Source organism: Streptomyces sp. NPDC057137 (assembly GCF_042670825.1).
Lineage (GTDB): Bacteria > Actinomycetota > Actinomycetes > Streptomycetales > Streptomycetaceae > Streptomyces.
Window position 1 is genome coordinate 1 of the sequence record NZ_JBHUUW010000069.1, and the last position, 40,675, is coordinate 40,675.

The window sequence follows — 40,675 nt, forward strand, 5'->3', positions numbered from 1 at the left end:
TCTGGCGTTGACTTTTGGCACGCTGTTGAGTTCTCAAGGAACGGACGCTTCCTTTGTACTCACCCTCTCGGGCTTTCCTCCGGGCTTCCCTTCGGCCTTACGTTTCAAACAGTATCAGGCCTTTTCGCTTTCCCTGACCATCTCTTCCGCAGGCATGCGGAAGCTGTATCCGAGAGAGTTTATGACTTGATGGGTGCTACCGGCCGCCGACTCGAAGTCGCGTAAGGGCCAGGCAGGAGTACGACAGTACATGCCGCCCCGGCGGGCAGGCAAATCGTTTTCGGTGCGTCGTGGGACCGCCAACTGGCAGCTCTCGGGCGGAACCGTCACTTCATATGACTTACGCTTCTGAACGGTACGTCGTCCATGACAGGTAGTGACGACGGCAGACGAATCTCCGCCCCCTGGGAGGCTCCCCATGACCAGCGTGACGTCCCCACTTGCTGGACGCGCCATCGGACTCGCGGCTGTGCCGGATCCGGTGTTCTCCGATGCGATGGTGGGTCCCGGTACCGCGATCGACCCCGTGCGTGAGCCGTCCGAGGCCGTTGCGCCGATCGACGGCATCGTCGTGTCCCTGCATCCGCACGCTTTCGTCGTTCTCGACTCCGAGGGGCACGGGGTGCTGACGCACCTCGGCATCGACACCGTCCAGCTGAACGGCACCGGGTTCGAACTCCTCGTCGCCAAGGGCGACACCGTGACGCGGGGTCAGGGCGTCGTGCGGTGGAACCCCGTCGATGTCGAGGCCGCCGGGAAGTCTCCGGTGTGCCCGGTCGTGGCGCTGGACGCGAGCGTCGAGGCGCTGTCCGACGTCGTCCAGGACGGCGAAGTGAAGTCCGGCGACGCGCTCTTCGGCTGGCAGTGACCTCCGCGACTTAGTCGGTACGGCGACCGCCCGTCATGACGGGCGGTCGGTTCATCAACCGCGGCGATCCGGTCGGTCGCCGCACAACCGGAGACGGGTGCAATGCAGACAACGCTGCGAGGCGTCGGCGTCAGCCACGGGGTGGCTATCGGCGAGGTTCGGCACATGGGTACAGCGGTTCTCGAACCGCCTGCCAAGCAGATTCCGACCGAGGAGGCCGAGCGCGAACAGGGGCGTGCCCGCCAGGCCGTCGAGGCCGTGGCCGCCGACCTGATCGCTCGGGGCAATCTGGCCGGCGGCGAGGCACAGGGGGTGCTCGAAGCGCAGGCCATGATGGCCCAGGACCCGGAGCTGATGTCCGACGTGGACCGGCGTATCGCCGTCGGGAGCACGGCGGAGCGTGCCGTGTACGACGCGTTCGCGTCCTACCGGGCGCTGCTCGCGGGCGCCGGTGAGTACCTGGCGGGGCGGGTCGCCGACCTGGACGATGTGCGGAACCGGATCGTGGCGCGGCTGCTCGGGGTGCCGATGCCCGGCGTGCCGGACAGCGACGAGCCGTACGTACTGATCGCGCGTGACCTGGCTCCCGCCGACACGGCGCTGCTCGATCCGACGCTGGTGCTCGGCTTCGTGACCGAGGAGGGCGGGCCGACCAGTCACAGCGCGATTCTCGCGCGCCAGCTGGGGGTGCCCGCCGTGGTGGCGCTGCCCGGTGCCGGTGAGCTAGCCGAGGGCACGCTGGTCGCTGTCGACGGCAGTACCGGTGAGGTCTTCGTCGAGCCGAGTGCCGACAAGCGTGCCGAGCTTGAGGAGTCCGCCGCGGCGCGGCGGGCCGCGCTGGCCGCCTCCTCCGGACCGGGTGCGACGTCCGACGGGCACAAGGTGCCGCTGCTGGCGAATGTCGGCGGTCCCGCCGATGTGCCGGCGGCCGTCGAGGCGGGTGCCGAGGGTGTGGGGCTGTTCCGTACCGAGTTCCTGTTCCTCGACGACAGCAAGCAGGCGCCGTCGGAGGAGAAGCAGGTCGAGGTCTACCGCCAGGTGCTGGAGGCGTTCCCCGAAGGCCGGGTGGTCGTACGGGTGTTGGACGCGGGCGCCGACAAGCCGCTGGACTTCCTGACCCCGGCCGACGAGCCGAATCCGGCGCTGGGTGTGCGTGGGCTGCGGAGTCTGCTGGAGCACCCGGATGTGCTGCGGACCCAGCTCACCGCGCTGTCGAAGGCCGCCGAGGGTCTGCCGGTGTATCTGGAGGTCATGGCGCCGATGGTGGCCGACCGCACCGACGCCAAGGCGTTCGCCGACGCGTGCCGCGAGGCGGGGCTGAACGCCAAGTTCGGGGCGATGGTGGAGATTCCGTCGGCCGCTCTGCGGGCGCGCTCGGTTCTTCAGGAGGTCGAGTTCCTTTCGCTGGGGACCAACGATCTCGCGCAGTACACCTTCGCCGCCGACCGCCAGGTGGGCGCGGTGTCGCGGTGGCAGGACCCGTGGCAGCCCGCGCTGCTCGATCTGGTGGCGATGGCGGCGGACGCTGCCGCGGCCGAGGGCAAGAGCTGTGGCGTGTGTGGTGAGGCGGCCTCCGATCCGCTGCTGGCATGTGTGCTCACCGGGCTCGGTGTGACGTCGTTGTCGATGGGCGCCGCGTCGATCCCCTACGTACGGGCGACGCTGGCGAAGTACTCCCTCGCGCAGTGCGAGCGTGCCGCTGCCGCCGCGCGCGCGGCGGACACCGCCGAGGGGGCGCGGTCGGCCGCCCAGGCGGTGCTGTCCGGCGAGTGACCGGTCCGCGGGTGTAGGAGGAGCTTCCCGTCGCACCGCGGCGGGAAGCTCCTCGCGTTTCAGTGGTGGATGTCGGCGTCCCCGATGCCGAGGTCGAAGCCCGCGCGGTACTCCACCCCCGGCTCCGGGGAGAGCGGTTCGCCCGTGTCGGCGTCGGTGCAGTAGGCGCTGAAGACCTGTCCTTCGCTGAGCGGTGCGAGGCCGCTGTTCCTGAGCCGCCAGCCGTGGAGCCGGTCCGGGGCGTCGGGCCCTGTCGTACGGAGGACGACTCCCCCGTGGCTGTCGAGTGCGATGCCCGCCGCGAGGACGGTGACGAACTCCGCGCTCTCGGACGCGTCGAGCCGGGCGGGCCCGGTGTCGGGCCGTTTCACATGGAGGGCCGCGAGGAGTTGTTCGTCCGGGGTGGGGATGCTGCACACGAGGTGGTGCGTGCCCGGTCCGGCCCGCTCGATCAGCTGGGTCAGGAGCCGTGAGGCGCGGTCGAACGAGGCGCGTCCGATGTCCACGCCGCAGTCGGCACAGTCCCCGAGGTCGGCGAGGACCATCGTCGCGTACTCCCAAGCGGCCCTGCGGACTGCGGTGTTGACCAGCTCCGGGACGAGGTGCCCGACGGGCTGTCCGGTGTAGGGCACGACGGCGCCGCCCGTCGCCGCGATACGTGCCGTGAAGCGGCCCCGACTGGCGGCGGTGTCCGGGTCGAGCCCGGTCTCCGCGCAGTACTCCGCGAATTCCTCCGGGTCGAAGAGCGCGACCGCGGTGTGCGCTCCCTCGGTGGCGAGGGAGCGGAGCAGTCCGTCGATCTGTCGGAGGTATCTCTGGTGGTCGTCGAAGGTGAAGGTGCGGTAGCGCCGCATGGCGGCGAAGTCCTGCTCGTCGGCGAGCAGCCCGACGGTGCACGGCACTTCGCGGCGGAGCGCGCGCCGTTCGCTCCGTGCGCGCCTCGAAGTGCCGGCCGGGCCGGTGTGTCCGTTCTTTCCGGTGTTCCTGTGGTGTTTGCGGTTGGTGTGCGCCATGACTCCCCCTGAGCGCTGAGCACTGTCGATCACTGCTCACTCAGAGTAATCGTGGGGTCTGACAATGGTGCCTCGTGCTAGCCGCGCGCCTCGCGACGCTCCTTGGCCAGGGACTCGTAGAAGTGGAGCAGTTCGAGGTTGTCGACCGAGCCGGGATTCACTGCCTTGGCCAGCTCCGTGCCCTGGAGCAGGCGCTTCACCGGGACCTCGATCCGCTTGCCGGTGAGTGTGTGGGGGACGGCCGGGATCTCGATGATCGTGTCCGGGACGTGGCGGGGCGAGAGTTCCTGGCGGATGGTCGCCTTGATCCGGGCACGCAGGGTGTCGTCGAGTACGGCGCCTTCGGCGAGGTGGACGAAGAGCGGCATCCAGTAGCCGCCGTTCGGTTCCTCAAGGCCGATCACGAGGGACTCGCGGATCTCGGGGAGGCGTTCCACGGCTTCGTAGATGTCGGCCGAACCCATCCGTACGCCTTGGCGGTTGAGGGTCGAGTCGGACCGGCCGTGGATGACGACCGAGCCGCGGTCGGTGAGGGTGATCCAGTCTCCGTGCCGCCAGACGCCGGGGTACACGTCGAAGTAACTGTCGTGGTAGCGGCTGCCGTCCGGGTCGTTCCAGAACCTGACGGGCATCGACGGCATGGGGTTGGTGACGACGAGCTCGCCGACCTCGTCGATGACGGGCTCGCCCTGCGGGTCCCAGGCCTGGAGGTCGGTGCCGAGGCAGGCCGCCTGGAGTTCGCCGATATGGACGGGGAGGGTGGGGACGGCTCCGGCGAAGCAGGTGCAGACGTCGGTGCCGCCGCTGACGGAGGCGATCCACAGGTCGTCGGCGACCTCGTCGTGGAGCCAGCGGAAGCCGTCGGGCGGCAGGGGTGAGCCGGTGGTGGCGACGCAGGCGATCTTGGACAGGTCGTGGTCGCGTGCGGGGTGCACGTCCGACTTGCGGCAGGCCATCACGTACGCGGCCGAGGTGCCGAAGAGGGTGGCTCCGGTCCGCTCGGCGACGCCCCACTGGGCTCCGGTGTCGGGGTAGCCGGGGCTGCCGTCGTACAGGACGATCGTCGTTCCCGTGAGCAGGCCGGAGACGAGGAAGTTCCACATCATCCAGCCGGTGGAGGTGTACCAGAAGAAGCGGTCGTCGGGGCCGAGGTCGCAGTGGAGGCCCAGCTGCTTGAAGTGTTCGAGGAGGATGCCGCCCTGGGACTGGACGATGGCCTTGGGGAGGCCGGTGGTGCCCGAGGAGTACAGGACCCAGAGGGGGTGGGCGAACGGGACCTGCTCGAAGACCGGTTCGGTGTCGGCGGAGGTGACGGCGGACCAGTCGAGCGCGCCGTCGGGGGCCGGGGTGCCGAGCAGGGGGATGTGGATCACGGCGCGCAGGGTGGGCAGTTCGGCGCGGAGTTCGGCGACGGTCCCGGTGCGGTCGTGTTCCTTGCCGCCGTAGCGGTAGCCGTCGACGGCGAACAGGACGACGGGCTCGATCTGCTGGAAGCGGTCGAGGACGCTGCGGGCGCCGAAGTCGGGTGCGCAGGACGTCCAGACGGCTCCCACGGCGGCGCTGGCGAGGAAGGCGACGACGGCCTGCGGGACGTTCGGGACATAGCCGCTGACGCGGTCGCCGGGGCGTACGCCGAGGGCGCGCAGCTCGGCGGCGAGCGAGCCCACCTGGCGGCGCAGCTCGGCCCAGCTGACGGGCGTGGGTCCCTGGGTCTCGTCCACGTGCAGGAGCGCTGGTTCGTCGGCGCGCGTGGGGTCCTCGGCGGTGCGCAGGGCGTGCTCGGCGTAGTTGAGGCTGGCGCCGGGGAACCACTCGGCGCCGGGCATGGCGCGTGAGCCGAGTACGCGCTCGTACGGGGTGGAGAACCGTACGTCGAACCAGTCGGCGATCGCCGTCCAGAAGGTTTCCAGCTCCGTGACCGACCAGCGGTGCAGCGCCGCGTAGCCGCCTTCGGCGGGGGCCCCGTACCGTTCGGCCGCCCAGGCCTGGAACCTGGTCACGTGCGCCGCCGCGACGCGGTCGGCGTCCGGCTGCCACAGGGGCGCTGGGCTGGCTGCTGAGGTCATGCGGTGGCTCCCGGGGTGGCTCGACGCGTGGTGTGCGTGGGGCGCGCGCACGCGTGCGGAGGTGCGCCCCGGCTCCCACGGACGATGCCATGTGATCGTCTTTCGCACCAGACAGGCCCCCTGTGATGCCTGCTGATGTGCGGGGATGAGGCGTGGGCGACATGTGGCCGCACCACGGGTGAACGGGAGTTGAACGCGGTCGGTTCGGTCTCCGCCGGATGGCAGGCTGAGCAGCATGGACGGTCGTGAACTGCTGCGCTCGATGAAAGATGCCGGTTCGGTACGGGGGATGCGGACGGTGCGGTCGGCCTGGCGCCGCCGGCGTACGGATGAGCGGGATCTGCCGGCGCGGGGCGCGGAGCGGGCCAGGGTGCCCGGTCCGGTGCGCGGTGCGGAGCCGTTGGCGGGGGGCGGGATCGTCCGGTTCGCGCGGGCAGAGCTGCGGGTGTGGGTGGCGGTGGGCGGCGGGGTCTTCTGGGGGTGGGACGGGGCCGAGCCCGCGCCGTCGTACGCGCTGGCGGGCGATCCGCCGGAGCCCGATCCGCGGGCCGTTCTGGAGCCCGACAAGGACGGCGGCTGGCGGGTGGTGTCGGAGCGCGTGACGGTGGCGGTCTCCCGGCACGGCGGTGTGGAGGTGGCGACGCCCGGGGGTGTCGTGCTGCGGCGTGAGCTGCCGCCGCGTTGGTGGGAGCCGGTGGACGGGGGCGGGCCCGCGCGGTGGGCGCAGCGGGCCGAGGTGGCCGCCGACGCGCGTTTCTTCGGGCTCGGCGGGCGGGCGTCCGGGCCGCGGCTGCGCGACGGTGTGTACCGCCTGTGGAACACCGATCCGCGGGGCGGTTTCGGCCCCGGCGACGATCCGCTGTACATCACCATGCCGGTGCAGCTGGTGGTGGCGGACGCGGGTACGCACCTCGCCTTCTACGACAACTCGTGGGACGGGCGCGTCATTCTTAAGGAGGGCGAGGAGGGCGCGGGCTCCGGCCATGACCGGCCGGGCACGTCCGACCTGCGGATGGGCGGCGGTCCGTTGCGCTGCTGGGTGCTGCTCGGCACGCCCGCGCGGGTGCTGCACGGCTGGACGGCGCTGACGGGTGTGCCGGCGCTGCCTCCCGCGTGGGCGCTGGGGCCGCAGCACGCGCGGTGGGGTTTCGGCAGCGCCGAGGAGGTGCGGCGGATCGTGACCGGTTACCAGGAGCGCGGGCTGCCGTTGTCGGCGATCCATCTGGACATCGACCACTACGACGGGCATCGGGTGTTCACCGTCGATCGGCGGAACTTCCCCGATCTGCCCGCTCTCGCCAAGGAGTTGCGCGCCGAGGGGGTGCGGCTGGTGTCGATCGTCGATCCGGCGGTGAAGACGGAGCCGGGGAACGACACGTACGACAGCGGTTCGGCGGCCGGTGCGTTCGTACGGGACGCGCGCGGCGACGACGTACGGGGCGAGGTCTGGCCGGGTGAGTGCGTCTATCCGGACTTCACCGATCCGGCGGTACGTGAGTGGTGGGGCTCTCTTTACGAGGAGCGGCTCGCGCAGGGCTTCTCGGGTGTCTGGCACGACATGAACGAGCCGGTGTCGTTCGCGCCGTTCGGGGACATGACGCTGCCTCTGTCGGCCAGGCACGCGCTCGACGGGCGCGGTGGCGATCACCGGGAGGCCCACAACGTGTACGGGCTGACGATGGGGATGGCCGGGTACGAGGGGCTGCGGCGGCTGCGGCCCGACGAGCGGCCGTTCCTCTTCTCGCGGTCCGGGTGGGCGGGGATGCAGCGGTACGGCGGGACCTGGTCGGGCGATGTGGAGACCGGCTGGCCGGGGCTGCGCGCCTCCCTGGCCCTGGTGCTGGGGCTGGGGCTGTGCGGGGTGCCGTACTCGGGGCCGGACGTGGGGGGCTTCACGGGGAGTCCGTCGCCGGAGCTGTTTCTGCGCTGGTACCAACTGGGCGCGTATCTGCCGCTGTTCCGTACGCACGCGTCGATCGACGCGGGGCGCAGGGAGCCGTGGGAGTTCGGTGACGAGGTGCTCGGCCACGCGCGCGTGGCGCTGCTGGAGCGGGAGCGGCTGGGGCCGTACTTCACGACGCTGGCCCAGCTGGCGCGGCTGACGGGCGCGCCGTACGCACGTCCGGTGTGGTGGGGCGCGCCGGAGGACCGGGCGCTGCGGGACTGCGAGGACGCGTTTCTGCTCGGGGACTCGCTGCTGGTGGCGCCGGTGCTGGAGGCCCGTACGGACCGGCGCGCGGTGCGGCTGCCGCGCGGGCGGTGGTACGACACGGCGACCGGGGCCGCGTACGAGGGGCCGGGTCAGGTCCTGCTGGACGCGCCGCCGTCCCGGATTCCGGTGCTGGCGCGGGCGGGCTCGGTGATCCCGGTCCGGGGCGGTGCCGGTGCCGGTGCCGACGGGGCGGTCGGGGGCGTCGAGTTGGAGGTGTGGCCCCCGGCGCCGGGGCGTACGGGTGGCGGACTGGTGGTGCGGGACGCCGGGGACGGGTGGGCACATCCGGAGGTGGAGCGGTACACGTCGCGGCTGGTGGGCGGCGAGGTGGTGGTCGAGCGCGTGACGGACGACGGTGTGGTGCCGCCGGAGCTGCCGGTGCGGGTACGGGGGTAGGGCGCCGGGCCACGGGACGACAGGGGCGAGGGTCAGCCGGGGCGCGTCGCGGTGTCGTACCGGCCGGCGAACCAGGCCCGTACCGCCGCCGTGTGCAGCGGGAACGCCAGCTCGGCGGGAGCCCGCAGCAACTGCCAGCCGTCCGTCTCGTCGGTGGCCACGGACGCCGGCAGCTCGGCGACGGGGCGTGCCGGCAGGAGCGCGAAGAGCAGCAGATGGGCGCCGTCGGCCGCGCTCATCGCGTCGGCCAGCCGTACGTCCCGCTCGGCGGCCTCGATACCGGTCTCCTCCCGCAACTCGCGTACGGCGGCGTGCCGCCAGTCCTCGGCGTGGTCGATGAAGCCGCCGGGGAGGGCGACGTGGCCGCGCCGGGGTTCGATGGTGCGGGTGATGACGACGAGTGAGGTGCCTTGGTCGTCGGTCACGGGCAGCAGGGTGACCGCGACCGGCAGCGGATTGCGGTAGGCCGTGTCGCCGCAGACGTGGCAGGTCCGCGGCCAGCCGACGCCGGCGGGGTACGGGGCGCCGCAGCTGCCGCAGTGCGAGTTCCGCACGACGTGGTTCCTGGGGGTGTCTGAGTCGTTCTCGGGGTCGGGCACGCGCGGACTGTAGCGGATCACTCTTTCCCGCGGGCCGTGGAACTGATAGACGGTGTGCCCATGACACGACTCGCTTCCGCACTCCGCGCGCTGGCCGCCACCGCGGCCACCCTGCTCGCCGTGACCGCCGCAGCCCCGGGGGCGTCCGGGGCGACCGGGACCTCCGAAGCGTCCGGGGCCTCCGGCGCCGGCGAGGGCTCCCGGACGTCCCGGCCCACGGCACCCGAGGAGTTCGTGGCTCTGCCGACCGTGGCACCGACGATCATCCAGGAGATCCGCTACATCACCCCGCACAACTTCGTGGGCGAGCCGATCGACGGCTACGACCAGCCGCTCTGCATCCTCACGCGGCCGGCCGCGCAGGCGCTTCAGCGCGCGCAGTCGAAGCTGCTGCGGCAGGGCTACTCGCTCAAGGTGTACGACTGCTACCGCCCGCAGCGGGCGGTCGATCACTTCGTCCGCTGGGCGAAGGACCTGACGGACGAGAGGATGAAGCCGGAGTTCTATCCTCAGGTCGACAAGTCGAGGTTGTTCACCGACGGATACATCGCCGAGAAGTCCGGTCACAGCCGGGGCAGCACGGTGGATCTTACGATCGTCAAACTGCCGGCCAGGCCGACCCTGCCGTACGTACCCGGCGAGAAGCTGGTCCCCTGTTACGCGCCGCAGGGTGAGCGGTTCCGGGACAACTCCGTCGACATGGGCACCGGTTACGACTGCTTCGACACGCTGTCGCACACCGACGATCCCCGGATCCGGGGTGAGCAGCGTGCGAACCGGCAGCTCCTGAAGAGCACGCTGGCCGACGCCGGATTCACCAACCTCCCCGAGGAGTGGTGGCACTTCACCCACAAGCCGGAGCTTTTCCCCGACACCTACTTCGACTTCCCGGTGTCCTGGCGCTCCGTCGTCGGTCGCTGACGGCGAGGGGCCGACCAGCGGGTGAGCGGCCGGCCGGGACCACCCCCGTGGGTTCCGGCCGCCCGCTCACTACTCTCGGACGCGAGCCGCCCGTTTTCGGTTCTCCTCCTGCCCGTTTCCCCTTCCCGGCGGAGCCGTTACGGTGCCCGTATGGCAACGGAGACAACGGCGACATACGAGTCGTACGAGGAATTCTGGCCCTACTACGTGGCGATGCACTCCCGCGCGGCCACCCGCTGGGTCCATCTCACGGGGACGCTCACCGGCCTCGCCGTCAGCGTCTACGGCCTGTCTCGCGGCCGGAAGCGGTACGCGGCGGCGCTGCCGTTGATCGGCTACGGAACGGCCTGGCCGGCGCATTTCTTCATCGAGAAGAACAACCCCGCGAGTTTCGGGCATCCCGCGTGGTCACTGCGCGGCGATGTGCAGATGATCCGGATGATGCTGGCGGGACGGGACGCCGAGCTGGCCGAGATCGCCGCGAAGTGGCTCGCCGAGAATCGCTGACCCGTTGAACCGCTGACCCGTTGAACCGCTGAGACTCACGGCCCGTACCCCTGTCGGTGGGGGTACGGGCCGTGTTCCGTGCGTGTCGTCGGTGGGTGTCGTCAGCTGGTGGTGACGGCGGGCTCGCGCTGTTTGCGCGCGCGGATCATCGCGTGCTCCACGACCGCCACCAGGACGTCCTTGACGGACTCCCGACGGCGCGCGTCGCACATGAGCAGCGGAACCTCGGGGTCGAGGTCGAGCGCCGTCCGGACCGTCTCGGCGGGGAAACGGGCCGCGTCCTCGAAGCAGTTGACGGCGACGGCGAAGGGGATGTCCCGCCGCTCGAAGTAGTCGACCGCCGCGAAGGAGTCCTCCAGCCGCCGTGTGTCGGCCAGGACGACCGCGCCGAGCGCGCCCTGGGCCAACTCGTCCCACAGGAACCAGAAGCGGTCCTGGCCCGGCGTACCGAAGAGGTAGAGCACCAGGTCGTCGCGGAGCGTGATGCGCCCGAAGTCCATCGCGACCGTGGTCGTGGTCTTGCCCTCGATGCCCGCGATGTCGTCGACGGGGCGGCCCGCCTCGGTGAGCAGTTCCTCGGTGCGCAGCGGCTTGATCTCGCTCACCCCGCCCACGAGGGTGGTTTTGCCCACCCCGAAACCGCCTGCCACCAGGATCTTCAGAGTCACCGGCTCGATCGGCCGCTGTCCACGGCTAGAGCGCCCGAAGACCATTGATCACCTCGCGGAGAATGTTCACGTCCGGCAGCTCGGCCGGCGGAACGGGACGGGTTACGTGCACCAGTTCGTTCTCGACCAGATCTCCTACGAAGACCCTGACCACCCCTACGGGGAGGTCGAGACCCGCGGCGAGTTCCGCGATCGACTGAGGACTGGCTCTGCAGAGTTCGACTATCTCCACATGCTCGGGAGACAGTGTCCGGTCGCCCGCGGGGTCGTCGGCCGCGGGCGCCGGGATGACGATGGCGATCAGGTCGAGCCGGTGCCGGGTGGCGCTGCTGGTCCGGCCTCGTGTCATGGCGTACGGGCGCACCACCGGTCCGGCGTCGCCGTCGAACCAGTGCTTCGGACCCTCGCCTGCTTCAGTCATGACATTCAACTCACCCGGTGGCGGGCTGTCCGGCGCGGGGGGCGGCACCGAGGTGGACGCCGACGCGCTTGACCATGAGCGTCATCTCGTAGGCCACCTGGCCGACGTCGGAATCGGAGTCGGAGAGCACGGCGAGGCAACTGCCGTCGCCCGCCGCCGTCACGAAGAGGAAGGCCTCGTCGAGTTCGACGACGGTCTGGCGGACCTTGCCCGCCTCGAAGTGCCTGCCGACGCCCTTGGCGAGGCTGTGGAAGCCGGAGGCGACGGCGGCGAGATGTTCGCCGTCCTCGCGGGTCAGATCCTTCGACGTGCCCGTGGCGAGGCCGTCCCCGGAGAGGACGATCGCCTTGCGTATGCTGCCGACCCGTTCCACCAGCTCGTCGAGGAGCCAATTGAGGTCGCCCGGAACGGATCCGCGGCGTGTGGAATCGGATGATGCGGCTTTCGGTGCGGTCATCGACCGTCCCCCTCCGGTGTCGTTCCTGCTGTGTCGCCGGGGCCGTTGATGCCTTCGGTGCCATCGGTGTCTTCGGCGTTGTTCTGCTGACGGCCACGCTGCCAGCCCCGTTGAAGGGAAGCCATACGGTTGCGTACTTGGTCCGCGTCCCGCTCGTAGTCCCGTTCCGTGGCGTCGGTGGGCGACGCCTCGGCCTCTTCCCGTACGGCGTCCTTGAGCTGGGGCGCGAGGCTGGCCTGCCGGACGCGCCGGGGAAGGCCGCCGAGCGGGGCGGGAGACCCGTTCTCGTCAGGCGTCACGGCGGCTCCGTCGGTCGGTGAGGACGGGTTCGGTGCGAACGCGTTCGACACGGGCGTCCTCGGCACGGGCTCGTTCGGCACGGGTGCCCCCGGCATGGGTGTCGCCGGCGCGGGCGTGCTCGCGACCGGGGGCGTGCCCGGCGACGCATCCGACGCCGGGTGGGCGCCGCCGCGCTCGTCCAGACGCCGTCCGTGGTCGGCGACCAGCTTCGGGGTCTTGCGGCTGCGGCGGGGCAGCTGCGCCGGGAAGCCGAGCGGGTCGGCCTCGTCGCGGCTGTCACGGCCGCGGGGCCCGTTGGGACCGTCCTGGTCCGCGGCCTGGCGGTGCTGTTCGTGGAGTTCTCCGGAGGCGGCGTCGCGCGCTCCGCGCGGCCGGCCCGCCTCACGCCCGCGAGTGTCCCGCAGGTGCTCGCGGGCGCGGAAGATTCCGCCGCGCTCGCTCTCGGTGTCGTCCAGGTCGCCGCTGCCGAGGTCGGTGGCGGCGGTGCTGTCACCGCGGGTGGGCCGGTCGTCGAATTCCCGGCCGGTGAGCGGAGGTTCGAGTTCGATGGGCCCGTCCAGCACGGAGCGGCTTCCGCTGAGTCCGGTGGGGACCTGCGAGAGCGACGCCAGCCGGCCGTCGGAGCGGCCGCGGCCGTTGTCGGTCGCGAGGTTCTGCCGGTCGAGCCGGAATCCGGTGCCCTGGGTCTCGGGCGCCTCGGTGAGCAGGGCGGCCGGCAGGAACACGATCGCGGTGGTGCCTCCGTACGGAGACGGCTGGAGCGAGACCCGTACGTTCTGCCGCTGCGCGAGCCGGCTGACGACGAAGAGGCCGAGGCGGTCGGTGTCGGACAGCTCGAACTCGGGCGTCTCCGCGAGCCGCAGATTCGCGTCGAGGAGGGCGTCGGAGTTCATGCCGAGGCCGCGGTCGTGGATCTCCAGGGTGAAGCCGTTGGCGACACGTTCGCCGTGGACCTGCACCGCCGTGTGCGGGGGTGAGAACACCGTGGCGTTCTCAAGGAGTTCGGCGACGAGGTGGGTGAGGTCGGCGACGGCGGGGCCGCCGACACCGATCCTCGGCAGTCTGCGGACCTCGACGCGCTCGTAGTCCTCGACCTCGGCGACCGCGGCCCGTACGACGTCCATGAGCTGGACCGGCTTGCGCCACTGGCGGGACGGGGCGGCTCCGGAGAGGATCACCAGGCCTTCGGCGTGGCGCCGCATACGGGTGGTCAGATGGTCGAGGCGGAACAGGTCGGCGAGTTCGTCGGTGTCCTCGGTACGGCGCTCCATGGTGTCCAGGAGCGTGAGCTGGCGGTGGAGGAGGACCTGGTTGCGGCGGGCGAGGTTGACGAACACCTCGGAGACTCCGTGCCTCAACTCGGCCTGCTTCACGGCAGCTTCGACGGCGGCGCGCTGGAGTGTGTTGAGCGCCTGGCCGACCTGGCCCAGCTCGTCGCGCTCGTAGTCCAGCCGCGGGGCCTCCGTCTCGACGTCGACCTGTTCGCCCGCCGCGAGGCGTCGCATGACGCTCGGCAGACGGACGCCGGACACCTCGTGTGCCTCCTTACGGAGGCCGGACAGGTCGCGGATGAGGCTGCGGCCGACGCGGATGGAGACGATCAAGGAGACGAGCAGCGCGAGGAAGCCGAGTACGCCGGCGATTCCGGCCAGTACGAAGACGTTGAACCCGGCCGGTTCGACCCGGTCCTGGTAGCGCTCGTCGGCCGCCTCGCCCTCGCGCTCAAGGCTTTCGAGGACCGGGTTGGCCATCTCCTGCCAGCGTGCGGCGTCCACCGAGGCCGGGTCCTTGCCCGGGCCCGCGGTGATGAGCTGTTCCTCCGCCTCGCGGAGCGGTTGGGTGCCGGGGCCGCCCCAGTACTGCTCGAAGATCTCCCGCTCGGAGGCGGGCAGGACGTCGAGGTTGGTCTCGTAGAGCAGAGTGCGGTTGGCGACCAGGTCGGATATCAGCCGGATCTCGTCCGACGTGGTACGACGGGTGACCAGCGCGGAGACGACCAGCGCGTCCTCACGGGAGAGCATCTCCTGGGCGCGGTCGACGCCGACCAGGGCGCGCGCCTGCTTGTCCAGCTCCACGTCCTCCAGGACGTGCAGCGTCGACAGGAAGCTGTGGCACGGGTCGACGAGTCTGTTGTAGAAGTCGAGCGCCTGGCCGCGGGTGACGGTGCTCTTCTCGACGGAGCGGCGCAGCGCGCCCAGGCCGTCGAGGGCGTCGGTGAGAGAGGTCAGCCGTGCGGAGGTGGTGCTGCTCATCTGGTCGCGTACCGAGGGGTCCTCGGCGTTCGCCTTGATCCTCGTGACGGCCCTGTCGGTGGCCGCGCGCTGCCGGCGCAGGGAGGCGAGGGACTCGGAGTTACGGGGGTCGGCCAGGTAGACGAGGGTCTGGCGGCGTTCCCGCTGGACCACGCGGACCGTGTCCTCCACGGGGTCGCCGACCTTGTCGATGATGTAGGCGACATCGAGGAGCTGGTTGGCCTCGCGGCCGGTGAGTGTGGTGGCGAATGCCCACAGGGCCGTGAGGGAGACGAGCGGCACAAGCAGCAACGCCACGATCTTCCGGCGGATGGACTTCCCGCGAAAGCGCATGGCCTCCCCCAGCTCGACCTTCCACCCGACGTGGAAGGCGTCTTCATCAGAATGGACATCCTCGTCAACAAACGGCGTGAGCCTACTACTGCCACACCAACAACTCGAAGACACGTCCGGGCGCTTTTCGGTCTCGCTCAGGCGAGTTGATCACGAGTTGTCCTGGTATTCACGGAGTTGACTTTCGCCGCTGTCGCGCACAGTACCTGGCGGGACGTCACTTTTCGCAATCGATCAGATGGCCTGAACCGTATGTGCGCGGGAATCTTCCTGATCTGTCGCTCGTCTATGTGTATGGGTACTGACGTACGGAAGTACCGGCTCAGGGTGGGGAATTCGGAGCGAGGGACGGGGCGGGCGGACAGCGCCGGTGCGCTGCCGCCACACATTCGGTGCCATGGTTCGCGTGAAGCGGCCGGGGCCGGGCAGTCACCCTGATGTCGGACAGCGGTGGGGAGTTACGGTCCATGAATACGAAGTCGGACACGAGAACAGCGACGAAGGCGGGCAAGAGGGCACAGGCGCAGGCACGTACGGCGGGTCGCGAGAGCGGCCCCGAGAACAGCAGCGACGGCCGCGAGGCCGGCGGTGCGGCCACGAGGAAGGCGCCCGCGGAGGTCGAGGTCGAGCTGCCGGCCCCGCGCGGTACGGGCCTGTCGCGACGGCTCTGGGTGGAGGAGCCCGCGATACGGCGCCGGATGCCCGATCCGGTGCGGACGGCGGCGGTGCGGGCCGTGATCATCGCGTCGGTGACGCTGATGCAGGCGATGGTGGCGTTCTTCTGCACCCTCGCGGGCTCGTGGCTGGCCTTCCCCATGGTGCTGAGCAGCGTGGGCAGCACGGTGGTGGCGACGTGGGGCGTGCTCGACGTATGGGTGACGCGCCAGGTGTGGAATCAGCGCAACGGTGTGGTGTCGGTGCCGAGCAGCACGGCACGGCAGCTGCGCAGGGAGCGCCGCAGGGCCAGGCGTACGGCGCGTACGGCGGAGCGTGACGGCGCGCGGATACGACGCCGGGGCGCCGGCAGGCTCTCCGAGGCCTGAACGCCCGCGTCCCGGCGGCTGTCGGGGTCCTAGGACCTGTCCTGGAGGGTGTCTTTCCGCGGCGGGGCCGCCGGCTCCGCCGGTGTCTCGTCGGCCGTCGTCGTGGCAGCAGCCGCGACGGCGGCCTGGGAGCGTTTGAACATGCGCGTGGCCGTGATCTCGCCGTGCACCGTCTCGCCGTCCGGGTCCTGCTGGGGAAGCCCCGGCCGCAGATGTTCCTCGACGCTGATGTATTTGAGGCCCGCCCGCAGGTCCGCGTCGTTGCGCAGCCGGATCACCAGGGGGAATTCGGCCAATGCTGTCGTGTCGAAGAGGCCGGTCGTGTAGAGGAGTTGGACGCCGAGCGCGTCCGAGACGGCGCGCTGGAGCTCCAGCAGGTACGTCGCGTTGGCGCGGCCGATCGGATTGTCGAGGAAGAGCGTGCCGGCGTGCCGGTGCTTGTCGCGTCCCCGGTCGTTGCTCCGCAGCGCGGCCATCGTGCAGTAGAGGGCGATCGCGGCGGTGAGCAGCTGGCCGCCGGAGAAGACGTCACCCATCTGACCGACCGGGACCCGCTCGGCGCGCAGCACGGCGTCCGGCTTGAGGATCTCGACGGCGATGCCCTTGGGCTGGAGAGCCGCCTGGACGCCCCGCAGGAGCAGGGACATGCCGTCCCTGCGAAGGTCGGAGTTCTTCTTGAGGGCGGCGCGGGTCGCCTCGTCGACGACCTCGCCGAGGCGTTCGGTGAGGGTCGCCTGGTCGGGTTCCTCGAAGCGGATCCGGAGGAATTCCTGGCCGGACCACTCGCCGAGTCCTTCGGGCAGCCGGGACAGCCGCTGCGCCGAGCGCAGGGTCGTGAGCGCGGACTCCACCAGTCCGCGCAGCCGGTCGACGATCGAGTCGCGGTTGCGTTCCAGTTGCTCCAGCTCGTCGGTGAGGACCCGCAGCCGGGGGGCGAAGGCGTTGGCCCACTTCGCGGCGTGGTCCGGCAGGGCGGCCGCGGGCAGTTCGCGGATCTGCTGGCGGGCGGGGGTGCGTACCTGCTCGTAGCGGGTGGAGTTGGCGTGCCGTACGAGAATGTCGCTCGCTTCCCGGACGGCGGCGTCGGCCGCGGACAGGTCCGTCGCGCAGGTGCGCAGCGAGCGGCGGGTCTCGGCGGCGGCGATCCGGGCCTCTTCGATGCTCCCGGGATAGGGCTCGGGGGCTTCAGGTGCCTCGTCGGTGTCCTCGTAGGCCGAGCCCCGGAGGAGATCGCCGAGGAGGGCCGCGGTCTCCTCGAAGCCGCCTGTGGCGTCCTCGGCGGTGCGGTGGGCGTGCAGCAGTTCGCTGTGTGCGGAGCGGGCGGTGTCCAACGCGTCGGTGCGCGTGGCGAGTTCGTTGGTGGCGGTACGGAGCAGGGTCTGGGCCTGTGCCACCTCGGTGGGGACGTGCCCGTCGGGCAGGTCCGTGTGTGTCTCGCCCTCGGCGGGTGCGAGCCGTTCGGCCTCGCCGCGCAGGCGCCCCAGGTGCTCGCTGGCGGCCGACGCGCGTGACTCCAGCATCTGGACGAGCGATTCGGCGCGGGCGGCGGCGGCCTGCCGGGACGGTCCGTCGGCGCCGTCGGTGCTCTCCAGGAGCTGGGCGGCGCGGGTACGGACCTTGTTGCTGAGCCGGTCGAGTTCGGCGAGGGCCGCGCCTTCGTCGCTCTCTGCGTGGGCCTGTTCGGCGCGGAGGTCGGCGCCGACGCCGACCTTCTCGTACAGCTGGGAGGCGGCCCGGTAGGCCTCGCGCAGCGCGGGCAGCGCGGTGCGGGGCGCGTTCCCGTCGGGCTCGGGCAGATTCTCGGGGGCGCCGGCGATCTCGGCGCGCTCGGCGCGGAGCGCACGGGACGTACGGCGGGCGTCGTCGGCGGCGCGCTGGGCGGCGCGACGGTCCTCGTCGGCGGCGCGAGCCCGTTCCAGACAGGCGGTGGCGCGGGCTTCGGACTCCGTCGCGTCGTCGGCCAGCGCGCGGAGCTTGACCTGCCAGCCGGCCCGTTCACGCAGCCGGAAGGCGAGGCCCGCGAGGGCGTCGGAGACCCGGCGGGCGCGCTGGGCGGCCTCCTGCCGTTCGTCGCGTACCCGGGCGGTGTCGGCGGCGGCCTCGTCCGCCTCGGTCCGGACCGTACGGGCCTCGGCGAGTTCGGCCCCGGCCGATCGCGCCAGATCGTCGGCGGCTCGCGCGGTCTCCGCGAGTTCCGTGAGTCTGCCGGGGGCGCAGGTGGCCCGCCAGGAGCCGAGGCGCGCGGCGATGGCCCGGTCGGCGGAGAGCCGGGCGGACAGGGTGCGGATCTCCTCGTCGCGGGCGGCCGACTTGGCGCGCAGGGACTGCCGTTCGGCGTCGGCTGCGTGCTCGTCGTGCATGGCCGGGTTGGGCGGTACGAGGAAGACGCCGCTGTCCTCGCCGCCGGCCGCGTCACCGTGCGGACCGGGGCCCGGCACCGGTGCGAGCAGGGCCGCGGCCGTACCGACGGCGACGGTGGAGCGCGGCAGGAGGGCGGCGCCGGAGAGGACTTCGCGTGCGCGGGCGTGCGAGGCGGGTTCGGTGATGACGACGCCGTCGACCAGTTCGGGCCGGGCGGTGAGGACGGCGGCGTGGTCGGCGGGGTCGACGGCCTGAGCGAGATAGCGCCAGCCGGGGAGGGCAGGGATGCCGTGTTCGCCGAGGTATTCGACCGTGGCCAGGACGTCGGGGCCGGGCGGCAGCAGCCCGCCGTCGCCGAGCGCGCCGAGGATGCGGGAGTCGTCGGCGGCGGCCGTACGCAGGTCGAACAGCTGGCGTTCGGCGGCGGTGACGCTCTGGTCGAGGAGTTCGCGCAGTTCGTCGGCGTACCGGTCCAGTTCCTCTGGGGTGAGGGGGCCTTGGGCGGTGTGGGCCGCCGGGGCGCCGGTCGTCCTGGACAGTTGCCCGACGGCGGTGCCGGTGCCGTTGCCGGTGCCGTCTCGGCGTTTCGTGCCGCCGGAGCCCGCTTCGGGAGCGGTTCCGGGGGCCGCCGCCGGATCGGTCGATCCTTCCGGGCCGCCCTGGCCGGCGCTGCGCGGTCCGGGGACGCCCGCGCGTGGTGGCGCGCCGGGCAGGCCGAGCAGTTCGGTGAGGCGTTCCTCCTCGGCGATCGACTCGGCGGTACGGCGCTCCGCGTCGTACTCGTGCTCGGCGGCACGCGCGGCGTCGACGGCGCGGGCCTCGGCGAGTTCGGCGCGGGATTCGGTCGCCGCGGCCTCCCTGGCCCGGTCCGCCGCCGCGCGCGCCGCCTCCCTGGCCGTGTCCCAGGCGGCGACCGCGGACTTCTCCGCGTCGCTCGCGGCGAGCGCGGCCCGTGCCGGGTCGGCGTCCGGCGCCGTGTCGTCGAGCCAGCCGGCCCGTACCGCCTCGGCGGTCTCCTGCTCGACCTCGGACAGGCGCTGGCGCAGATGACCGGTCTCGCTGCGGGCGCGCTGTGCCTCGGTGGCCGCCGCTGTCGCGTCGCGGTGCGCGGCCTCGCCGACCTCCTGGAGCGCGGCGGAGCGCTCCTCCTCCTCGTTGGCCAGGCTCTCGCCGTCGGCCGCCGCGGCGTGCAGCGCCCGGACGAGGTCGGCGGCGGCGGTGGCGCGGGCGGCCAGGGCGGGTGCCGCGTCGCGTTCGGCCTCGCGGATCGCGACGGCGACACGCGCCGAACGGTCGGCGGCGGCGCGGTGCCGCAGGACGTTCTCGGCGGCCTGCCAGGCGGAGTGGAGCGTACGGGCGTCGGTCAGCTCGCGGCGCTGCGCCGCGGCGGCCTTCTCGGCGACGGTGAGGGCCAGCGAGGCGTGCCGGTAGGCCAGTTCGGCGGCGATGAGCGCGCTGCGGCCGCGGGCCCGGTCGGCCTCGGTGACGGTGTGGGCGGCCGCGGTGACCTGCTGGGCGAGGTCGCCCACGCGGTCTCGTTCGACGGCGGCGCGGGCCGTGAGCCTGCGCGCGAGGGTGCGGGTGCGGCGCTCGGCGCCGGTGTGGATGTCGCGGGCCCGGGACCGGGAGTCGGCGGCGTCGACGATCCGGCCGAGCAGATCGACGGAGCCGGCCGTGAAGTCCCGCTCGGCGGTCAGCTCGGCGCGGCGGCCCAGTTTGTTGCCGAAGCCGCCGACGAGGTCGGCGAGCCCGTCCGTGTCGCGGGTGTCGGTGACGGCGCGCAGCAGCAGATCGGTGAAGTCGGAGTCCTTCTTCACCGCGAAGAGGCCGGCGGCCTCGCCCTCGTCGGCGTTCATCTCCCGCTGGTAGCGGAACAGTTCGGGGTCGAGGCCCAGATCGCCGAGATGCTCGATCCAGCGGTCGTGGATCTCCTCCCAGTGCACGTCCAGGTGGGGATACGCCTTGCCCGCGTCGGTGATGGCGTCCCGGAAGCCCTTCATGGTGCGGCGTCGGCCCCGCGCGCCGGAGACGCCTTCCACGGGCCGCCGGACGGCGGTCGACTCGGCGACCGGCAGCGAGTCGAGGCTCAGCCCGGGGCCCGGCCGGAAGGAGTACCAGGCCTCGGCGAACTTGCGCGGGTCGTTGGACACCTGGCGGCCGCGCCACTCGCTGGCCTTGCCGACGACGACCAGCTCGCCGGTGAGGGTGTGCTGCCATTCGAGGGCGACATGGCCGCAGTCGTCGGCGAGCAGGAATTTGCGCAGCACTCCGGAGCTGGCCCCGCCGAGGGTGTTGCGGTGGCCGGGCAGCATCACCGAGAAGATCAGCTTGAGCAGGACGGACTTGCCGCCGCCGTTCTCCAGGAAGAGCACACCGGCCGGGGCCGGGCGGCGCGGCGGGCCGACCGGCTCGTCCTCGAAGAACTCCGCCTGGGCGGGCGCGGGGTGGGGCACCGGCTCGCCGACTCCGCGCAGGTCGAGCACGGTGTCGGCGTAGCGCGCACCGGCAGGCCCGATGGAGTAGAGGCGGACCCGGGACAGCTCGTACATGGCGGCGGACTCTCGTCGTGATCAGGACCGGCTGAAGACCGGCGCGGGGTGGGGGCGGGGCTGGGCTGCCGGGCCGGTGGACCGCTGGGCTCAGGAGTGGAACGGCAGTCCGGCGTCGGCGACCAGGTCGAGGTCGTCCGGGTCGGGTGGGGGGAGCAGCGTGGCCGATCCGTCGGTGACCGGTACGACGCCCAGGGCGAGCAGTTCGGCCATGGCGGCGCTGCCGGCCATGTCGCGGACCTGGAGCTGGTAGCGGGCCGTGGTGCGGTACGCGCCTCCGGCGTCGTCGCCGGTGCGGTGCAGGAAGCCGGAGTCGGTGAGGAAGGCCATGGCCTTGCCGATGATGCCGGTGGTGGAGCCCGCGAGGCGGCGCGCGTCCTTGGTGGCGCCGGTCGCGCTGCGGCGCGCGTAGACGCGCCAGGCCGATTCGAGGCCGGGGGCGTCGGTCTCCGGGTCGGTGTTCTCGCCCTGTTCCTCGGCCTGTTCCTCCAGCCTGCGGCAGGCCTGTCGTACGAAGGCGTCGACGCCGTTGACGGTGATCCGGCCGATGTACCCGTCGTCGGCGAGGTCCTCGGGGCGGGGGAAGGCCATGGCGGCGACGGCGAGATGGGCGAGGCCGTGCAGGAAGCGGTCCGCCGAGTCGGTCGACGCGCGGCGGGCGTAGTCGCCCATGCGGACGGCGAACACGGAGTCCTCGCCCGCCGTCACGGCCATTCCGGCGCGGGAGGAGACTTCGAGGACGACGAGACCGAGGCCGGTGGCCACCGCGTCGGCGAGCCGCGCGAAGGAGGTCTCCTCGCGGTAGCGGCGCAGCAGGTCGGCGTATTCGGCGTCCCGCGCGGGCAGCAGCTTGGGCTGGAGTCCGAAGGAGACGAGGCGGGCGGCGTCGGCCGCGTCGGCGGGGGTGACGGCGCCGCCGGGCGGCGGGGGCACGGACGCGCGGGCCGTTTCGGTGCTGCCCGGCTCGCCCCACGCGGCGGCGTGCTCTGCCTGGTGGTCGCTCACGGGCGCTGCTCCTTGCTGGGGGTGGTCCTGATGCGGGTGGTCCTGATGCGGGTGATACGGGCCGTCGGCCCGGGACGCGTCCGGTGGATCCTCGGGGGCGTCATGCCGCGTCCGTACGGTCGGCGGTCATGCCCGCGGCGTCCAGGAGGGCCATGCCCACTATGAGGTCCGCGCCGCCGAACTCCTCGTCGTCGAGGGGAGTGCCGTCGTCCACGGCGAACAACAGCCGCTCCTCGCCCTGCCGGTAGGCCGTACCGACCGGCGGACTGGCCGCGTGGATCGCGAGCAGCGCCACCAGATAGGGCAGGTCCTGGTCACGGCGGCGGGCCTCGGCGAGCAGGCCGGAGAGTCTGCGGGGCGCGTCGGGCTCCAGGTCGAGCAGTTCCATCGCGCTCGCCAACTGCTCCTCGCTGAAGCGGCTGTCGGCGGGGGTCGCGATCAGATCGGGCTCGGGCATCTCCGCGCCGAGGTGTTCGCGCTCCACGGGAGGCGTGAGCAGCAGGTCCACGAGGTCGCCGACGCGCACGGACGCGGGCGTGCGCAGCCCGGTGCCACGGGCGAAGAAGGCGTCGGTGACACGGCTCGCCCGGTCGACCGACAGCGGCAGGAGCGGGGCGACGAGCTGGCCGTAGAGGTCGAGGCCCGTCCGTGTCGTGGGCTCGGCGAACGCCTGTCGGTCCTGCTCGGCGCGGAACAGCGGTCCGGCCTCCAGGAGTCGGGACTGGAGCTGGGTGTGCCGGCGGATGCAGTCCTTGACGATGTCGACCAGTTCGGCGGCGCGCCGCTTGTGCTCGGCCGTCTTGGGGTCGGCGCCGGTCTCCGCCTCGTCACGTGACTTGCGGATGTTGTTGAGGATGGCGTTCTCGTGGCGGTAGCGGTCGGCGACATGGTCGAGGGCTTCGGCGATCATGTCGGGCACGGCGTTGAGCCAGTCGACCGCGCGCACGTTGCGCCGGGTCGCCTCCAGGGTCCTGCGCAAGGTCTCCGCGTACTGCACGGTGCGGTACCGGGCCTGTTCGGCGGCGAGTTGGGCGTCGGCGAGCCGACCCCTGTTGATCAGTACCTCCAGCTTGACCTCGGCGGCGATCTGCGCGCTGGTGACATCGGTGTCCAACGCGCCCACCAGCACGTTGACCGCTTCGTCGGTGGTGCGCAGATAGACGCTGCCGCCGTGGCCGGGGACTTCCTCGATCAGCTTGAAGTCGTAGTCCCGGCGGGTGTAGACGCCGTCGGCGCCGAACGTGCCGTACACGGCGCGGAAACCGCGGTCGACGCTGCCGACGTTGATCAGATTCTCCAGCACCCAGCGGGCCACCCGCTCGTGCTCGGTGGCCGGACGGTGCGGTGCCTGGGCCGCGACGCGCGGGAGGAGTCTGGCCACTATCTGCTCGTGGTCCGCGCCCGTGTCGAAGTCCATGTTGAGCGTGACGAGGTCGATCGCCGCGAGCGCGACCTCCGCCATCGCGTAGACGGAGTACTCCCCCGCCAGATTGGCCTTGCGGGTGTCGAGGTCGTGCAGCGGCGCGGTGCAGGCGAGCGCGCGCAGCCGTCGCGCCAGCCCTTCGTCGGCGGCCGGGCCCTGGGCGAGCCGCGGCCCCGCGCTGAGCTGGGGCGGAACAGGGTCCGTCGAGGCAGGCGAAGTCACGCTGCACAGATTAGGTCCTCGGACTGACAACGGTCGAAACGACGCAGAAGCCCCAGCAACTTCCGCGGGCGGGCGAGGGCGCGGCGGAGCGGCCACCGGCCCGCCGTGCCCCGCGAGTTCACTCCGGTGTGCCGTATCCCCCGCCGCCCGGGGTGCGCAGCACCAGTACGTCGTCCACGGCCACGTCCACCGAGTCGACACCCTTCAGTGGCGTACGGGTCCCGTCGGCCCGGTCCACCTCGTTGCCGCCGAGTCGACCCGGCTCGCCGCCCGCCATGCCGTACGGCGGCACCGTTCGGTGCCCGGTCAGCAGCGTCACCGTCATGGGTTCCAGGAAGCGGATACGCCGTACGACTCCGTTCCCGCCGGTCCAGCGGCCCCGGCCGCCGCTGCCGTCCCGGACGGCGAATCCGTCGACCCGCACGGGATAGCGCCATTCGAGCACTTCGGGGTCGGTGAGGCGGGAGTTGGTCATGTGGGTCTGGACGGCGTCGGCGCCGTCGAAGCCCTCCCCCGCGCCCGATCCGCTCGCCACCGTCTCGTAGTACTGGACCCGCTCGTTGCCGAAGGTGAGGTTGTTCATGGTGCCCGAGCCCTCGGCCTGGACGCCGAGCGCCGCGTACAGGGCGCCCGTCACGGCCTGCGAGGTCTCCACGTTGCCGGCCACCGTGGCCGCCGGGAAGGCCGGCGCCAGCATCGAACCGTCGGGCACCCGTACGTCGAGCGGTGCCAGACAGCCGCTGTTGAGCGGGATGTCGTCGGCGACCAGGGTCCGGAAGACGTACAGGACGGCCGCCATCACCACGGACTTGGGCGCGTTGAAGTTGCCTTCCTGCTGCGGTGAGGTCCCGGTGAAGTCCACGACGGCGCTGCGGGCCTCGCGGTCGACGCGCACGGCGACCTCGATGACCGCGCCGTTGTCGGTCTCGTAGCGGTAGGCGCCGTCGCCGAGCCCGGTGATGATGCGGCGTACGGACTCCTCCGCGTTGCGCCGTACATGGCCCATGTAGGCGTCGACGACGTCGTAGCCGAACTGCTCCGTCATGCGGCGCAGTTCGGCGATGCCCTTCTCGTTGGCGGCGATCTGGGCGCGCAGGTCGGCGAGGTTGGTGTCCGGGTCGCGGGAGGGATACCGCGCGCCGGCGAGCAGTTCGCGGGTCTCGGTCTCCAGGAGCCTGCCGTCGCGGACGAGGAGCCAGTTGTCGAAGAGCACGCCCTCCTCATGGATGGTCGTGCTGAAGGCGGGCATCGAGCCGGGTGTGATGCCGCCGATCTCGGCGTGGTGGCCGCGCGAGGCGACCAGGAAGCGCAGGTGTTCGCCCTGTTCGTCGAAGACGGGCGTCACCACCGTCACGTCCGGCAGATGGGTGCCTCCGTGGTAGGGGTCGTTGACGGCGTACACGTCGCCGGGGCGGAGCGAGCCCTGGTCGCGCTTCAGCACCTCCTTGATGGATTCGCCCATGGACCCGAGGTGGACGGGGATGTGCGGCGCGTTGGCGATCAGATTGCCCTCGGCGTCGAAGAGGGCGCAGGAGAAGTCGAGCCGCTCCTTGATGTTGACGGAGTGGGCGGTGTTCTCCAGGCGTACGCCCATCTGCTCGGCGATGGCCATGAAGAGGTTGTTGAAGACTTCGAGCAGCACCGGGTCCACGTCCGTGCCCGCGGCGACGCGGGTGGGGCGGGGGCGTACGCGGGTGAGGAGCAGATGCCCGAGGTCGCCGACCGCCGCCTGCCAGCCCGCGTCCACGACGGTCGTCGCGTCGGCCTCGGCGATCATCGCGGGGCCTTCGACGGTGTCGGACGGCCGCAGATCGGCGCGCCGGAGGAGCGGGCAGTCGCGCTCCGTGCCGTCGACGAACATCCGTACCCTCGCGGGCGGTACGGGCTCGCCGTCGCCTTCTACGGAGGTCGCGTCCGCCGCGTACGTATCGTGGGACTCGGCCTTGCCGACGGCTTCGACCGACACGGCCTCGACCACCAGCGGTTTGTCCATGGTGAAGGCGTAGCGCGAGCGGTGTTCGCTCTCGAAGGCTGCCGTCATGTCGGCGATGCCGCCGAGTGGCACCGCCAGGCTCGCGTCCGTCCCGGCGTACCGGAGCAGTACGCGCGCGTGGGTGGTGATCGCGGCGTCCGGGACGGAGTCGGCGCGCAGTTCGGCGCGGGTGCGCTCCGCGAGTGCGGCGCAGAGTTCCCGCACCCGGCCGAGCGTGCCGCCCTCGCCGCTCTCGTCGCCGTCGCCTTCGCTGTCGCCGAGTTCGGCCTCCACCGACTGCTCCCGCATGGCGGTGGCGTCGGCCAGCCCGATGCCGTACGCGGAGAGGACCCCGGCGAGCGGCGGCACGATCACCGTGTCGACGCCGAGCGCGTCCGCGACCGCGCAGGCGTGCTGGCCGCCCGCGCCGCCGAAGCTGGTCAGGGCGTAGCGGGTGATGTCGTGTCCGCGCTGCACGGAGATCTTCTTGACGGCGTTCGCCATGTTGAGCACGGCGATCTCCAGGAAGCCGGCGGCGACTTCGGCCGGCTCGCGCCGTACGCCGGTGGCCGCCTCGACCTCCTCGGCGAGCGCGGTGAAGCGCTCGCGCACCACGTCGGCGTCCAGCGGCTGGTCGCCGTCCGGTCCGAACACCGCGGGGAAGTGGTCCGGTTGCACCCGGCCGAGCATCACGTTGGCGTCGGTGACGGTGAGCGGGCCGCCCCGGCGGTAGCAGGCGGGGCCCGGCACGGCGCCCGCCGAGTCGGGGCCGACGCGGTAACGCTGGCCGTCGAAGTGCAGCACGGAGCCGCCGCCGGCCGCGACGGTGTGGATGTTCATCATCGGCGCCCGCATCCGGACCCCGGCGACCTGGGTGCCCAGCTCGCGCTCGAACTCCCCGGCGTAGTGCGAGACATCGGTCGACGTGCCGCCCATGTCGAAGCCGACGACGCGGTCGAAGCCCGCCTGTCCGGAGGTACGGGCCATGCCGACGACACCGCCCGCCGGTCCGGACAGCACGGCGTCCTTCCCACGGAAGTGGGCGGCCTCGCGCAGCCCTCCGTTGGACTGCATGAACATCAGGCGGATGTCGCGGAGTTCGGAGGCGATCTCGTCGACGTAGCGCCGCAGGATCGGGGAGAGGTAGGCGTCCACGACGGTGGTGTCGCCGCGCGGCACCAGTTTGATCAGCGGGCTGACTTCGTGGGAGCTGCTGACCTGGGTGAAGCCGGCCGCGCGGGCCGCTTCGGCGACGGCACTCTCGTGGTCGGGGTATCGGTAGCCGTGCATGAGGACGACGGCGGCGCTGCGGAAGCCGTCGTCGTACGCCTCCCGCAGCCGCGCGACGACGGCCTCCGTGTCCAGCGGCCGCACGGTGGCACCGTGCGCGTCGACCCGTTCGGGAACCTCGATGACGCGCTCGTAGACGGCCTCCGGCAGCACGATGTGACGGTCGAAGAGACGGGGGCGGTTCTGGTAGGCGATCCGCAGCGCGTCGCCGAAGCCCTCGGTGACGAGGAGAACGGTCGGCTCGCCACGACGCTCCAGCAGCGCGTTGGTCGCGACGGTGGTGCCCATCTTGACGACGTCGATCCGGTCGGCGGGCACCGGATCGTCGGGTGCTACGCCGAGCAGCAGCCGGATCCCGGCCACCGCCGCGTCCGCGTACTGCTCCGGGTTGTGCGACAGCAGCTTCTTGGTGAGGAGATGTCCGTCGGGTCGCCTCCCCACCACGTCGGTGAAGGTGCCGCCACGGTCGATCCAGAATTCCCAGCGCCCACTCATTCCCCCATTCTCGCAAGGGGAGCGGCCGGCGGCAGTGCTGTCAGCGCGCGGGAGAGGGCGTGCTCGGCACGCAGGTCGAGACGGTCGGCGGTGCCGCGCGCCAGGTGGCGCATCTCGCCGCCCGCCAGCCACAGCAGTTCGGGCAGCAGATCGGTGCTTCTGCGCACCATCCAGCCGGCGCCCGCCGTCGCCAGCCAGAGCAGTGCCTCCGTCCGGGTGGGCGGCGGCCGTTCGGGCTCCTGGGGCGGTGGCGGGCCCAGCGCCAGACCGCGTGCGGTGAGCATCGCGTGGAATCGCGCGGCGATCATCCGATGGCCGCGTTCGCCCGGGTGCAGCCGGTCGGCGCTCCACAGGGAGCGGTCGGCGACCCACGCCGGATCGGCGGCGTGCAGATGGACGGCGCCGTACCGCGCGGAGAGCGTGTGGACGAGGGTGTTGACCGCGCGCTGTCTGCGCGCGAGCGGTCTCGCGAGGGGCGTGGGCAGGCCCAGCATGATGCCGGGGTCGGGCAGGCAGGCGGTGAGCAGGACGGTGCCGCGCGCGGTGAGGGCGGCACAGACCTCGTCGAGGGCGCGGGCCATGGCGGCGATGTCGAAGGCTCGGCGGAGGGTGTCGTTGACGCCGACGACGACGGAGGCGATGTCGGGCGCGAAGGCGAGGGCGGCGGGGGTCTGTTGCGCCCGGACGTCGCGGGTCAGGGCCCCGCTGGTGGCGAAGTTACGGAAGGTGGGGGCGGGTTCGGCGGGGGCGGCGGGGCCGGGGGAATGTTCGGCCGACCCGGCGGAGCGGCCGGGGCCGCAGACGGGGCCGGGGCCGGAGCCCGGGCGTCGGCCGGGATCGGCCGGACGACCGGGGACCGTCGTCCGGCCGTCCGGCCGGTCGGCCAGGGCGACGCGGTCCGCACGCCCTGGCGGTTCGCCGGCCGCCCCGTCGGCCGGAGTGAGCGCTTCGGCGAGCAGTACCGCCCAGCCGCGCCAGCCGCCGTCCACGCGGTCCCCCACGCCCACGGTGAGCGAGTCCCCGAGCGCGGCGAACCGAAGCGGTCTCGGTACGGAGGGCTCGACGGGAGCAGCAGCCTCGGGGGGCGCCCCGAGGTTCGCGTACACGGTCATCCCGCACCCCCGACCGGAGGCGGCACCGGCGCCACCGCGACGGATGCCACCGACGTCACGGACGGCAGGCCCGGCACGGACGGCAGCGGCGCCGCGACCGCGGGCGACCCGAATGCCGTCGGGCGCGTCGTGGGGAGCGCCGTCGCCGACGCGGCGTGCACCGCGGACGGAACCGAAGGGACCCGAGGCACCGGCTCCGGCGACGAAACCGCCCCCGCGACGGACGCCTCCGACGGTCCGACAGCCGTCCCAGCCCCCGCGAGCGGGTGGCCGTTCTGTCCCGTACGAACCGGCGCCTCGTGTGCCGCCAGGAAGGCCGCCACCGCGCGGTCCCACCCGAAGAGTTCGGCCCGCGCCCGCGCCGCGGCGCGCCGGGCGCCCTCCGGGCGGGCGAGTAGTTCTCGTACGGCGTCGGCGAACGCCCTCGGCGTGTCCGCCGCCGTGCCGCCCGCCGCGCCCAGGATCTCCGGGAGGGCCGACGACGCGCTCGCGACGACCGGGGTGCCGCAGGCGAGTGCTTCGAGCGCGGACAGGCCGAACGTCTCGGCCGGTCCCGGTGCCAGGCAGATGTCCGCGGCGGCCTGGAGGTCCGCCAGCCGCTCCCGGTCGCCCACGTGGCCGAGGAACACCACGGGCAGCCGCCGCTCGCGCGCCCGGCGCGCCAGTACGCCCGCCAGCGGGCCGTCTCCGGCGATCACCAGCGCCGCCCTCACACCCAGGCCACGGAGCGTGGCGAGGGCGTCGAGCGCGACGCCGGGACGCTTCTCGACGGACAGCCGCGAGCACAGCAGCAACAGGACGTCCGCCCCGCGCGCGTACCTGGCACGCAGGGCCTCGCGGCGCCGGTCGGGCCGGCAGCGCAGCAGGTCGACACCCAGCGGAGCGCGCACCACGTTGCGTGCGCCGATCCGGACGAACTCGCGCTCGGCCCATTCGGTGGTGCAGACGATCCGTGAATACGCCCACGCGCTGCGCCGGTTGAGCAGGTCCGCGGCCCGTCCGGCCGCCGCCTCCGGGACGCCCCAGGTGCGGAGCACCCCGTCGGCGGTCTCGTGGGACACCATGACGGACGGGATCCGGCGGCGGCGCGCCCACTCCCCCGTCCACCGCAGGGTGGTGCGGTCGGAGACCTCCAGGTGGTCGGGGGCGAGGGTGTCGAGCAGGGCACCCAGGCGTCGGCGGTCGGTCAGCACCCGGTAGCCGCCGGTGCCGGGCAGTACCGTCCCGGGCAGGGTGATCACCCTGCCCTGCGCCGTGTGTTCGTCGCTCGGGCGCTCGCCGGGCACGATCAGGACCGGTTCGTGCCCGGCGGCCAGGTAGCCCGCGCCGAGCTCCTGGAGGGCGGTCCGGAGGCCGCCCGAGGCCGGGGTGACGAAGTTGGCCAGCCGTACGATCCGTACGCCGCGAGGGGCGGCACCGGCGCCGCTCATGCGACCACGGCCGTGCGTTCGCCGATGACCTCGGCGTAGTGGTCGAGCAGTTGGTCTCCTACCGAGGCCCAGGTGCGGCCCTCGACCGTGGCGCGCGCCGTGCGTCCGTAGGAGGCGCGCAGTTCCGGGGCGGCCTGGAGGTCCCGTACGGCGCCGGTGACGGCCCGCGCGTCGAGGGCCGGCACCAGCAGCCCCGTGCGGCCGTGGTCGACGAGGTCGAGCGGTCCGCCCGCCGCCGGGGCGACCACCGGAATGCCGCTGGCCATGGCCTCCTGGACGGTCTGGCAGAACGTCTCGTACGGCCCGGTGTGCGCGAAGACGTCGAACGAGGCGAAGATCCGGGCCAGTTCGTCGCCGGTCCGGCGGCCGAGGAACACGGCGCCCGGGAGTGTGGTGCGCAGGGACGGCTCGCTGGGCCCGTCCCCGACGATCACGACGCGGACGCCGGGCAGCCCGCAGACGCCCGACAGGAGTTCGACGTGCTTCTCGGCCGCCAGCCTGCCGACGTAGCCGACGATCAGCTCGCCGCCGGGCGCGAGCCGGCGGCGCAGTGCGTCGTCGCGCAGTTCGGGCCGGAACCTGACGGTGTCCACGCCGCGCGGCCAGAGCCTGACGCGCGGTATGCGGTGCTCCTCCAGGTCCTTGACGGCGGCGCTGGACGGGGCGAGCGTGCGGTCCGCCGCGCTGTGCACGGCACGCAGCCGCCGCCAGGCCGCCGCCTCGCCGGCGCCCATGTAGGTGCGGGCGTAGCCGGCGAGGTCGGTCTGGTAGACGGCGACGGTGGGTATCCCCAGCCGCGCGGCGGCTGCCATGCCGCGTACGCCGAGGACGAACGGCCCGGCCAGGTGCACGACATCGGCCCGGTGCGCGGCGAGGGTCGTGGCGACGCGGCGGCTGGGGAGGGCCACGCGTACCTGGGGGTAGCCGGGCAGTGGCAGGGAGGGGACGCGCACCACGCGGCACGGCGCGTCGGAATCGGCCGTGCGGGGAGAGGCGGTACGAGAAGTGGCCGTACGGGGAGCGGCCGGGTGGGGAGCGGCCGGGTGGGGAGCGGCCGGGTGGGGAGACGGGGAGAGGGAGGCGGAGGGGGACGGGGGCTCGGCGCCGGCGAATGCCGCCGACGACGAAGCCGGTGCGATGACGAGCGGGTCATGGCCGCGGGCGACGAGGTGCCGGGCGGTCTGGAGGGCGCAGTGCGCCACGCCGTTCACATCGGGCGGGAAAGATTCTGTGACGATGACGACACGCATACTGGTGTTGTCGCCGCACCGAGGGTGGTCCCGCCAACGTGGATCTTTCCGCGTGGAAAACGTCCCGTGAGCATTGGTGTTTCGGTGCTCCGAGCGGAACTTCGAGGGCCGCGCGGCCGTTCGCGCCCCTGATCGCAACCGGCGCGCGCCGGGCGGTTCACCTGGTGGAGCCGGTACGGCCATGACCGCCCGGTAGAACCCACCGACCAGCCGGCGCGCGGGAGATCCGGCCCCGCTGTGTCCCCGCCCGGCGTGCCCCGGGCGGGGCACTGTCAGACGGCGGGCGCGTCCGGCCCGATCCGGCTCCGTACGGCGGTCTGCACCTCGGCCTCCTCGGCCGGATCGGCCGCGAGCCGCCGCAGCCGGTCGGCCACCCGCACATCACCGGTCTCGGCGTGCAGCGCGGCGACCTCCCTGGTGGTCTCCTCGCAGTCCCAGAGGCACTCGACGGCGAACCCCGTGGCGTACGAGGGGTCGGTGGCCGCCAGCGCCCTGGCCGTACGGCCGCGCAGTTGTGAGGAGGCGGTCTCCCGGTACACGTGCCGCAGCACGGGTGCGGCGCAGCCGATGCCGAGCCGTCCGGTGCCGTCGACGAGGGTCCACAGGCGGGGCGCGTCGGGTCCGTCGGACCGTACGGCCTCCCGGAGTGCCCCGAGCACCAGTTGGGTGTCCTGCGCGCCGCCTCGTGAGGCGAGGACACCCGCCGCCGAGGCGCCGAGGGCGTCGGGCCGGTGCACCCAGCCGCGCGCCCGGTCGACGGCGGCCTCGCCGCACATCCGCTCGAAGGCGGCGACGGCGGCTTCGGCCAGGCTCTCCGACGGGTCGGTCGCCGCGGCCTCGATCAGGTCGAGCACGGCGGGATCGCGGGCCTCGGCGAGATAGTGCAGCGCCGCCGAGCGCGCGCCGTCGGGTCCGCTGCGGCCGGCTTCGACGATCGCGGCGCGGTCGTCGGGTCCGGCGACCGCGGTCAGACAGCGTGCGGCGGGTACGTGCAGGGTCGTGCCCCGTTCGAGGCCGTCCTGGGCCCATTCGAAGACGGCCTGCACGCTCCAGCCGGGACGCGGTCCGCTGGGGCGCAGTTGCTGCTGCCACCGGTCGAAGGAGCCCTGCTCCCGTGCCGCCCTGACGCGGGCGGCGACCGACTCGCGCGGGTCGTCGGCCCAGAGCCGCCAGGGCCGGGGTTCGAAGGCACCCTGAAGGGCGGTGGCCAGCTCCGCGTCGCCCTCGGGCGTCGTGGGGAATCTGGCGAGAATCGTCGGGGCGAGCGACCGCAGACCCGCGTCGTCGTCGCGCAGGGCCAGTTCGTCGAGCGCCCAGGTCCAGTTGGATCCCGACGCGGCGTACCGGCGCAGGAGCGCCAGGGCGTCGTCTCTTCCGTAGGAGGCGAGGTGGCCCAGTACGGCGAGGGCGAGCCCGGTGCGTGACTCCTCGGTGTCGAAGTGGTCCTCGGCACGGAAGAGGTGGTGCTCGAGCGGTTCGAGATCGCCGTGGAGGTCCAGATAGAGACGCGCGTAGTAGAGGGAGCGGTTCTCGACCTGCCAGTCGTGGCGCGGGTCGTTCATCACGCAGTGGTTGAGGGCGTGGAGCGCCTCGGCACGGGGTGCGGCCAGCGCGTGCAGAGTGCCGTCGCCGCGCCCCCTTTGCAGCAGGCCGAGCAGCGTGCCGCTCGGCGCTATGACTGGATCGAACATGGGGAGAGCCTCACATCAAGCTGTCGACGCAACCGGGGGGTGGGGATGCCTAGGCTGCCTAGGCCGCGCGACAACATCGCTCGACCGTCGTCTCCTGCTTGGTGTAGACCATCTTCCTCTGCCTCTCGTCGGTGGCCCCTTCCGGGCCCGACGTCATGATGACCCACCCATTTCGCCACCGCGACCACATTTACGACGCCTCCCTTCACCGCGCTCCGAACAGCTCCAGCAGGTCCGTCTTCCCGAACATCCGAGCTGTATCCACGGCGGAGGGTGTTCCGGCCGCCGGGTCGGCCCCGCCGGCGACCAACGCGCGGATCACGGCGTCCTCGCCCTTGAAGACCGCGCCGGCCAATGGGGTCTGTCCGCGGTCGTTGGCACGGTCGGCCTCGGCGCCGCGCGCGAGCAGTGCCTCCACCGCGGGCGCGTGTCCGTGGTAGGAGGCGAGCATGACCAGGGAGTCGCCCCGGTCGTTGGTGAGGTTCGCGGGGACACCGGCGTCCACGTAGGCGGCGAGCAGGTCGGTCTCTCCCCGGCGTGCGAGGTCGAAGACCTTCGTCGCCAGTTCGACGACGTCACTGTCGGGGGCGGCGCCGTCCGGGGCCGCGCCTTCCGGGACCTCACTCATCGGTGAACCGCCTCTCCTGCCGCTGACGCCGCTGACCTGGGACGTACGACTGCGCAGCCGTACGAGTGAATCGACAGATTACTGCCCTGCGGGCCGCTCCGGGGGACAGAGGCCGCAGCAAGCGGTACGCGAGGTTCCGCTGTCCGCCGGTCCAGTGAAATTCCAGGAATTTCACCCACTTGCACCTTTTATCACATAGATACTTACTGTGAGCATGGAAGAACTCATGGTGACTGTCCCCCTCAACCAGGAGAACCCCTCATGATCCTGTCCATGTCAGGCGTCGTGCTGCTCGGAATCATCGTCTTCCTCTTCTTCAGGAAGGACGGACTCAAGGCGTCCCACGCGCTCGTCTGCGCGCTCTTCGGCTTCTATCTCGCGGGCACGGCCATCGCCCCGAGCATCACGGCCGGAGGCGCCAGCCTCGCCGGTCTACTGGGCGGGATCAAGTTCTGACCGCCTGCCATCCCATCAGTACATCCAGCCCCATCCGCACCTTCAGGAGACAGACGTGGCCCGGCGACCACTCCCCCGCATTCTGAGCAGCGGCAGCGCTCACATCGCTCGCAGCCGAGAGATGGCCCGCTCGGCCGCCGACAGTGCCACCGACGTCCTCCATCCGCTGATCACGATCACCCGTGGTCTGCGTCTGCTGGCCGGCACGGGACGGCAGAAATGGGCGGCCACGCCCAAGGAACGGCGTGGTCCCGCGCTGTTCCTGGTCGCGGCCGTCGTCCTGGTGGTCGCGCTCGTCCCGTACGGACCGCTCCTCGCCCTCATCTCGGTGATGGCGGTGGCCGGCTGGAAGGGCCGCGACCGTACGCCGGTGCGGACCGGGCCCGACGACGCGGAGCTGCAGCGCCTGCGGTCTCTCTACGAGGCGCTGGTGCCGTACTTCTCCGTGCCGGAGGACCCGAGCCCGCTCTTCGCCCACGGCGGGGAGTGGGACAAGGCGTTCGACGAGTACGAGTTCGACGCCGACGGGCGTCTCACCCGGCTGCGGGTGTCGTATCCGCCGTACTTCACCGACGGTGAGTACTCCTCCCGCGTCCGGATCGAGCATCTGATGCACGCGAAGTCCGGGCGCGGCCGGGAGTATCTCTTCGACTGGGACGAGGAGGGCAACGAGCTCGTCATGAGCGTGCTGCCTCCGCTGCCCACCGGCATCGCCGCCCAGCGCTTCGTCACCGCCCCCGGTGAGACCGTGCTCGGCTTCACCGACGCCGACGCCGTCCGGCGCACCGTGCCGGTCATGGAGGGCGACGAGACCCGTGACGCCCCTCCGGTGGTCTGGCGTACGGGCGCCCGTTCGACCGAGCCTCATCTGCTCGCCGTCGGGCACCCCGGCAGCGGCACCACGAGTCTGCTCCGCTCGATCGCCCTCCAGGCGCTCGCGCACGGCGACGTGGTGATCGTGGAGGGCAACGGGACCGGTGAGTACGCCAGCCTCGGCGGGCGTACGGGCGTCCTCGCCGTCGAGTGCGGGCTCTCGGGCGCGCTGTCCGGTCTCGAATGGGCCGCCAACGAGACGGAACGGCGGCTGATCGCCGCCAACCGCGCCCGCCAGTCCGGGCACGCCGTCCCCGAGGACACCAAGCGCCCGCTCTGGCTCCTGCTGGACCGGCCGAGTGCCTTCGCCCATCTGGCGGCCGCCGACGGGCGGCCCGATCCGCAGGAGATGCTCCAGGTGCCGTTGCGGCACGGCAGAGCCGCGAACGTGACGGTGGTCGTGGCGGAGCAGTTCGAGACCCTGGACGCGCTCAGCGAGACCGTACGGACGCACACCCGCGCCCGGGTCGTGCTGGGCGCCGCCACGCGCGAGGAGCTGGAAGCGGTCCTCGGTGCGCCGCCGCACACCATCCCCACCCCGGACATCCCCACCGGGCGGGGTTACGCGCGGCTCGGCACCGGACCGGTGCTCAGGCTCCAGGTCCCGGCGACGCCCGATCCGTACGACGACGCGACGAGCGACGCGCACCGGCGGGCGGTGCTGGATCTGCTGCCGGACCGGCACACACCGCTCGACGGATCGGCGGCCGCCGCCACCCGGGCGCCCGAACCCGACGCCGAACCGCCGGGCTCCGCGCCGCACGATCCCGGCCCGGAGCCCGGCCCGCCGGCTGCCGGGCAGGTGCGGCAGCGACCGCGCCAGAGCACGGCGCCGATGCCCACCGCCGTACCCGCCGAGGGCTGACGCCCCGGCTCGTACGCGCACGGGGCGCCGGTCAGGCGACGAACGTGCGCGGCGTGTCCGTGCCGGCGCGCGCGCCGCTCTCCACGAGACGGGCGGCGGCGGCCAGCCGGACGGCCGCCTCGTCGGCGACGGGGCCGCCGACGGTGAACGGCAGCCGTACGTACCCCTCGAAGGCCCCGTCGACCCCGAAGCGCGGCCCGCCCGGCACCCGTACGCCGACCCGTTCGCCCACCTCGGCGATCCGCGAGCCCGACAGACCTCCGGTGCGCACCCACAGCGTCAGTCCGCCGCGCGGCACGTCGAACTCCCAGCTCGGCAGCTCTCTGCGGACGGCGGCCACCAGCGCGTCGCGGTTCTCCCTGCCCTGCGCGCGCCGGACGTCGACCGCGTGCTCCCAGCCGCCGCCGCCCATCAGCCAGTTGATCGCCAGTTGTTCCAGCACGGGGGTGCCGAGGTCGGCGTAGGCGCGGGCGGAGACGAGTGAGCGGATGACCTCGGGCGCGGCCCGTACCCAGCCGATGCGCATGCCCGCCCAGAACGCCTTGCTGGCGGAGCCGACGGTGAGGACGGTGCTGCCGGCGGGGTCGAACGCGCAGACCGGGGGCGGCAGTTCGTCGCCCGGCCGGTCCCCGTCCAGATACAGCTCGGACATCGTCTCGTCCACGACGAGCACGGTCCCGGCCGAACGCGCCGCCTCGACGAGCTGTCTGCGCTGGTCCTCGGTGGCCAGGGCGCCCGTCGGGTTGTGGAAGTCGGCGACGACGTACGCGAGCCGGGGCGCGGCGTCCCTCAGTACCTGGCGCCAGCGCGGCAGGTCCCAGCCGGCCAGTCCCTCGGCCATGGCGACGGGGACGAGGCGGGCGCCCGCCTCGCGCATCAGTTGGAGGATGTTCGCGTAGCTGGGCGACTCGACGGCGACGCGCTCGCCGCGCCCGGCGAAGAGATGACAGATCGCGTCGATCGCGCCCATCGCACCGGTGGTGACCATGATCTGCTCGGGCATGGTCGGGATACCGCGCGCGGTGTACCGGTCGGCGAGGGTCTGGCGCAGCGCGGGCAGTCCCGCCGGGTAGTCGCCGTGGGTGTGCGCGTACGGCGGCAGCTCCTCCAGCGCGCCCTGTACGGCGCGGGTGAGCCAGGGCTCGGGCGCCGGCAGGGCGGCGCAGCCGAGGTCGATCATCGAGCCGAGGGAGTCCGGCGGCAGCGGTTCGAGGCCGCGGGCGGGCAGCGGGTTCCCGGCCGGTACGGCGGTCCAGCTGCCGGCGCCTCTGCGGGATTCCAGGAAGCCCTCGGCGCGCAGTCCCTCGTAGGCGGCGGCGACCGTCGTACGGCTGACGGAGAGCGCGAGGGCCAGCTCACGTTCGGCGGGGAGGCGGGCGGCGACCGGCACGCGGCCTTCGAGGACGAGCAGCCGGACGCCGTCGGCGAGGGCGCGGTAGGCGGGTGGTTTACGGGTGCCGGGGCCGGCGGGTCGCGGCTGCTGGGCGTTGAGCTGCCGCGCGAGCTGTGCCGCTCCGACCGCCGAAGTCCACTGCGTCATGGAAATCAGTCCACCTTCCCCGAATTGGCCATGGTTGGCCGATGCCACCTCGCCACAGAGTGACACGTACCAGTCCACTCGTTCCAGTCCGCTCCCTCACCCCGCTCACTCCGCTCCTTCCACTCCTTCCACTCCTGGAGGACAGCACCTTGTCCATCGCGCCCGCTCTCCGTGGAAAGCGGCTCCCCCGTCGGCTCCTCCAGCTCTATGCCGGTCTGACGCTGTACGGCGTGAGCGCGGCCCTGCTGGTCAGGGGCGGTCTGGGGCTGGAGCCGTGGGGTGTGCTGCACCAGGGCCTGTCCGAACTCACCGGGCTGACGATGGGCGTCGTCTCGATCGTCGTCGGCGCGGTCGTGCTGCTGCTGTGGATCCCGATCCGGCAGCGCCCCGGGCTCGGCACGGTCTCCAACGTCTTCGTCGTCGGTATCGCGATGGACGCCGCCCTGGCCCTGATCCCGGACGGCCGCGGTCTCGCCGTGCAGATCCCGCTGCTGATCGCCGGCATCGTCCTCAACGGCGTGGCCACCGGTCTCTACATAGCCGCCCGCTTCGGACCCGGCCCCCGCGACGGCCTGATGACGGGGCTGCACCGCCTCACCGGCCGGTCGGTGCGGCTGGTCCGTACCGGGATCGAGGTGGCGGTCGTCGCCACCGGTTTCGTCCTCGGCGGTTCCGTCGGGATCGGCACGATCGCCTACGCGCTGGCGATCGGGCCGCTCGCGCAGCTGTTCCTGCGCGTCTTCGTCGTCCCGTCGACGGACGACGGCGGCACGGTTGTCGCCGAGGGTTCCCCGGAGCAGGCCATACTTCGGCCGTGACTCCCGTACGCCATCCCTATCTGGACCATCCGTCGCCGATCCCGTTCGCCCACCGAGGTGGCGCGGCCGACGGGTTCGAGAACACGGCGGCAGCGTTCCGGCGCGCCGCCGGACTCGGTTTCCGCTACTTCGAGACCGACGTGCACACCACGGCCGACGGCCGTCTCGTCGCGTTCCACGACGAGACGCTCGACCGGGTCACCGATCTGCGCGGCCGGATCTCCGAGCTGCCGTGGAGCGAGGTGAGCCGGGCCAGGGTCGGCGGCAACGAACCGCTCGCGCTCTTCGAGGATCTTCTGGAGGAGTTCCCGGACGCCCGGTGGAATGTCGACGTGAAGGCGGAGCCCGCCCTGCGCCCGCTGATCGAGCTGGTCCGGCGGACGGACAGCTGGGACCGGGTGTGCGTGGGCTCGTTCTCCGAGGCCCGGGTCGCGCGGGCGCGGCGGCTGGCGGGCCCCCGGCTGGCCACGTCGTACGGCGTGCGCGGGGTGCTCGGTCTGCGGCTGCGCTCGTACGGGGTGCCCGCGCCCGTACGCGAGGGCGCCGTGTGCGCGCAGGTGCCGCCGGACCGGAGCGGTGTGCGGGTGGTCGACGAACGCTTCGTAAGGACGGCGCACGCCCGTGGTCTGCAGGTGCATGTCTGGACGATCAACGACGCGGATCGGATGCGGGCGCTCCTGGACCTCGGAGTGGATGGCATCATGACCGATCAACTGGAGACGCTGCGCGCGGTGTTCACCGAGCGCGGGGCCTGGCACTGACGGTTACGGATGTCCCCTACGGGGACGAATGAGGGGGCGCGGGGTGACCGCCGACACCGCGGACCTGACCGACGACGAGACGGGCCGCATACGTGAGCAGCGCGGCTGGTACTTCTACGATTTCGCGTGCTCCGTCTACTCGACGAGCGTCGTCACCGTCTTCCTCGGGCCGTATCTGACGTCCGTGGCGAAGGCCGCCGCGGACGCCGACGGCTTCGTCCATCCGCTGGGCATCCCGGTGCGGGCCGGTTCGGTCTTCGCGTACTCGGTGTCCGTCTCGATCGTGGTGGCCGTGCTGCTGATGCCGCTGGCCGGCGCGGTGGCGGACCGTACGGGGCGGAAGAAGCCGCTGCTCGCCGTCGCGGCGTACGTCGGGGCGACGGCCACGGCGGGCATGTTCTTCCTGGACGGCGACCGCTATCTGCTGGGCGTCGCCCTGCTGATCGTCGCGAACGCCTCGCTGTCGGTGTCCATGGCGCTCTACAACGCCTACCTGCCGCAGATAGCCACGCCCGAGGAGCGCGACGCCGTGTCCTCACGCGGCTGGGCCTTCGGCTACACCTCGGGCGCCTTCGTCCTCGTACTGAACCTGATTCTCTACACCGGCCACGAGTCGTTCGGCGTCTCGGAGTCGACGGCCGTGCGGATCTGTCTGGCCTCGGCCGGTGTCTGGTGGGGCGCCTTCACGCTGGTGCCGCTGAGCCGGCTGCGTGACCGACGGGTGGCGAAGGACGGCGGCCACCCGGGCGAGGGCTCGGTCGGTACGGGCTGGCGCCAGCTGATGGCCACCTTGCGCGACATGCGCCGCCATCCCCTCACGCTCTCGTTCCTCCTCGCCTATCTGATCTACAACGACGGCATACAGACGGTGATCTCCCAGGCCTCGATCTACGGCTCCGAGGAACTGGGGCTCGACCAGACGACGCTGATCACGGCCGTGCTGCTGGTCCAGATCCTGGCGGTCGCGGGCGCCCTCGGCATGGGCCGGCTGGCGCGGACCCACGGGGCCAAACGGACGATTCTCGCCTCGCTCGCCGTCTGGACACTGATCCTGGGGGCCGGATACTTCCTGCCCGCCGATGCGCCGGTCTGGTTCTTCGGTCTGGCCGCCGCGATCGGCATGGTGCTCGGCGGGAGCCAGGCGCTGTCGCGTTCGCTGTTCTCGCACCTGGTGCCGCGCGGCAAGGAGGCCGAGTACTTCGCCGCGTACGAGATGAGTGACCGCGGGCTGAGCTGGCTGGGGCCCCTGGTGTTCGGCCTCGCCTATCAGGTCACCGGCAGCTACCGGGACGCGATTCTCTCCCTGGTGATCTTCTTCGTGATCGGTTTCGTGCTGCTCGCGCGGGTGCCCGTCCGCAGGGCCGTGATCGAGGCGGGGAACCCCGTGCCCGAGCGGATCTAGACGCTGAATTTAGACGTTGAAGTGAAAGCGCGGTAGTGTACGCCGTTGGCCTGTCAGCCGGACCGTTACTGCGTGTCACAGAAACGACAACGTCGGCTGACATCCAGCACCAGATGTGACAAAACGGGCACTGGTGGGTACAACAAGGGGCGGCACGACGGCGACGTATGACCCGCGACGGGAATCTTTACCGCCGACCGGACGTTGACCGGAAGACGACGACAGCGACACCTGTCCTGTGGGCGACAAGCCCGGGAGGCACGATTCATGAGTGAGCGAGCTCTCCGCGGCACGCGACTTGTGGTTACCAGCTACGAGACGGACCGCGGCATCGATCTGGCCCCGCGCCAGGCGGTGGAGTACGCATGCCAGAACGGCCATCGATTTGAGATGCCGTTTTCGGTAGAGGCGGAAATTCCGCCGGAGTGGGAGTGCAAGGCGTGTGGCGCCCAGGCACTCCTGGTGGACGGGGATGGTCCCGAGGAGAAGAAGGGCAAGCCTGCGCGTACGCACTGGGACATGCTCATGGAGCGGCGCACACGCGAGGAGTTGGAGGAGGTGCTGGCCGAACGGCTGGCCGTCCTGCGCTCCGGCGCCATGAACATCGCGGTGCATCCGAGGGACAGCCGGAAATCGGCCTGACCCTCTGGGTACCGCCACAACAGCACATGCGAGAAGCCGTGGGCCGCGACACACACAGTGT

General features: G+C 72.2%; 29 protein-coding genes and 1 pseudogene. 13 read left to right on the forward strand and 17 right to left on the reverse strand.

What is annotated here, in order from left to right; genetic code table 11:
• The 3 genes from ACFT9I_RS33940 to ptsP all read left to right on the forward strand — a co-directional run.
• The coding region (locus ACFT9I_RS33940; RefSeq protein ID WP_382570912.1) for a hypothetical protein at positions 1–190 on the forward strand (190 nt) is incomplete at its 5' end.
• Positions 191–418: 228 nt separating this feature from the next.
• A complete protein-coding gene (locus tag ACFT9I_RS33945; protein ID WP_382570914.1) occupies positions 419–868 on the forward strand; it encodes a PTS glucose transporter subunit IIA in 450 nt (149 codons plus the stop codon).
• A gap of 102 nt (positions 869–970) precedes the next feature.
• The gene (gene ptsP / locus ACFT9I_RS33950) at positions 971–2,641 is read left to right on the forward strand and encodes a phosphoenolpyruvate--protein phosphotransferase (RefSeq protein WP_382570915.1); all 1,671 of its coding nucleotides are present in this window, start codon (positions 971–973) and stop codon (positions 2,639–2,641) included.
• A gap of 59 nt (positions 2,642–2,700) precedes the next feature.
• On the opposite strand, the gene ACFT9I_RS33955 is transcribed toward ptsP, so the two are convergent.
• A complete protein-coding gene (locus ACFT9I_RS33955; protein WP_382570917.1) occupies positions 2,701–3,654 on the reverse strand; it encodes a hypothetical protein in 954 nt (317 codons plus the stop codon).
• Between the two features lie 77 nt (positions 3,655–3,731).
• Positions 3,732–5,720 carry an acetoacetate--CoA ligase gene (locus tag ACFT9I_RS33960; protein WP_382570919.1) on the reverse strand — a complete coding sequence of 663 codons (1,989 nt, stop codon included), beginning with the start codon at positions 5,718–5,720 and terminating at the stop codon, positions 3,732–3,734.
• Positions 5,721–5,955: 235 nt separating this feature from the next.
• On the opposite strand from ACFT9I_RS33960, the gene ACFT9I_RS33965 reads away from it, so the two are divergent.
• Positions 5,956–8,328: a TIM-barrel domain-containing protein gene (locus ACFT9I_RS33965; RefSeq protein WP_382570921.1), complete on the forward strand. Its 2,373-nt coding sequence runs from the start codon at positions 5,956–5,958 to the stop codon at positions 8,326–8,328.
• A 32-nt stretch (positions 8,329–8,360) separates the two neighbouring features.
• Here ACFT9I_RS33965 and ACFT9I_RS33970 read toward each other — a convergent pair whose 3' ends face one another.
• A complete protein-coding gene (locus tag ACFT9I_RS33970; protein ID WP_382570923.1) occupies positions 8,361–8,927 on the reverse strand; it encodes an NUDIX domain-containing protein in 567 nt (188 codons plus the stop codon).
• Positions 8,928–8,987: 60 nt separating this feature from the next.
• Between ACFT9I_RS33970 and ACFT9I_RS33975 the strand changes: the two genes are divergently transcribed.
• Positions 8,988–9,848 (forward strand): M15 family metallopeptidase, encoded by an 861-nt coding sequence (locus ACFT9I_RS33975; RefSeq protein WP_382570924.1) that lies wholly within the window; start codon positions 8,988–8,990, stop codon positions 9,846–9,848.
• A 150-nt stretch (positions 9,849–9,998) separates the two neighbouring features.
• Positions 9,999–10,355, forward strand: coding sequence for an Mpo1-like protein (locus tag ACFT9I_RS33980; RefSeq protein WP_382570926.1), 357 nt, complete (start codon positions 9,999–10,001; stop codon positions 10,353–10,355).
• A 101-nt stretch (positions 10,356–10,456) separates the two neighbouring features.
• Here the strand turns inward: ACFT9I_RS33980 and ACFT9I_RS33985 are convergent, their stop codons facing one another.
• Genes ACFT9I_RS33985 through ACFT9I_RS34000 form a run of 4 tightly spaced genes read right to left on the reverse strand, consistent with a single transcriptional unit; the run spans position 10,457 to position 14,786 of the window.
• A complete protein-coding gene (locus ACFT9I_RS33985; protein WP_382570928.1) occupies positions 10,457–11,068 on the reverse strand; it encodes an ATP/GTP-binding protein in 612 nt (203 codons plus the stop codon).
• On the reverse strand, positions 11,049–11,444 hold the full coding sequence (locus tag ACFT9I_RS33990) for a DUF742 domain-containing protein (RefSeq protein WP_382570929.1): 396 nt from the start codon (positions 11,442–11,444) through the stop codon (positions 11,049–11,051). The genes ACFT9I_RS33985 and ACFT9I_RS33990 overlap by 20 nt, the downstream gene beginning before the upstream one ends.
• Positions 11,445–11,454: 10 nt before the next feature.
• Positions 11,455–11,901, reverse strand: a complete 447-nt coding sequence (locus ACFT9I_RS33995; RefSeq protein WP_382570931.1) for a roadblock/LC7 domain-containing protein — start codon at positions 11,899–11,901, stop codon at positions 11,455–11,457.
• A complete protein-coding gene (locus ACFT9I_RS34000; protein WP_382570932.1) occupies positions 11,898–14,786 on the reverse strand; it encodes a nitrate- and nitrite sensing domain-containing protein in 2,889 nt (962 codons plus the stop codon). The genes ACFT9I_RS33995 and ACFT9I_RS34000 overlap by 4 nt, the downstream gene beginning before the upstream one ends.
• Positions 14,787–15,253: 467 nt before the next feature.
• Here ACFT9I_RS34000 and ACFT9I_RS34005 point away from each other — a divergent pair, with 467 nt between their 5' ends.
• Positions 15,254–15,829, forward strand: coding sequence for a hypothetical protein (locus tag ACFT9I_RS34005; RefSeq protein WP_382570933.1), 576 nt, complete (start codon positions 15,254–15,256; stop codon positions 15,827–15,829).
• Between the two features lie 29 nt (positions 15,830–15,858).
• Here ACFT9I_RS34005 and ACFT9I_RS34010 read toward each other — a convergent pair whose 3' ends face one another.
• From ACFT9I_RS34010 to ACFT9I_RS34050, 9 genes and pseudogenes are all read right to left on the reverse strand, one after another.
• On the reverse strand, positions 15,859–20,739 hold the full coding sequence (locus ACFT9I_RS34010) for a hypothetical protein (RefSeq protein WP_382570934.1): 4,881 nt from the start codon (positions 20,737–20,739) through the stop codon (positions 15,859–15,861).
• Between the two features lie 90 nt (positions 20,740–20,829).
• Entirely contained in the window at positions 20,830–21,744 is a 915-nt protein-coding gene (locus ACFT9I_RS34015; RefSeq protein WP_382570935.1) for a hypothetical protein, read from the reverse strand.
• Between the two features lie 100 nt (positions 21,745–21,844).
• Positions 21,845–23,389 carry a hypothetical protein gene (locus tag ACFT9I_RS34020; RefSeq protein ID WP_382570936.1) on the reverse strand — a complete coding sequence of 515 codons (1,545 nt, stop codon included), beginning with the start codon at positions 23,387–23,389 and terminating at the stop codon, positions 21,845–21,847.
• 118 nt (positions 23,390–23,507) lie between these two features.
• Positions 23,508–27,146, reverse strand: a complete 3,639-nt coding sequence (locus ACFT9I_RS34025) for a hydantoinase B/oxoprolinase family protein (protein WP_382570937.1) — start codon at positions 27,144–27,146, stop codon at positions 23,508–23,510.
• Entirely contained in the window at positions 27,143–28,258 is a 1,116-nt protein-coding gene (locus tag ACFT9I_RS34030; RefSeq protein WP_382570938.1) for an SGNH/GDSL hydrolase family protein, read from the reverse strand. The genes ACFT9I_RS34025 and ACFT9I_RS34030 overlap by 4 nt, the downstream gene beginning before the upstream one ends.
• 287 nt (positions 28,259–28,545) lie before the next feature.
• Positions 28,546–29,688: pseudogene (locus tag ACFT9I_RS34035) on the reverse strand (glycosyltransferase); the annotation flags it as partial.
• The gene (locus tag ACFT9I_RS34040; RefSeq protein WP_382570939.1) at positions 29,685–30,938 is read right to left on the reverse strand and encodes a glycosyltransferase family 4 protein; all 1,254 of its coding nucleotides are present in this window, start codon (positions 30,936–30,938) and stop codon (positions 29,685–29,687) included. The pseudogene ACFT9I_RS34035 and the gene ACFT9I_RS34040, both read right to left, overlap by 4 nt.
• A gap of 272 nt (positions 30,939–31,210) precedes the next feature.
• Positions 31,211–32,629, reverse strand: a complete 1,419-nt coding sequence (locus ACFT9I_RS34045) for a HEAT repeat domain-containing protein (protein WP_382570940.1) — start codon at positions 32,627–32,629, stop codon at positions 31,211–31,213.
• A 205-nt stretch (positions 32,630–32,834) separates the two neighbouring features.
• Entirely contained in the window at positions 32,835–33,257 is a 423-nt protein-coding gene (locus ACFT9I_RS34050; protein ID WP_382570941.1) for an ankyrin repeat domain-containing protein, read from the reverse strand.
• Positions 33,258–33,518: 261 nt separating this feature from the next.
• Here ACFT9I_RS34050 and ACFT9I_RS34055 point away from each other — a divergent pair, with 261 nt between their 5' ends.
• Both ACFT9I_RS34055 and ACFT9I_RS34060 read left to right on the forward strand, forming a co-directional pair.
• Entirely contained in the window at positions 33,519–33,713 is a 195-nt protein-coding gene (locus ACFT9I_RS34055) for a hypothetical protein (protein ID WP_189109156.1), read from the forward strand.
• Between the two features lie 55 nt (positions 33,714–33,768).
• Complete coding sequence (locus ACFT9I_RS34060) at positions 33,769–35,451, forward strand: hypothetical protein (protein ID WP_382570944.1); 1,683 nt, start codon at positions 33,769–33,771, stop codon at positions 35,449–35,451.
• A gap of 31 nt (positions 35,452–35,482) precedes the next feature.
• Here ACFT9I_RS34060 and ACFT9I_RS34065 read toward each other — a convergent pair whose 3' ends face one another.
• Positions 35,483–36,991, reverse strand: coding sequence for a PLP-dependent aminotransferase family protein (locus ACFT9I_RS34065; protein ID WP_382570946.1), 1,509 nt, complete (start codon positions 36,989–36,991; stop codon positions 35,483–35,485).
• A gap of 149 nt (positions 36,992–37,140) precedes the next feature.
• Here ACFT9I_RS34065 and ACFT9I_RS34070 point away from each other — a divergent pair, with 149 nt between their 5' ends.
• From ACFT9I_RS34070 to ACFT9I_RS34085, 4 genes are all read left to right on the forward strand, one after another.
• Positions 37,141–37,809 (forward strand): YitT family protein, encoded by a 669-nt coding sequence (locus ACFT9I_RS34070; protein WP_382570947.1) that lies wholly within the window; start codon positions 37,141–37,143, stop codon positions 37,807–37,809.
• Positions 37,806–38,570, forward strand: coding sequence for a glycerophosphodiester phosphodiesterase (locus ACFT9I_RS34075; RefSeq protein WP_382570948.1), 765 nt, complete (start codon positions 37,806–37,808; stop codon positions 38,568–38,570). The genes ACFT9I_RS34070 and ACFT9I_RS34075 overlap by 4 nt, the downstream gene beginning before the upstream one ends.
• A gap of 28 nt (positions 38,571–38,598) precedes the next feature.
• A complete protein-coding gene (locus ACFT9I_RS34080; protein ID WP_382570949.1) occupies positions 38,599–39,972 on the forward strand; it encodes an MFS transporter in 1,374 nt (457 codons plus the stop codon).
• 267 nt (positions 39,973–40,239) lie between these two features.
• Positions 40,240–40,614 carry an RNA polymerase-binding protein RbpA gene (locus ACFT9I_RS34085; RefSeq protein WP_003959706.1) on the forward strand — a complete coding sequence of 125 codons (375 nt, stop codon included), beginning with the start codon at positions 40,240–40,242 and terminating at the stop codon, positions 40,612–40,614.
• Positions 40,615–40,675 lie beyond the last annotated feature (61 nt).

Excerpts from the sequence above, each read along its gene's own strand:
- ACFT9I_RS33945 (WP_382570914.1), top strand. The coding sequence starts at position 419 with ATGACCAGCGTGACGTCCCCACTTGCTGGACGCGCCATCGGACTCGCG.
- ptsP (WP_382570915.1), top strand. The coding sequence starts at position 971 with ATGCAGACAACGCTGCGAGGCGTCGGCGTCAGCCACGGGGTGGCTATC.
- ACFT9I_RS33955 (WP_382570917.1), bottom strand. The coding sequence starts at position 3,654 with ATGGCGCACACCAACCGCAAACACCACAGGAACACCGGAAAGAACGGA.
- ACFT9I_RS33960 (WP_382570919.1), bottom strand. The coding sequence starts at position 5,720 with ATGACCTCAGCAGCCAGCCCAGCGCCCCTGTGGCAGCCGGACGCCGAC.
- ACFT9I_RS33965 (WP_382570921.1), top strand. The coding sequence starts at position 5,956 with ATGGACGGTCGTGAACTGCTGCGCTCGATGAAAGATGCCGGTTCGGTA.
- ACFT9I_RS33975 (WP_382570924.1), top strand. The coding sequence starts at position 8,988 with ATGACACGACTCGCTTCCGCACTCCGCGCGCTGGCCGCCACCGCGGCC.
- ACFT9I_RS33980 (WP_382570926.1), top strand. The coding sequence starts at position 9,999 with ATGGCAACGGAGACAACGGCGACATACGAGTCGTACGAGGAATTCTGG.
- ACFT9I_RS33985 (WP_382570928.1), bottom strand. The coding sequence starts at position 11,068 with ATGGTCTTCGGGCGCTCTAGCCGTGGACAGCGGCCGATCGAGCCGGTG.
- ACFT9I_RS33990 (WP_382570929.1), bottom strand. The coding sequence starts at position 11,444 with ATGACTGAAGCAGGCGAGGGTCCGAAGCACTGGTTCGACGGCGACGCC.
- ACFT9I_RS33995 (WP_382570931.1), bottom strand. The coding sequence starts at position 11,901 with ATGACCGCACCGAAAGCCGCATCATCCGATTCCACACGCCGCGGATCC.
- ACFT9I_RS34000 (WP_382570932.1), bottom strand. The coding sequence starts at position 14,786 with ATGCGCTTTCGCGGGAAGTCCATCCGCCGGAAGATCGTGGCGTTGCTG.
- ACFT9I_RS34005 (WP_382570933.1), top strand. The coding sequence starts at position 15,254 with ATGAATACGAAGTCGGACACGAGAACAGCGACGAAGGCGGGCAAGAGG.
- ACFT9I_RS34010 (WP_382570934.1), bottom strand. The coding sequence starts at position 20,739 with ATGTACGAGCTGTCCCGGGTCCGCCTCTACTCCATCGGGCCTGCCGGT.
- ACFT9I_RS34025 (WP_382570937.1), bottom strand. The coding sequence starts at position 27,146 with ATGAGTGGGCGCTGGGAATTCTGGATCGACCGTGGCGGCACCTTCACC.
- ACFT9I_RS34030 (WP_382570938.1), bottom strand. The coding sequence starts at position 28,258 with ATGACCGTGTACGCGAACCTCGGGGCGCCCCCCGAGGCTGCTGCTCCC.
- ACFT9I_RS34040 (WP_382570939.1), bottom strand. The coding sequence starts at position 30,938 with ATGCGTGTCGTCATCGTCACAGAATCTTTCCCGCCCGATGTGAACGGC.
- ACFT9I_RS34045 (WP_382570940.1), bottom strand. The coding sequence starts at position 32,629 with ATGTTCGATCCAGTCATAGCGCCGAGCGGCACGCTGCTCGGCCTGCTG.
- ACFT9I_RS34050 (WP_382570941.1), bottom strand. The coding sequence starts at position 33,257 with ATGAGTGAGGTCCCGGAAGGCGCGGCCCCGGACGGCGCCGCCCCCGAC.
- ACFT9I_RS34055 (WP_189109156.1), top strand. The coding sequence starts at position 33,519 with ATGATCCTGTCCATGTCAGGCGTCGTGCTGCTCGGAATCATCGTCTTC.
- ACFT9I_RS34065 (WP_382570946.1), bottom strand. The coding sequence starts at position 36,991 with ATGACGCAGTGGACTTCGGCGGTCGGAGCGGCACAGCTCGCGCGGCAG.
- ACFT9I_RS34080 (WP_382570949.1), top strand. The coding sequence starts at position 38,599 with ATGAGGGGGCGCGGGGTGACCGCCGACACCGCGGACCTGACCGACGAC.
- ACFT9I_RS34085 (WP_003959706.1), top strand. The coding sequence starts at position 40,240 with ATGAGTGAGCGAGCTCTCCGCGGCACGCGACTTGTGGTTACCAGCTAC.